Origin of the sequence: Dysgonomonas massiliensis (assembly GCF_900240225.1) — a bacterium.
GTDB classification, from domain to species: Bacteria; Bacteroidota; Bacteroidia; order Bacteroidales; family Dysgonomonadaceae; genus Dysgonomonas; species Dysgonomonas massiliensis.
Map to the genome: position 1 here is coordinate 1 of NZ_OEPV01000014.1, position 52,075 is coordinate 52,075.

The 52,075-nt window shown below is 35.4% G+C and carries 84 protein-coding genes and 3 tRNA genes (1 of these 87 cut by a window edge); 68 read left to right on the forward strand and 19 right to left on the reverse strand.

What is annotated here, in order from left to right; genetic code table 11:
• Positions 1 to 271 precede the first annotated feature (271 nt).
• Entirely contained in the window at positions 272 to 568 is a 297-nt protein-coding gene (locus tag C1A06_RS13185) for a transposase (protein WP_159461421.1), read from the forward strand.
• Positions 565 to 1,449, forward strand: a complete 885-nt coding sequence (locus C1A06_RS13190; protein WP_145996410.1) for an IS3 family transposase — start codon at positions 565 to 567, stop codon at positions 1,447 to 1,449. Before C1A06_RS13185 ends, C1A06_RS13190 begins: the two co-directional genes overlap by 4 nt.
• A 262-nt stretch (positions 1,450 to 1,711) precedes the next feature.
• On the opposite strand, the gene C1A06_RS13200 is transcribed toward C1A06_RS13190, so the two are convergent.
• Positions 1,712 to 2,110: a hypothetical protein gene (locus tag C1A06_RS13200; RefSeq protein WP_145996411.1), complete on the reverse strand. Its 399-nt coding sequence runs from the start codon at positions 2,108 to 2,110 to the stop codon at positions 1,712 to 1,714.
• 410 nt (positions 2,111 to 2,520) lie between these two features.
• On the opposite strand from C1A06_RS13200, the gene C1A06_RS15105 reads away from it, so the two are divergent.
• Together C1A06_RS15105 and C1A06_RS15380 are read left to right on the forward strand one after the other, a co-directional pair.
• The gene (locus C1A06_RS15105; RefSeq protein ID WP_159461422.1) at positions 2,521 to 2,676 is read left to right on the forward strand and encodes a hypothetical protein; all 156 of its coding nucleotides are present in this window, start codon (positions 2,521 to 2,523) and stop codon (positions 2,674 to 2,676) included.
• 1 nt (position 2,677) lies between these two features.
• A complete protein-coding gene (locus C1A06_RS15380) occupies positions 2,678 to 2,872 on the forward strand; it encodes a helix-turn-helix domain-containing protein (protein WP_101690689.1) in 195 nt (64 codons plus the stop codon).
• A gap of 15 nt (positions 2,873 to 2,887) precedes the next feature.
• Here the strand turns inward: C1A06_RS15380 and C1A06_RS13210 are convergent, their stop codons facing one another.
• The gene (locus C1A06_RS13210) at positions 2,888 to 4,156 is read right to left on the reverse strand and encodes a site-specific integrase (protein ID WP_101690690.1); all 1,269 of its coding nucleotides are present in this window, start codon (positions 4,154 to 4,156) and stop codon (positions 2,888 to 2,890) included.
• Positions 4,157 to 4,394: 238 nt separating this feature from the next.
• On the opposite strand from C1A06_RS13210, the gene C1A06_RS13215 reads away from it, so the two are divergent.
• A tRNA-Leu gene (locus C1A06_RS13215) sits at positions 4,395 to 4,478 on the forward strand.
• Positions 4,479 to 4,675: 197 nt separating this feature from the next.
• Positions 4,676 to 5,929 carry a phage integrase SAM-like domain-containing protein gene (locus tag C1A06_RS13220; protein ID WP_101690691.1) on the forward strand — a complete coding sequence of 418 codons (1,254 nt, stop codon included), beginning with the start codon at positions 4,676 to 4,678 and terminating at the stop codon, positions 5,927 to 5,929.
• Here the strand turns inward: C1A06_RS13220 and C1A06_RS13225 are convergent.
• Entirely contained in the window at positions 5,926 to 6,474 is a 549-nt protein-coding gene (locus C1A06_RS13225; protein ID WP_101690692.1) for a hypothetical protein, read from the reverse strand. The genes C1A06_RS13220 and C1A06_RS13225 overlap by 4 nt on opposite strands.
• Before the next feature lie 10 nt (positions 6,475 to 6,484).
• Positions 6,485 to 7,231, reverse strand: a complete 747-nt coding sequence (locus tag C1A06_RS13230; RefSeq protein WP_145996412.1) for a hypothetical protein — start codon at positions 7,229 to 7,231, stop codon at positions 6,485 to 6,487.
• A 251-nt stretch (positions 7,232 to 7,482) separates the two neighbouring features.
• On the opposite strand from C1A06_RS13230, the gene C1A06_RS13235 reads away from it, so the two are divergent.
• The 33 genes from C1A06_RS13235 (at position 7,483) to C1A06_RS13380 (ending at position 26,620) form a co-directional block, all read left to right on the forward strand.
• Positions 7,483 to 7,923 (forward strand): helix-turn-helix domain-containing protein, encoded by a 441-nt coding sequence (locus C1A06_RS13235; protein ID WP_101690694.1) that lies wholly within the window; start codon positions 7,483 to 7,485, stop codon positions 7,921 to 7,923.
• On the forward strand, positions 7,920 to 8,129 hold the full coding sequence (locus tag C1A06_RS13240; RefSeq protein WP_101690695.1) for a hypothetical protein: 210 nt from the start codon (positions 7,920 to 7,922) through the stop codon (positions 8,127 to 8,129). The genes C1A06_RS13235 and C1A06_RS13240 overlap by 4 nt, the downstream gene beginning before the upstream one ends.
• Positions 8,130 to 8,140: 11 nt before the next feature.
• Positions 8,141 to 8,494 (forward strand): hypothetical protein, encoded by a 354-nt coding sequence (locus C1A06_RS13245; RefSeq protein WP_101690696.1) that lies wholly within the window; start codon positions 8,141 to 8,143, stop codon positions 8,492 to 8,494.
• Between the two features lie 63 nt (positions 8,495 to 8,557).
• Complete coding sequence (locus C1A06_RS13250) at positions 8,558 to 8,932, forward strand: DUF3127 domain-containing protein (protein ID WP_101690697.1); 375 nt, start codon at positions 8,558 to 8,560, stop codon at positions 8,930 to 8,932.
• Between the two features lie 63 nt (positions 8,933 to 8,995).
• Positions 8,996 to 9,886, forward strand: a complete 891-nt coding sequence (locus tag C1A06_RS13255) for a hypothetical protein (RefSeq protein ID WP_101690698.1) — start codon at positions 8,996 to 8,998, stop codon at positions 9,884 to 9,886.
• 79 nt (positions 9,887 to 9,965) lie between these two features.
• Positions 9,966 to 10,226, forward strand: coding sequence for a hypothetical protein (locus C1A06_RS13260; protein ID WP_145996413.1), 261 nt, complete (start codon positions 9,966 to 9,968; stop codon positions 10,224 to 10,226).
• 2 nt (positions 10,227 to 10,228) lie between these two features.
• Entirely contained in the window at positions 10,229 to 10,894 is a 666-nt protein-coding gene (locus tag C1A06_RS13265) for a lambda exonuclease family protein (RefSeq protein ID WP_101690700.1), read from the forward strand.
• A 25-nt stretch (positions 10,895 to 10,919) separates the two neighbouring features.
• Positions 10,920 to 11,090, forward strand: coding sequence for a hypothetical protein (locus C1A06_RS15110; RefSeq protein ID WP_159461423.1), 171 nt, complete (start codon positions 10,920 to 10,922; stop codon positions 11,088 to 11,090).
• A 3-nt stretch (positions 11,091 to 11,093) separates the two neighbouring features.
• Positions 11,094 to 11,906: a hypothetical protein gene (locus tag C1A06_RS13270; RefSeq protein ID WP_101690701.1), complete on the forward strand. Its 813-nt coding sequence runs from the start codon at positions 11,094 to 11,096 to the stop codon at positions 11,904 to 11,906.
• The gene (locus C1A06_RS13275) at positions 11,899 to 12,123 is read left to right on the forward strand and encodes a hypothetical protein (RefSeq protein WP_101690702.1); all 225 of its coding nucleotides are present in this window, start codon (positions 11,899 to 11,901) and stop codon (positions 12,121 to 12,123) included. The genes C1A06_RS13270 and C1A06_RS13275 overlap by 8 nt, the downstream gene beginning before the upstream one ends.
• Positions 12,120 to 12,398 (forward strand): hypothetical protein, encoded by a 279-nt coding sequence (locus C1A06_RS13280; RefSeq protein ID WP_101690703.1) that lies wholly within the window; start codon positions 12,120 to 12,122, stop codon positions 12,396 to 12,398. The genes C1A06_RS13275 and C1A06_RS13280 overlap by 4 nt, the downstream gene beginning before the upstream one ends.
• 11 nt (positions 12,399 to 12,409) lie before the next feature.
• A complete protein-coding gene (locus tag C1A06_RS13285) occupies positions 12,410 to 12,832 on the forward strand; it encodes a DUF4494 family protein (protein WP_101690704.1) in 423 nt (140 codons plus the stop codon).
• Positions 12,833 to 13,038: 206 nt separating this feature from the next.
• Complete coding sequence (locus C1A06_RS13290; RefSeq protein ID WP_101690705.1) at positions 13,039 to 13,374, forward strand: hypothetical protein; 336 nt, start codon at positions 13,039 to 13,041, stop codon at positions 13,372 to 13,374.
• 98 nt (positions 13,375 to 13,472) lie between these two features.
• A complete protein-coding gene (locus tag C1A06_RS13295; protein WP_101690706.1) occupies positions 13,473 to 14,321 on the forward strand; it encodes a DUF7833 domain-containing protein in 849 nt (282 codons plus the stop codon).
• Between the two features lie 16 nt (positions 14,322 to 14,337).
• Complete coding sequence (locus tag C1A06_RS13300; RefSeq protein ID WP_101690707.1) at positions 14,338 to 16,179, forward strand: toprim domain-containing protein; 1,842 nt, start codon at positions 14,338 to 14,340, stop codon at positions 16,177 to 16,179.
• Positions 16,180 to 16,206: 27 nt separating this feature from the next.
• Positions 16,207 to 16,425: a hypothetical protein gene (locus tag C1A06_RS13305; protein ID WP_101690708.1), complete on the forward strand. Its 219-nt coding sequence runs from the start codon at positions 16,207 to 16,209 to the stop codon at positions 16,423 to 16,425.
• Positions 16,425 to 16,832: a VRR-NUC domain-containing protein gene (locus C1A06_RS13310; protein ID WP_101690709.1), complete on the forward strand. Its 408-nt coding sequence runs from the start codon at positions 16,425 to 16,427 to the stop codon at positions 16,830 to 16,832. The genes C1A06_RS13305 and C1A06_RS13310 overlap by 1 nt, the downstream gene beginning before the upstream one ends.
• Before the next feature lie 195 nt (positions 16,833 to 17,027).
• The gene (locus C1A06_RS13315) at positions 17,028 to 17,381 is read left to right on the forward strand and encodes a hypothetical protein (RefSeq protein WP_101690710.1); all 354 of its coding nucleotides are present in this window, start codon (positions 17,028 to 17,030) and stop codon (positions 17,379 to 17,381) included.
• Positions 17,382 to 17,385: 4 nt separating this feature from the next.
• Positions 17,386 to 17,796 carry a YopX family protein gene (locus tag C1A06_RS13320; RefSeq protein WP_101690711.1) on the forward strand — a complete coding sequence of 137 codons (411 nt, stop codon included), beginning with the start codon at positions 17,386 to 17,388 and terminating at the stop codon, positions 17,794 to 17,796.
• The gene (locus tag C1A06_RS15115) at positions 17,793 to 17,948 is read left to right on the forward strand and encodes a hypothetical protein (RefSeq protein WP_159461424.1); all 156 of its coding nucleotides are present in this window, start codon (positions 17,793 to 17,795) and stop codon (positions 17,946 to 17,948) included. Before C1A06_RS13320 ends, C1A06_RS15115 begins: the two co-directional genes overlap by 4 nt.
• 4 nt (positions 17,949 to 17,952) lie before the next feature.
• Positions 17,953 to 18,045, forward strand: a tRNA-OTHER gene (locus C1A06_RS15120).
• 321 nt (positions 18,046 to 18,366) lie between these two features.
• Positions 18,367 to 18,768 (forward strand): hypothetical protein, encoded by a 402-nt coding sequence (locus C1A06_RS13325; protein ID WP_101690712.1) that lies wholly within the window; start codon positions 18,367 to 18,369, stop codon positions 18,766 to 18,768.
• A 3-nt stretch (positions 18,769 to 18,771) separates the two neighbouring features.
• Positions 18,772 to 19,062: a helix-turn-helix domain-containing protein gene (locus C1A06_RS13330; protein ID WP_101690713.1), complete on the forward strand. Its 291-nt coding sequence runs from the start codon at positions 18,772 to 18,774 to the stop codon at positions 19,060 to 19,062.
• Between the two features lie 7 nt (positions 19,063 to 19,069).
• The gene (locus tag C1A06_RS13335; protein WP_101690714.1) at positions 19,070 to 19,420 is read left to right on the forward strand and encodes a hypothetical protein; all 351 of its coding nucleotides are present in this window, start codon (positions 19,070 to 19,072) and stop codon (positions 19,418 to 19,420) included.
• The gene (locus C1A06_RS13340) at positions 19,417 to 19,803 is read left to right on the forward strand and encodes a hypothetical protein (protein WP_101690715.1); all 387 of its coding nucleotides are present in this window, start codon (positions 19,417 to 19,419) and stop codon (positions 19,801 to 19,803) included. Before C1A06_RS13335 ends, C1A06_RS13340 begins: the two co-directional genes overlap by 4 nt.
• Before the next feature lie 6 nt (positions 19,804 to 19,809).
• Positions 19,810 to 20,412 (forward strand): helix-turn-helix domain-containing protein, encoded by a 603-nt coding sequence (locus tag C1A06_RS13345; protein WP_101690716.1) that lies wholly within the window; start codon positions 19,810 to 19,812, stop codon positions 20,410 to 20,412.
• A gap of 28 nt (positions 20,413 to 20,440) precedes the next feature.
• Positions 20,441 to 20,890: a terminase small subunit gene (locus C1A06_RS13350; protein ID WP_101690717.1), complete on the forward strand. Its 450-nt coding sequence runs from the start codon at positions 20,441 to 20,443 to the stop codon at positions 20,888 to 20,890.
• A gap of 64 nt (positions 20,891 to 20,954) precedes the next feature.
• On the forward strand, positions 20,955 to 22,385 hold the full coding sequence (gene terL / locus C1A06_RS13355; protein WP_245872080.1) for a phage terminase large subunit: 1,431 nt from the start codon (positions 20,955 to 20,957) through the stop codon (positions 22,383 to 22,385).
• Positions 22,386 to 22,387: 2 nt separating this feature from the next.
• A complete protein-coding gene (locus tag C1A06_RS13360; protein ID WP_101690719.1) occupies positions 22,388 to 23,776 on the forward strand; it encodes a phage portal protein in 1,389 nt (462 codons plus the stop codon).
• A gap of 10 nt (positions 23,777 to 23,786) precedes the next feature.
• Entirely contained in the window at positions 23,787 to 24,230 is a 444-nt protein-coding gene (locus tag C1A06_RS15200; protein WP_221405687.1) for a DUF3310 domain-containing protein, read from the forward strand.
• Positions 24,231 to 24,232: 2 nt separating this feature from the next.
• Entirely contained in the window at positions 24,233 to 24,499 is a 267-nt protein-coding gene (locus tag C1A06_RS13370) for a hypothetical protein (RefSeq protein WP_101690720.1), read from the forward strand.
• Positions 24,500 to 24,501: 2 nt separating this feature from the next.
• Positions 24,502 to 25,656 carry a hypothetical protein gene (locus C1A06_RS13375; RefSeq protein WP_101690721.1) on the forward strand — a complete coding sequence of 385 codons (1,155 nt, stop codon included), beginning with the start codon at positions 24,502 to 24,504 and terminating at the stop codon, positions 25,654 to 25,656.
• 1 nt (position 25,657) lies between these two features.
• Positions 25,658 to 26,620: a ribonuclease H-like domain-containing protein gene (locus C1A06_RS13380; protein WP_101690722.1), complete on the forward strand. Its 963-nt coding sequence runs from the start codon at positions 25,658 to 25,660 to the stop codon at positions 26,618 to 26,620.
• A 134-nt stretch (positions 26,621 to 26,754) separates the two neighbouring features.
• On the opposite strand, the gene C1A06_RS13385 is transcribed toward C1A06_RS13380, so the two are convergent.
• From C1A06_RS13385 to C1A06_RS13415, 8 genes are read right to left on the reverse strand one after another with little or no spacing between them, the layout of a single operon-like run.
• Complete coding sequence (locus tag C1A06_RS13385; protein ID WP_101690723.1) at positions 26,755 to 27,003, reverse strand: hypothetical protein; 249 nt, start codon at positions 27,001 to 27,003, stop codon at positions 26,755 to 26,757.
• Between the two features lie 3 nt (positions 27,004 to 27,006).
• Positions 27,007 to 27,261, reverse strand: a complete 255-nt coding sequence (locus tag C1A06_RS13390) for a hypothetical protein (protein WP_101690724.1) — start codon at positions 27,259 to 27,261, stop codon at positions 27,007 to 27,009.
• A 24-nt stretch (positions 27,262 to 27,285) separates the two neighbouring features.
• Positions 27,286 to 27,633: a hypothetical protein gene (locus tag C1A06_RS13395; protein WP_101690725.1), complete on the reverse strand. Its 348-nt coding sequence runs from the start codon at positions 27,631 to 27,633 to the stop codon at positions 27,286 to 27,288.
• The gene (locus tag C1A06_RS13400; RefSeq protein WP_101690726.1) at positions 27,630 to 28,010 is read right to left on the reverse strand and encodes a hypothetical protein; all 381 of its coding nucleotides are present in this window, start codon (positions 28,008 to 28,010) and stop codon (positions 27,630 to 27,632) included. The genes C1A06_RS13395 and C1A06_RS13400 overlap by 4 nt, the downstream gene beginning before the upstream one ends.
• Positions 28,007 to 28,240, reverse strand: a complete 234-nt coding sequence (locus tag C1A06_RS13405) for a hypothetical protein (protein WP_101690727.1) — start codon at positions 28,238 to 28,240, stop codon at positions 28,007 to 28,009. The genes C1A06_RS13400 and C1A06_RS13405 overlap by 4 nt, the downstream gene beginning before the upstream one ends.
• A 30-nt stretch (positions 28,241 to 28,270) precedes the next feature.
• On the reverse strand, positions 28,271 to 28,453 hold the full coding sequence (locus C1A06_RS13410) for a hypothetical protein (protein WP_101690728.1): 183 nt from the start codon (positions 28,451 to 28,453) through the stop codon (positions 28,271 to 28,273).
• A 27-nt stretch (positions 28,454 to 28,480) separates the two neighbouring features.
• Positions 28,481 to 28,651, reverse strand: a complete 171-nt coding sequence (locus C1A06_RS15125; protein WP_159461425.1) for a hypothetical protein — start codon at positions 28,649 to 28,651, stop codon at positions 28,481 to 28,483.
• Between the two features lie 21 nt (positions 28,652 to 28,672).
• Positions 28,673 to 29,164 carry a hypothetical protein gene (locus tag C1A06_RS13415; protein ID WP_101690729.1) on the reverse strand — a complete coding sequence of 164 codons (492 nt, stop codon included), beginning with the start codon at positions 29,162 to 29,164 and terminating at the stop codon, positions 28,673 to 28,675.
• Between the two features lie 325 nt (positions 29,165 to 29,489).
• On the opposite strand from C1A06_RS13415, the gene C1A06_RS13420 reads away from it, so the two are divergent.
• The 29 genes from C1A06_RS13420 (at position 29,490) to C1A06_RS13550 (ending at position 49,898) form a co-directional block, all read left to right on the forward strand.
• Positions 29,490 to 29,702 (forward strand): hypothetical protein, encoded by a 213-nt coding sequence (locus C1A06_RS13420; protein WP_101690730.1) that lies wholly within the window; start codon positions 29,490 to 29,492, stop codon positions 29,700 to 29,702.
• Positions 29,703 to 29,723: 21 nt separating this feature from the next.
• Positions 29,724 to 30,173 carry a hypothetical protein gene (locus tag C1A06_RS13425; protein ID WP_101690731.1) on the forward strand — a complete coding sequence of 150 codons (450 nt, stop codon included), beginning with the start codon at positions 29,724 to 29,726 and terminating at the stop codon, positions 30,171 to 30,173.
• 4 nt (positions 30,174 to 30,177) lie between these two features.
• Positions 30,178 to 30,687, forward strand: a complete 510-nt coding sequence (locus C1A06_RS13430; RefSeq protein ID WP_101690732.1) for a hypothetical protein — start codon at positions 30,178 to 30,180, stop codon at positions 30,685 to 30,687.
• Complete coding sequence (locus C1A06_RS13435; protein ID WP_101690733.1) at positions 30,684 to 30,995, forward strand: hypothetical protein; 312 nt, start codon at positions 30,684 to 30,686, stop codon at positions 30,993 to 30,995. The genes C1A06_RS13430 and C1A06_RS13435 overlap by 4 nt, the downstream gene beginning before the upstream one ends.
• Before the next feature lie 9 nt (positions 30,996 to 31,004).
• Positions 31,005 to 31,340, forward strand: a complete 336-nt coding sequence (locus C1A06_RS13440; RefSeq protein WP_145996414.1) for a hypothetical protein — start codon at positions 31,005 to 31,007, stop codon at positions 31,338 to 31,340.
• A 5-nt stretch (positions 31,341 to 31,345) separates the two neighbouring features.
• Complete coding sequence (locus tag C1A06_RS13445) at positions 31,346 to 31,711, forward strand: hypothetical protein (RefSeq protein ID WP_101690735.1); 366 nt, start codon at positions 31,346 to 31,348, stop codon at positions 31,709 to 31,711.
• Positions 31,712 to 31,716: 5 nt separating this feature from the next.
• A complete protein-coding gene (locus C1A06_RS13450) occupies positions 31,717 to 32,022 on the forward strand; it encodes a hypothetical protein (RefSeq protein WP_101690736.1) in 306 nt (101 codons plus the stop codon).
• 31 nt (positions 32,023 to 32,053) lie between these two features.
• A complete protein-coding gene (locus tag C1A06_RS13455) occupies positions 32,054 to 32,656 on the forward strand; it encodes a nucleoside triphosphate pyrophosphohydrolase family protein (protein WP_101690737.1) in 603 nt (200 codons plus the stop codon).
• Positions 32,657 to 32,667: 11 nt separating this feature from the next.
• The gene (locus C1A06_RS13460; protein WP_101690738.1) at positions 32,668 to 32,943 is read left to right on the forward strand and encodes a hypothetical protein; all 276 of its coding nucleotides are present in this window, start codon (positions 32,668 to 32,670) and stop codon (positions 32,941 to 32,943) included.
• 11 nt (positions 32,944 to 32,954) lie between these two features.
• Complete coding sequence (locus C1A06_RS13465; RefSeq protein ID WP_101690739.1) at positions 32,955 to 33,137, forward strand: hypothetical protein; 183 nt, start codon at positions 32,955 to 32,957, stop codon at positions 33,135 to 33,137.
• On the forward strand, positions 33,130 to 33,813 hold the full coding sequence (locus C1A06_RS13470) for a hypothetical protein (protein ID WP_101690740.1): 684 nt from the start codon (positions 33,130 to 33,132) through the stop codon (positions 33,811 to 33,813). Before C1A06_RS13465 ends, C1A06_RS13470 begins: the two co-directional genes overlap by 8 nt.
• Position 33,814: 1 nt before the next feature.
• Positions 33,815 to 34,060, forward strand: a complete 246-nt coding sequence (locus C1A06_RS13475; RefSeq protein ID WP_101690741.1) for a hypothetical protein — start codon at positions 33,815 to 33,817, stop codon at positions 34,058 to 34,060.
• Between the two features lie 10 nt (positions 34,061 to 34,070).
• On the forward strand, positions 34,071 to 34,403 hold the full coding sequence (locus C1A06_RS13480; protein WP_101690742.1) for a hypothetical protein: 333 nt from the start codon (positions 34,071 to 34,073) through the stop codon (positions 34,401 to 34,403).
• 329 nt (positions 34,404 to 34,732) lie between these two features.
• Positions 34,733 to 35,356: a hypothetical protein gene (locus C1A06_RS13485; RefSeq protein ID WP_159461426.1), complete on the forward strand. Its 624-nt coding sequence runs from the start codon at positions 34,733 to 34,735 to the stop codon at positions 35,354 to 35,356.
• Positions 35,353 to 35,742: a hypothetical protein gene (locus C1A06_RS13490; protein ID WP_101690744.1), complete on the forward strand. Its 390-nt coding sequence runs from the start codon at positions 35,353 to 35,355 to the stop codon at positions 35,740 to 35,742. Before C1A06_RS13485 ends, C1A06_RS13490 begins: the two co-directional genes overlap by 4 nt.
• Positions 35,742 to 36,824 carry a major capsid protein gene (locus C1A06_RS13495; protein ID WP_101690745.1) on the forward strand — a complete coding sequence of 361 codons (1,083 nt, stop codon included), beginning with the start codon at positions 35,742 to 35,744 and terminating at the stop codon, positions 36,822 to 36,824. Before C1A06_RS13490 ends, C1A06_RS13495 begins: the two co-directional genes overlap by 1 nt.
• 2 nt (positions 36,825 to 36,826) lie before the next feature.
• The gene (locus tag C1A06_RS13500; RefSeq protein WP_101690746.1) at positions 36,827 to 37,051 is read left to right on the forward strand and encodes a hypothetical protein; all 225 of its coding nucleotides are present in this window, start codon (positions 36,827 to 36,829) and stop codon (positions 37,049 to 37,051) included.
• A 26-nt stretch (positions 37,052 to 37,077) separates the two neighbouring features.
• The gene (locus C1A06_RS13505) at positions 37,078 to 37,413 is read left to right on the forward strand and encodes a DUF6706 family protein (protein WP_145996416.1); all 336 of its coding nucleotides are present in this window, start codon (positions 37,078 to 37,080) and stop codon (positions 37,411 to 37,413) included.
• A complete protein-coding gene (locus C1A06_RS13510) occupies positions 37,410 to 37,748 on the forward strand; it encodes a hypothetical protein (RefSeq protein ID WP_101690748.1) in 339 nt (112 codons plus the stop codon). Before C1A06_RS13505 ends, C1A06_RS13510 begins: the two co-directional genes overlap by 4 nt.
• Complete coding sequence (locus C1A06_RS13515) at positions 37,739 to 38,218, forward strand: hypothetical protein (protein WP_101690749.1); 480 nt, start codon at positions 37,739 to 37,741, stop codon at positions 38,216 to 38,218. The genes C1A06_RS13510 and C1A06_RS13515 overlap by 10 nt, the downstream gene beginning before the upstream one ends.
• Positions 38,215 to 38,625: a hypothetical protein gene (locus C1A06_RS13520; protein ID WP_101690750.1), complete on the forward strand. Its 411-nt coding sequence runs from the start codon at positions 38,215 to 38,217 to the stop codon at positions 38,623 to 38,625. Before C1A06_RS13515 ends, C1A06_RS13520 begins: the two co-directional genes overlap by 4 nt.
• A gap of 9 nt (positions 38,626 to 38,634) precedes the next feature.
• Entirely contained in the window at positions 38,635 to 39,204 is a 570-nt protein-coding gene (locus C1A06_RS13525; protein ID WP_101690751.1) for a hypothetical protein, read from the forward strand.
• 36 nt (positions 39,205 to 39,240) lie between these two features.
• Positions 39,241 to 39,315: transfer RNA gene (locus C1A06_RS15130), tRNA-Met, on the forward strand.
• A 23-nt stretch (positions 39,316 to 39,338) separates the two neighbouring features.
• A complete protein-coding gene (locus tag C1A06_RS13530; protein ID WP_101690752.1) occupies positions 39,339 to 39,803 on the forward strand; it encodes a hypothetical protein in 465 nt (154 codons plus the stop codon).
• Positions 39,804 to 39,883: 80 nt separating this feature from the next.
• Positions 39,884 to 40,018, forward strand: coding sequence for a hypothetical protein (locus tag C1A06_RS15300; RefSeq protein WP_281253969.1), 135 nt, complete (start codon positions 39,884 to 39,886; stop codon positions 40,016 to 40,018).
• Positions 40,018 to 44,469 carry a tape measure protein gene (locus C1A06_RS13535; protein WP_101690753.1) on the forward strand — a complete coding sequence of 1,484 codons (4,452 nt, stop codon included), beginning with the start codon at positions 40,018 to 40,020 and terminating at the stop codon, positions 44,467 to 44,469. The genes C1A06_RS15300 and C1A06_RS13535 overlap by 1 nt, the downstream gene beginning before the upstream one ends.
• Positions 44,466 to 44,972, forward strand: coding sequence for a hypothetical protein (locus C1A06_RS13540; protein ID WP_101690754.1), 507 nt, complete (start codon positions 44,466 to 44,468; stop codon positions 44,970 to 44,972). Before C1A06_RS13535 ends, C1A06_RS13540 begins: the two co-directional genes overlap by 4 nt.
• Before the next feature lie 4 nt (positions 44,973 to 44,976).
• Entirely contained in the window at positions 44,977 to 47,628 is a 2,652-nt protein-coding gene (locus C1A06_RS13545; protein ID WP_101690755.1) for a DUF4886 domain-containing protein, read from the forward strand.
• Positions 47,625 to 49,898 (forward strand): hypothetical protein, encoded by a 2,274-nt coding sequence (locus C1A06_RS13550; protein ID WP_101690756.1) that lies wholly within the window; start codon positions 47,625 to 47,627, stop codon positions 49,896 to 49,898. The genes C1A06_RS13545 and C1A06_RS13550 overlap by 4 nt, the downstream gene beginning before the upstream one ends.
• A gap of 28 nt (positions 49,899 to 49,926) precedes the next feature.
• On the opposite strand, the gene C1A06_RS13555 is transcribed toward C1A06_RS13550, so the two are convergent.
• The 7 genes from C1A06_RS13555 to C1A06_RS13580 all read right to left on the reverse strand — a co-directional run.
• Entirely contained in the window at positions 49,927 to 50,316 is a 390-nt protein-coding gene (locus C1A06_RS13555) for a hypothetical protein (protein WP_101690757.1), read from the reverse strand.
• Between the two features lie 9 nt (positions 50,317 to 50,325).
• Positions 50,326 to 50,832, reverse strand: a complete 507-nt coding sequence (locus C1A06_RS13560) for a hypothetical protein (protein ID WP_101690758.1) — start codon at positions 50,830 to 50,832, stop codon at positions 50,326 to 50,328.
• A complete protein-coding gene (locus C1A06_RS13565; protein WP_145996418.1) occupies positions 50,813 to 51,046 on the reverse strand; it encodes a hypothetical protein in 234 nt (77 codons plus the stop codon). Before C1A06_RS13565 ends, C1A06_RS13560 begins: the two co-directional genes overlap by 20 nt.
• A 139-nt stretch (positions 51,047 to 51,185) precedes the next feature.
• Entirely contained in the window at positions 51,186 to 51,377 is a 192-nt protein-coding gene (locus C1A06_RS13570) for a hypothetical protein (protein ID WP_101690760.1), read from the reverse strand.
• Positions 51,374 to 51,568, reverse strand: a complete 195-nt coding sequence (locus C1A06_RS13575) for a hypothetical protein (RefSeq protein ID WP_101690761.1) — start codon at positions 51,566 to 51,568, stop codon at positions 51,374 to 51,376. Before C1A06_RS13575 ends, C1A06_RS13570 begins: the two co-directional genes overlap by 4 nt.
• Before the next feature lie 76 nt (positions 51,569 to 51,644).
• Complete coding sequence (locus tag C1A06_RS15305; protein WP_281253970.1) at positions 51,645 to 51,779, reverse strand: hypothetical protein; 135 nt, start codon at positions 51,777 to 51,779, stop codon at positions 51,645 to 51,647.
• A 49-nt stretch (positions 51,780 to 51,828) separates the two neighbouring features.
• Positions 51,829 to 52,075, reverse strand: partial view of a hypothetical protein gene (locus C1A06_RS13580; RefSeq protein WP_145996419.1) — the 3' portion only. 23 nt of this gene lie beyond the right edge of the window; the window shows 247 of its 270 coding nt (coding positions 24–270); its start codon lies off the right edge, out of view — the gene reads right to left on this strand; the stop codon is at positions 51,829 to 51,831.

A 52,075-nucleotide genomic window follows, 5' to 3' on the forward strand; every position in this document is an offset into this window, starting at 1 on the left:
TGTTTCGACTTGAAGGTGGGTACTTACAACTACTTTAAGGATATTGAGAAAGAGAATCTGAACCCCGAGGCATTGTTGAAATAAAACATCCGATCATAAAGTATATAATAAATGAAAAGAGCGGCCTTGAAATGAGAGCCGCTCTTTTTGAGAGAGCTTAATACATCAAAGTCTGTAGTTCTAATTGAAGGAGATCTTTGCATGTAAAAGACTGGAGTTACTAACTTTGTTCGGACAGATAGTTAAGGGATAAACTTAATACATTTATCCTATGAAACAAAGAAAAGTATATGACCGAGAATTCAAAGAGAATGCTGTCAAGCTAAGCTATGCACGCAGTAATCTAAGTTTGTTTGCCCGAGAGTTAGGTGTCACAACTAAGCAACTCTATAGTTGGCGTAGCCAGTATAAGCAGAAGGGCTCAGAAAGTTTTCCCGGTAAGGGTAATACAGCTGTTGGTGATGAAGCTAAAGCTTTTGCTAATTTGAAGAAAGAGTATGCACGTCTACAGCAGGAGCATGAGATCCTAAAAAAGGCTATCAGCATCATCTCCAAGAACGACCTTTGATCCATCAGTTTATACATGAGCATCGCTATAAATGGAAGGTCGAGATGATGTGTCGAGTTTTTAAAGTTTCACGTAGCAGTTATTATTACTGGTTAAAATATCCCATTGGCAAACGCAGTCAACAGATCAAAGAGATGGAAAATCGAATTCAGGCAGTTTATTTTAAGGCTAAAGGACGTTATGGCAGTCCTCGTATCAGGGAAGAACTCAGTAAGAGTGGCACTGATGTATCATTGCCTACAGTTGCCAAATATATGAAGCGTATGGGCTTGAAGAGTAAATATTCACGTAAATATAAACCTACGACAGATCCTTCTCATAAAGAACCTGTTGCTGACAATATATTGAATCGTGATTTTACTTCTTTTTCACCGTCCAGCAAGTGTGTTTCGGATATCACTTATCTGCCTACCAAGGATGGATTTCTATACCTGACTATTGTCATGGATTTATTCAACCGAGATATTACAGGATGGACATTAAGCTCTAATATGACAGCTCAAGATACTGTTATAGCTGCCATCAACAAGGCTGTAACAAATAGTCCTTTTCAAGAAGAGATGATCTTTCATTCAGACAGAGGAGTACAATATGCAGCCAAGGCTACGGCTAATACACTGAAGTCCTATAAGGTAATCCAATCTATGAGCAGAAAAGGAAACTGTTGGGATAATGCAGTAGCTGAATCCTTCTTCAAATCATTAAAAACGGAGTTATTATATGGATATAAACTGATGGATAAAAAACAGATGAGATTAGCGATCTTTGAATACATAGAGGTCTGGTACAGAAAGCAAAGAAGACATTCGTATCTGGACTATCAAACCATTGAAGAGTTTAATGAACAGTACAGAAAACAAAATATAAAATATGTCGCTTAACTTTTTGTCCGAAAATAGTTAGGATATCCAGTAAGCTGAGACGTATTCGTTTTCTTCTTCTTTTACTTCTTCGCAATGGCTCCCTTCACTCTTACTATTTCTCAGTTCTGGGAACAAGTTGTCAAAGTTTATTGAAGCGCTAGCTTCCACTTGAGTGTTTTGGTTCTTTTCAAAAAGAACATGAATATGATTTTTTAGAAGACGATTTTCGACCTCGATTTCAGAGTAACTTTGATTAATTTCTTTTATTTTATTATTTATATTATTTACTGTGCCCAAAATTTGTGCAACTTTTTGTCCTGATTTTGCCCAAAATTTGGGTCAAATACCCTAATTTGGTCAATCGAACCACCACCCAATGATAAGACCACCTCCCCAGTGTCAAAATTTGTGCATTTTCTTCAAAATCCACAGCTCCGACAGGAGGAAGATTGAAATTTGGGACTTTTTTTAACCCCATCTTGACCAGACCATCAACATCTCCAGCTATAAATAAATCGGCTATCTGCGAAACTTTATCGTCGTCAGCAGAGTTTATCATAGACACCACGCCCATAACGTAAGCGGCGTCAAATATCATTGCTGACGAATTAGATCGTTTCTTTAATACATGTGTGTCACACATGTGGGTAATGCAGCTGCTTATGGTATTGCGGCTCATACCCAGATAGTTTTGAAGGAACGTTCTTGGTATTTTGATTAAGCATGGGTTAGGATACTTAATTGGCATTTTCGACTGGTAGTTGTACTGAGAGAACAACCAAACCCAAAATTTAAAGTGGCTGGCGTTTGGAAACGGCCACGTAGACTTTGGGTACCAGACAGAATAGCTATGAAGTAATCCTTTGCACATGTTGTTAATATTTATTATGATATTCTCTTGTTATAAACAAACAATTCAAGATGAAGACTACCTTGTATGATACGGAGCGCATAAATACGCAATTGAGCACTCTTTAGGATTTGAAAACGGTAAGGCTATCTGCAACAATGAAAAAAAACGTCATCTGGTTCGTTTAAAAGAATGACGGCGGAACTATCGTTTCTGGATTGCAGTCAGAACAGGTTGTTTTGGCTCTGCTAGACAGAGCTAAAAAGCTCAATGGTAGATTTCCTTCCGAATACAATAAAAAGATGATAGAAGGGCTGGAAATGTTCTTGGAAGCGTGTAAAGATAGAGTTCAAGACCGTATCGACAGAGGTGTAATGGGTAAACTGGAAAAGTAATATGGGTGAGTGGTTATCTGAGAGAAAAGCTGTCGAATACACATCGTTGTCAAGGGAGACGCTGCGCCAAGCAAGAAATGGAGGTAGATTAACCTTTTACCAGTTTGGAAAAAAGGTTTTATACCAAAAGGAGGACTTGGACAACTACATCAGATCATCCTCCCAAAAAATATTTATCATCAGAAGATTTTTTTAATCAGAAAGGGGCTCGTTAAGAAGCCCCTTTTTTGTTTTTGTCTTGTTTTTCTGGATGTAAAACCAGATCGATTACTTTTCTGTTCGCGTCTTTAATACGGTTCATATCGTAGTCGATGTACACGTCAGTGACCGTCTGAGCCCCATGGCCAAGAGCTACTTTAATGTCATCTTTTGGTATTCCTAGCTGGCTAGCGTACGTTGCCCAGCTGTGACGCAATGCGTATGTGGTTATTGGTTTTATTTTTATTTTTTCACACATAGTCTTTAGGGCTCCATTAACTGTTTTGTTCAACCATACAGTATCGGTAATCCCTCTAAACGACAAGCCTCCAGTCGAACTCTTATATTTGTCCAGAAGCTCTCTCAATTCCGGATGTATGTATATGTTGTATAATCGCCCAGTCTTAGCTCTCTTGTAAGACAGCGATTCGTCTTCAAAATCCTTTAGATTATGTAGGTCTTTTAAACTTATTCCTATGGCAAAAAATATCATTTTAGATATATCCAGAGCCAGAGTTTCATTTTCTGAAGACGGTGTGTATGCAAATAGTTTTTGCAAGTCATCTGTTTTCATTGCCCTTTTGACAGTGTGCTCTGTTTCTATTTTAAAGAACTTGAACGGATAATTGTCTTGGGTGATCATTTTGCGTTCGATAGCGTAATTCAAACAAGCTCTCAAGTTCTTGAAGTGTGACGCTCTGGCGTTCACGGACATTCCGTCCAGCTCTTCTTTCCCTTTGGTGGCTCTTGCGGTAGACAAATGCCGATTAAACTGGTTCAACCAATCTTCGGTAATGTCTTCGGCAATAACACCTTCCCCAAAAGCATCATGTATTTTGCTTAAAGTGGTCTTATATGAACCTAAAGTCCTACCAGACTTTGTTTCCATACATTTTGCAAAACATTCTTCGATCGTTACTGGAGAGGAACGCGCCGCCAATAGTTCGCCACGACTCCTCGGTTTTCGGTCTTGGCTCGACTGCGGTTGCAATAGCTCTTTTATTACATATACATCTAACACCTCTCCGGTCATTCTCGACTGGTGCAAAATATCGTTGCATTTCTGTAAATAAAATTGTATGAGGTTATTGTTTGCAATGTTTATTTTTTTATCTTTGCCGTCTGTATAGAAAGCCCCCGTTCTATTACAAAAGTCTTTCTCTTTAGCATATATACCAAGGCTAAACCAAACGGTTTTTCGCTGGTGGGTAATTCTTAGTTTTACGGGGTACGTGCCGTTGTTCGTAATTCGCTTTTTATCCAACAAACATTTTATAACCATAACGATCTTTGATTTTGTTTATTAATATAGGTCAATTTATATTCGCTTTTAGTATGTCAAAAAAGCTTAAATGTTTTCAATATTTGACAACAATTTGACAACTTCTGTTTGCAAATATAGGGAAACATAGGCTTATCGTGCGCTATATTTAACCATATTTAACTAAAATACAAACAAAAAAAAGCGGCTATTTTTAATAATAACCGCTTGATTTAAAATGACTTATGATATATTTAATGCACACGTGGTGGAATTGGTAGACACGCTACTTTGAGGTGGTAGTTTCAGAAATGATGTGTGGGTTCGAGTCCCGTCGTGTGCACAAAGCCTCAAATGCGGTTTTAGAGGGTAATCTGACAAAGGTTACCCTTTTTGTTTGTTCATAGTTTTACACATCTATTTTGTATAATTTCGACCAAATGTTTTACAAATGTTTTACAAATGTTTTACAATATGGCGAAAAATGTTTTACAATGGATTTTATTATTTATATCTTTCGGGCACTAAAACTAATTCGACATGGTTGTTATTAAAGCAGTTGTACTGAAACATCAGGAAAAAGAGGATGGAACTTTCAATGTAAAGTATAGAATTACGCATAATAGAAAGTCTGCTTATATTGCTTCGCCTTATTTTATTCACAGATCAGAACTGACAGACAAATATAAATTCAAGCCCTCAAAGCTTACAAATAAAATAGATCGTGAAGTGTTAGACCTTAGAGATAAGGTTTCTGAATTAAGTTCTAATATCAATCACTATTCAGCTAAAGAGGTTGCCGAAGCTTTGACAAAAGCAAAGAGCGAAGAAAGCGAAGTAATTGACTTCTTAAAACATCTGAAAAGCGAATATGAACAGCTCGAATCGGATAATAAATTGAATGCAGCAAGTTATAAGGCTGTATATAATAGGCTGTATGAATACACAAAAGGTCGTTTATTTTGTCACGAAATAACACCTATGTTTCTTACTAAGTTTGAAAGATCGTTAGTAAAAGACGGATTAACAAGTTCGGGTATCATTAAATACATGGGCTGTATTCGTGCAGCTTTTAATAGGGCTAAAGATTTATACAATGATGAAGATAGGGGATTGATCGTTATTCCAAACAATCCATTTTCAAAATATAAAGTACCGAAAGAATCAGAAGCAGATAAAAGGGATGCAGGGATAGATATTGTACTAGATCTTTATTTCTATGAGCCTCAATCAGGGTTGCAGGAACTCGCAAAAGATTTATTTTTTCTTTCGTTCTATTTAATAGGTATAAACGCAAGGGATTTACATAGTAGCGATATTGAATTAAAAGATGGTAGGTTGATATATCAACGGAGTAAGACTAAAGACAAGCGATCAGACAGAGCTGAGATTTCAATTAAAATAGAACCTGAAGCAGAATATCTGATAAATAAGTACAAAGGATTTAAAGATAATGTATTCAATCTAAGCGAACGTTTTAATAGTTCTGCGAATCTGAATTTATCATTAAGCAGAGGATTTAAACAAATTCGAGAAAATATAAAAGTAAAGAATAAACAGAAATACAAGAATCTTACTTATTACTCAGCCCGTCACTCATGGGCAACAATAGCATCACATAATTGTGATATAATAGATAGCCATATTGCAAAGTGTTTGAATCACGTTAGCTTGGATTTTAAAACTACAAATAGGTATATTAAAAAAGATTGGTCTACTATTGATAAATGCAATAGGCAGGTATTAGACTTCGTTAAGCAGGTTATAAAAGAAAAAGAAACGGATAGCGATTAACTACCCGTTTGATTTCCTATACCCAAGATAAGCCAATTAGCATTAAGATCGTAATTCTCAACTGCGTGCTTGATTGCTGCGCCTTGTACAAATCTATAATCCTCTGTTTGTTGTATTTTACTGTGCATATCTTTATCTAATCCTGCTGCTAAATAGAATGATCTAAAAGAGCTTATTTTACCTTTCATACGCAATGTTTCGGTAAATGGGATAAATCTGGCTTTTATGTCGTTATTGACTTGTTCTAAGGTTATTATATCATTTCCTACATATACAGTTTCATCATTTCGGTACATATCGCCTTCAGCTGCAAATATCCAATTAGCATTAACTTTATATTTACGTACTAAATGAGCAATAATATTCATAGGCATATAGCTATTTTCGTCCTTTTCCAATCTGTAAAGATTCTGAACTGCATAACCTACTTCTAAACAAAATGCTCTTTTTGATTTTACTAACTTCTTTTCAAGTATATCGCTGATTGCAAATAAAGCTCTTAACTTTATTTCTGTGTGTATCTTATTTTTGTCGTTTTGTAGCATAGGTATTCTCTTATTTTCTCAGGTCTCTGTGGATTAGCTCAACAATGTAATATAGTTCTTTTATGTCTTGTAGTCTGATCGTAGTTATATCCTCATAAAGTGGATTGATGGATTGGCATGTTATATTTCGGTGTTGGATGTCATGACTTAAAACACTTTTTATCAATAGCCCTTCTGTTTTATGAAGTATTACAAAGAAATAACTATCAATTGAAAGAGGATACGACCAATGGCTTGTTGCTATATTCTTGGCTAGTATACGATCGCCATTCATTAATGATTTATTTGTATTATCGTTCATACTATCCCCGTCAACTTCAAAAATCATATACTTGCCTTTATATTGCATATCAGTAGTAACGGGAATAACGGGTAATTGGGTTATATATGTTTCATCGTCAAAAGATTCAGCATAGTGCTGTTTTTCATCTTTAGATACAAATGGTATAGGTTTGTAATTCTTTGTGAGTATACTATTGTTGATATCTGAATATATTGCTTGTCTCACAAGGCTAGGTATAGATTCATTTACTTTTTTTGCATCTCTTTTTAGTTTGTAATCTAAAAGGTAATCATAAACAGTTTTAAGACTTTTTACAGAAGGATTGACATCGCCTTTCATCCAATAACCAATTGTTGACGGGGATAAATCCGTATTAATAGCTATTTGTCTTAATGATAATACATCTTGTAGTTCTTTTATCAAAGCAAAAGTATCTTGCTTTAGGCTTTCTCTTTTTTGGTCTTTTTCTTTCATTTTAGTTTTCAGTTTGTTGGATACTATATTCAATTTAACTTTGTTTAACGTACAATATTGAATAAATACAAAACAAAGTATTAAATTTGTATCAAATAGGTGTTCGAATTAGTTCTTTACAAAGGTAATTGAAAATAATTGAACACTTCAATACATATTAATGTGTAAAAGTACATAGTTTTAATGAAAATTGAATTTAATAAAAGTTAAATAGTACACATTGAGGATATGGTAAGACAAAATCACACAATATGGAAGCAAATATTATTGACATAGCAAGGGTACAAGAAGTATTGAAAGAAAAGAATATTTCTTTTCAGCAAGCTTTATCTCTATTACTAACTGCAACTGGTAATTCAGCAGATGAAGCAGCAGACGAAATGTGTATATCGCCTGAGACGCTAAAGAAACATATAAGCAGTTCAAAGCCTAAGCTTGGATATAGTAAAGCTACCGAAATATCAGGATATATAATATGTACAGCTTTAGGTTTAGACTATGAACAAGTAGTAGAATACCTAAGAGATCAGGCAAGGAAAGCAATTGAACAAAGAAGAAAGATAGGTCAATCAGCAATTATCGGGCTTATTATTATTGGCTCTTTTGCTCCAAGTATAAGACGAATGAATATACAACAATATAGAAGATCAGCTAGAGTAGAAATAACCACTTCAAGACGCAGAGATATATGACACAAAGACAAGTAAATGAGCTAGAAAGAATCAGAGATCAGTTTTTCGATCTTATCGAACCTGAAAATGCAAAAGAGTTTGTAGAAGATATGTTCGAATGTTATTTGAAAGAGTATGGTGCAAACGAAACACAACTAGAAACGAAGTATAGAGCTATAAGATTAATAAATAAGGTCATTGAGTTACTTAATAATAAGACATTTTAAAATCTAATAGCATGGGACAAGTTTCAGCACTACATGAGGAGCAACTATTAAATATAGTTTCTCAAGCAGTACAAATTGGTATTGTTAGCCAGTTAGTTTATCAGGGAGATATGGATTGTACGATAACACAAAATAAAGCGTATAAAACATACGGCAGGGGAACGATCGAGCGATGGCTCGCAGCTAAACTGATAACGAGATACGCAGACTATGGAAAGGCATCAAGTAAAACAGCGTATAGATATAGCGTGATCGAATTAATGAAAGTAGCAATGAGCGATAATATGATACGTGATATGTCGCCAAAGGCGAAAGACGAATACAAAGAAGTAGTAACATTAGATATGCAAAGGAAAGTCGGTTAAGTCCGACTTTCTGAGAGCAGCAAAACAAATAAATAGATTTTTAAACATTAATAATTAAACAAAATGAACATTGAAGGTAAAGTAAAACAAGTACTAGAAATCCAATCAGGACAAGGAAAAAACGGAGAGTGGAGAAAGCAAAGTTTCATCATTGAGACAGCAGGGCAATATCCTAAAAATGTGTGTATAACAGCATGGGGTGACGCTGTGGCTAATTCAGTTTCTATGTTAGTTGTAGGCAATCAAATAAACGTTTCCTTTGACTTAGAGAGTAGAGAGTTTAACGGGCGATGGTACACCGATGTAAAAGCGTGGAAAATTGAACAAGTAGGTGCAGTATCACAACCACAGCAAGCACCAAACACGGGAGGTCAACAACCTGCACCACAAGTAAATTTCAACAGCAACAACAATAAAGAAGACGATTTACCCTTTTAAGGATTTGTTGGCTCTATTAGCCATCCGTTTTGATACAATAATTATAAATAAAAGTAAAATGATATGAATAACGATTACGAAGTTTTAGAAGTTGTAGCACCATCTGTTCAACAGTTAGATGCTATTGAAAGAGCAAATGTAGATACTCAGGTATCAACAGCGAAACAATATCCTAGAAATATTAAAAGATCATTAAATAATGCTATCGCCATTGTTACAATGGATGAAGGAACGGCACAGTCTTGTACTTACGCCTTGCCTAGAGGTGGCAAACCGATTACAGGACCATCGGTGCATCTTGCAAAGATTATTTCCCAATGCTATGGTAATATCAGAGCAGAAGCAAAAGTTGTAGAGATTACGGATAAACATGTGGTGTCTCGTGGCACAGCGTGGGATTTGGAAAATAATTACGCAGTAGCGTTTGAAGTACGCAGAAGTATTGTCGGTAATAGAGGTCGTTTTAATGACGATATGATAACTGTAACGGGTAACGCTGCAAATGCTATCGCTTATCGTAATGCTGTTTTGTCAGTAGTTCCGAAGTCGATAACAGATAGGGTTTATCATGCAGCGCAAGAGTTGATAACGGGCGATTTATCAGACGATACAAAATTGATTGCAAGACGCAAAAAGGCTATTGATATGTTCAAAGATGAATTTAATATTTCGGAAGATGAACTTGTTAAGCTTTGCGGAAAACAGACAGTAAATCAGATTAAGAAAGATGAAATAGCATTGTTGCTCGGTTTTTATCAGTCTTTGAAAGATGGCGATACGACAGTAGATACGTTGTTAAAAGAAGTAAGGGGGATTTCTACCACAGTCGAACAGTCAAAAGCGACACCGAAAGAAATGCAAAAATACTTCGAGGAAGCCAAAGCAAAACCAGAGTTAGCAGCATCCTACTTAGCACAAGGTAAAATCACAAAAGAAATGTACGATGAAATTTAATTTATAGGAGGTAAATAATATGTGTTTTTGGAAAAAGAAAACTAAAGAAAAGCCGACAATAAAACCTAAAAATGGGTATATGTTTGTCACAATTGAAACTGATAATGGATTTGAACAAAGGGAAGTAAGAATACCTAATGAAGATTCAGTTATAGAAAAGTTGAAGCGCAAAGATTCTATTGATGGCATTACAAAACGTGAGCTATTCGCAGGAATGGCAATGCAGGGATTGTTATCACAAGAAACAGAATCATATCATTTCGGAGGCATAGGAAATTTAGCCGAGCAAGCAGTGAAAAGAGCAGATGCCTTGATTAACGAACTAAATAAACAACAATAACCATGCAACCCCAATTCATTGAACAACGAACAGACGAATGGCACTTACAACGTAAAGGGCGATTTACAGCATCCGAGATATTAGATATATGCGAATCAGACCAAAAGCGAGAAACAGCAGTATTTAATAAAGTTTACGAAGCCATGATGCCAGACGATGTTTTTATTGAAATGAAAAGAAACGAGCGTTCTTCGCCATCTATGGATTGGGGAACGCTATACGAATCAGAAGCTAAAGCGCATTACGAAAGGATAACGGGAAAGATTGTAGCTAATGTTGGCTTTGTTTCTTATGGTAATGACTCGGGCGGTAGTCCTGATGGATTGATATTAGCTGATAACGGGCAAACAGAGTTTAAGTGCCCTTTCAATGGTGCAGTACATTTAAGGTTCTTTGGTATGAAGCATCAAAACGAATTACTAGAGTATTGCAAATATGGTGCATCAGGAAAGAAATACTACTATCAGGTACAAGCTAATATTCTATTCAATAAGTCGGATTATTGCGATTTTATGAGCTATGACCCTCGATTGATAGACTTATTCAAAGGTAAACCTTTAAGGGTAGAGCCTGACGAAAAAGTTATGAAAGAGATCGAAGATAACACAAAGTTAGCATCTGAAATGAAGCAAGAAATGTTATTAAAAATAATCAAAAGCGCAGGTTAATTAACAAGTAAACAAAATTAAAAATATGGAGAATGTAGAAATATTTACAAAAGAAGAAGTAGCAAACATTATAAAGAATATATATAGTGAATTTGCTGAAATGCCAATAGGAATGCACACAACATCGCAACTAAAAAGAATTATCCAATTAGAGGTAGAGAACCATCCTTATAAACCAATTAAAATATTCAAATAAGATATGCAAAAAATAGAAATAAAATTACCTCAGATTGAGGGTGCAGAATTGAAGAATGTAACTACAAATATTGAAAACGGCTATGTAGTTGCTGAGTATGGGGAAAAGGTGCAAGAGCCAAAGTTTAAGAAAGGGGATATAGTATATTGTGAATATTATAGATGTGGTGGATCTTCTTGGGTTGCTATATTAAATGAATGGGATTCATCTTATATGGGAATTAATATAGTTGATATTATGATAAAATCCAACGCAGGTAGTAGCATTGATAAATTAAGATTTGATGACCATCAGAATGTGAAACTAGATATTTGTCGCCTCGCTACCTCCGATGAACAACAAATCTTATTTGACGCACTCGCAAAAGAAGGCAAATATTGGGATGCAGAAGCGTTAGAGGTTAAAGACTTTATCAAAGTGCCTGAGAGTATAGGGATATACAAAGATTACACAATATTCAATAAACGACACGGAGACGGCTTATTTATTGGTTTCAATGAGGATAAGCAGGCTTTAGGAGTTGATGTTGTAAATGGTGTTTATGTGGTTAAGAGTGTTGGCAGATTAGAACAAACGGATAAAGTCCAATGCTACCTACAACCTTGCAAGAGGGATGATTTGAAATCGGGTGACACAGCATATTTTTTCGAAAAAGGAGACGATAGTAAATTTATGTTAGCTATTTGTCTTATTGTTGGCTATTGCAAAATACTAGACTATCAAACCTATGTATATATTCTTAACGGAATAGACATAGAAACTAATGTTGATAATGATTCTTACAATTGGTACAAACTAATCCCCATAAATGGCTAAAAAGATAGCAAAGCCCGAAATTGAGCCTAAATGTGATTATTGCGTGCATAACAAAGGGGAAACCAAACAATTCAAATATATGTACCTATGTGAGTGTTTAGGCTATTGCGTACCCTTCGGAATGAAATTTTGTGAAGCGTACAAGAAAATGAAAGGCGATTTTAAAATGGATAATAACAAGTATAAAGAGTATTTAAACAGACAAAAAGAATTATGAAAGGAAAATATTTTAAATTATTTGTGTTAGTTGTTGTAGTATTGGCATTTTGTAGTTGTGCCGATGTTGAAAATGTACAAGAGTGTTTGACTAATAATACTTATGGCTTTTGGGGTGGTTTATGGCATGGTGTAATTGCGCCTTTTAGCTTTATTGGTAGTTTATTTTCTGACGATATAGCAATATATGCTGTCAATAATAATGGTGGATTTTATGATTTTGGCTTTGTATTAGGCTCAGGCATTTTGTTCGGGGGTATATTTTCAAACAATTAAATAATCAAACAATGGCATTCTTTAAAGTAAAAGCATCGTTCAACTCAGAGAACGAAAAAGGGAAAATAGAAAAGGTAACACGTGAATATCTTGTTGATGGTATATTATACGGAGAGGTAGAAACAAGAATAGTGCAAGAACTTACACCTTTTGTTCGTGGTGGCGATGGTATCTTTCAAGTTATAACACGTTATCCGCTAAAAGAAACAGTATTCAATGGTGGCGATAAGTATTTTAGAATACAGCTAATCTATACAACCATTGACGAAAAGACAGAGAAAGAAAAGGAAACAAAAGAATTTGCACTTGTACAAGCTGACGATATTGCGTCTGCACAGTTGGCTTTACTCGAACACATGAAAGGCTCTATTTGCGATTATAAGATCGGTAAAGTTGAAGCTACAAAGATTGTTGATGTGTTCTTTTATTTATAAAATGAACACGATTTGCATTTTAACAATTACATTTTGCAAAATTGAATAAATTGGATTACATTTGAAGGAAAATTAATAATATGATTTGGAAGTTTAGGCATAAAGAAGCATCAAAACAGATCAAAGTATCTCAAATTTCATTGACTAAAAGCAGTCAAGTGCTTTTTTTGCCTATGCGACTTCCGTTTTGATACAATTTTAATGATATGGAATATACAAAAGAAAAAACAATAGAGCTTTTAAAAGATCGTGTAAAGAATCATACTGTTTACTCAGTAGCCAAAGGTTCAGGATTAACAAATACGACAATTGATAATATTTTAAAAGGCAAATGCAATGCTAGAGAAAGCACTTTAAAGGCTATTTACGAGTATTTAGTGGCTGTTGGTAAAGATGATTGCAATAATGATAATATTGCGCCTAAACGCAAGCAAATGACCTTTGAGCAGAGATATAAGGTGCTTTATCATTTCACGAAGTCTCAGGGCTTGAATCCGAGAGAAGCATTTACGGAAAAACAGCTAATGAAAATGGAGATATGAAAAAGATTTTCAGATCATTATATTACTATGTGATACTTAGACTTAAAGGGTATTCGCATAGTGTTTCTATTTGGGCAATAAAAATATAAAACTAAGATATGAGCGGGTGGATTAAGTTGCATAGAAGTATTACAGAGAATCCTATGTATTTCTCCGAGCCTTTTACCAGAATACAGGCTTGGACTGACCTAATTTTAATAGCCAATCACAAGAAGGGCTATATATACTATCGTGGCAATAAAGTTGAGCTAAATAGGGGCGATGTTGGGCATAGTCAAGTGAAATTGGCAGAAAGATGGAAGTGGTCAAGAGGGAAGGTTATTAGATTTTTAAATGAATTAGAAAAAGAACAGCAGATAGTACAGCAAAAAAACAACTTAACATCCATTATATCAATAGTTAATTATAATCATTATCAAGGTGGCGATACAGCAGACGATACAACAAACAGCACAGCAGACGGACAGCAGACGGACAGCAGACAGTACACTAACAATAATGATAAGAAGAATAAGAATGAGAAGAATAATAAAATAAAAATAGGCAACGAAGATTTTTTTGTGAAAAGTCAGTTTATCGAATTCCTAAATGAAATGCAAGAAGATCAGATTTGGTTAGAGCCTATCTGCATGAATAAAAGAATATCTGTTGATGAAATGATTGTATGGTTAAAGAAATTCTTCATCGAGCTAACAAATGATAATGACGAAACCGAAAGAGATTTGAGCGAGTATAAGAAATATTTCAATCGTTGGTTAACAAGTAAGCTAGATAGACAAGAAAAAGAGAATAGCCAAAACAAGCAAGAACCTAAAGAAGATGAAAAGTTATGCAAATGGGAAATACCTCAGTTAGGAGATCAACGAAAAGGAACATACAAGCAATACATGATTGATAAAAACAGAAACAGCAATTTAGAAATAAACTTTTTGGGATTCTTGAATTAGACTAATAAACTAAACTATGGATATTAACGGCTTTAAAATAAAAACATTCAACAAATATAACCTACCAGAAGGTCAAAAGCGGTCTGTCTGTCCTCTTTGCTCACACAATAGAAAACCACAAAATCAGAAAGCTAAGGTTTTAATGATTGATTGGGAAAGAGGATTAGCGACATGCCAACATTGCGGAGAGGTAATACAGATACATGAGTACGAAAGTAAAAAGGATTCTAAGCCTAAAGTTTACGCAAAACCTCAATGGTCAAATAGAACCGAATTATCGGATAGACTTGTAAAGTGGTTTGAGGGTAGGGGTATAAGTCAATTATCGCTTAAACTTCTTAAAATTACCGAGAGCAAAGAGTTTATGCCACAAGTCAAGAAAGAAGTAAACACGGTTCAGTTTAATTACTTCAGGGATGGCGAACTAGTAAACATTAAATATCGGGATGGCGCTAAGAATTTCAAGCTATTCAAAGATGCAGAGCGCATAATGTACAACCTTGATTGCTGTAAGACTAGCAAAGATGTTGTAATTGTCGAGGGCGAAATGGATGTCCTTTCTTTCGTTGAAGCAGGAATAATGAATGTTATGTCAGTTCCAAATGGTTCAACGTTAGGTAACTCAAATCTTGAATATATTGACAACTGCATTGAGTATTTCGAGAATAAAGAAAAGATATACCTAGCGCTCGATAATGACGAAGCAGGGCAAAATACAACAAAAGAACTTGTAAGAAGATTTGGAATAGAAAAATGCTTACTCGTTGATTTTGGCGATTGCAAAGATGCGAATGAATATCTTGTTAAGTACGGGAAAGAAAAACTAGCATTTGTTCTGCGTGAAGCTAAAGAAGTCCCAATTGAGGGTGTTAGCTCTGTATTAGATTGGCAAGATCAGTTTGAAGATTATCTTGTTAACGGAATGCAACAAGGTTATAAAACGGGCATAGAATCATTTGATAGGATATTTTCAACTTATACGGGGCAATCAATAGCCGTTACGGGTATTCCAAGTTCGGGAAAGTCTGATTTTGTTGATATGATGTGTTTGGGATATAATCGCAATTATGGTTGGAAAATAGCTATTGCTTCGCCTGAGAATAAGCCTAACACTATCCATGCAGGTAAGATCATTTCAAAGCTTGCAGGTAAATGGGTAAATAAAAAAGAATATCTATCAGAGGGATGGTTTAAAAGGGCTGTTGACAAGATTAACGATATGTACAAGTACATTGATCTTAGTGATGGTTACGATCTTGATGAAGTATTAGAAAAAACACGAAGTCTGATATTCAAATTTGGTATCAAGGTTTTAGTAATAGACCCGTTTAATAAAGTTCGCCTAAAAGCATCATTAAGCAAAAATGTAAATGAATATACAAATGATTATCTGTATAAGCTTGACGAGTTCGCACGTAAACACGACATTCTGATTATCATAGTTGCACATCCTACAAAACCAAGTCAGGAAAACATGAAAAACTATGAGCCTACTTTTTACAGCATTAAAGGCGGTGGCGAATGGTACGATATGATGCCTCACGGATTGTGTGTACATCGTGATTATGACAATGAACTAGTAAAGATCAAAGTAATGAAAGTTAAGTTTTCACACTTAGGAGAAAATAACAAATTTACTTGGCTTAAATGGAATAAAAATAACGGGCGATATATTGATTACTCTTTTCAGAGTGAGAATCCAGAAAGCGTTTCGAATCCTATAATTGACGATAGTAATTGGCTAGTCGAAGCAGAAAACAATGTAGAGCAATCAAACTTCGATTTCAACAAAATATCAACTGAAGCAAAAGAAGATAATTTTTTTACAACATTAGACAAAGACAAGTTACCATTCTAAACAAATAATAAAAATCAATATAAAACAATGGCAAGAAAACAAGGAATTATAACAGACGAAGATTTGCAAATCGCAAGAGAAAAAGCAATTCAAGCAAGTAAGAGCAGACAAGTAGAAGAACGAATAATACCGATCAGACGAGGTTTAAGTATTTGCGTTCCCGTAAATGCAACAACCGAAGAAATAGAGAGACGCAAAGAGCGATTTATGCAAAAGAATGGTTTAATTAAAGCGGTGGCGGGATAATGGCACTCTCAATCGAACAATATAACGCACTGAAAGAAAATTCCAATAAAACATCAGGTAAGAAGCCAAAGCAAAACGAAAGTAAATTACAAAAGATGTGCGTACAATGGTTTAAACTTTGTTATCCTGATTTATTACTCTTTGCCGTTCCAAATGGGGGAAGCCGTAACGCTTTAGAAGCAGCAAGATTAAAACAAGAAGGAGTTTTAGCAGGAGTATCAGATCTTATCCTATTGCATCCTAACAAAGAGTATCACGGATTATGTATCGAAATGAAGTATCAGAAAGGTAAACAATCAGAACATCAAAAAGAATTTGAGAAAAAAGCCAAAGAAGCAGGCTATAAATACATTGTTGTGAACTCTTTCGATATGTTTAGAGAGGTTATAACTGATTATTTTAGTTAAAAATGAAAATTGTTTGCACTTTAACTTTTGTTAACTTGCAAAAATGGACATAATGAATTATCTTTGAATTATAGAAATAAAAACAAAGTCAAATTATGGATTGTAAAGGTAGCATAAACAACAAATTTACCGTTCAGAAATGAATGCAATTTTTTTATGCCCCTATGACATCCGAATTGATACAACTTTTTGATTATGGAAGCTAAAAAACTATATCAGGTGCAAGTTAATTGCGTAATTCCTCAAAGCTATATCGAGGGTGCAGTTAAGTACGTTTCAAGCTGTTTACCCAGTCAGCTTTGCGATCTGAATGATATTGACGAACCAATGTTTGACGACAAATTACGTGTTTGCGTAGACTTTGAAATAGCATCATTTGATAGCATCGAGATTAAAGTAGCAGAGCTTCTTAATGAAGATTACGATGTTATGCAACTTGAATCAGCAATATTCAGAAGCTTGCTTGAATCTGTTGTAGCTGAATATAACGCAAGACATAAAGAAGCTGTAAGACAAGGTTACGAGATACTAGAAACTGAAAAATACTAAGGATATGAGAGAGATTAAGTTTAGAGGGAAATCCAAAAATGGAGTGTGGGTATATGGTTCACTTATTAAAATGATAAGAATAAATATTGAGACACATATACTTCCTTTTACGGGAGTATATGATGATTCTAAAATATTAGACCTATCGATTAAAGTCGTTCCCCAAACAACAGGACAATTCACGGAATTAAAAGATATAAACGGAATAGAAATTTACGAAGGGGATATATGCAAGATATACTTCAATTATTGTTCTGATAAAATCGGAGTAGTCTATTTTGAAAATGGATGCTTTTATGTAGACGACAAACACCCATCAGGTAATTTGCCATTAAAGAGCTTTAGAGAGGGAGAGGATAACACACTAGAAGTTATAGGCAATATTCACGATAACCCAGAATTATTACAGTCATGAAAGCAAAAGTAAAATTTAGTCATTTGATATATGCTATACTTCTATTCGTTGCAGTCGGTTTAGCAGTTGACAGCTACGGAGAAATGAAAGCAGAGAAAGAAAGATACGAAAATTCAACTGTTGCGTGGTTGGATGATGTAATAAAGATATAAAAATTAGTCGGTGGCGGAATTGGTTAGACGCCTATTAGTCGCAACTAATAGAAAAAGTAGTGTACAATACATGCAGGTTCGAATCCTGCCCGACTAACAAACAGAAACGAGTAATAAAGCAAGCTATATTTTAAAATTTGACAATAACAACATAGTGATTAGTGATCTTATAAATGCGGTTTTCAAGCTTTCCCGCACTCGTTTTTGAAATAATGCAATCAGATGAAAACATTCATAATCATAATTGCAGTAATATACATAATCGCTTACTCATGGTGCTACTACGAAATGAAGAATGCACCGAGCGAAGAACAAGAAGAAAATTAGTTGATTTCATAGTTTAGTTGTTGAATCGGGCTAGAGTGTAAAAGCCTAGCCCTTTTCTTTAAAAAGTAAAAGAAAGACAAGAATAATTAATATGCGAAATATAAGAATACCAAACCAAAGAAAAATAAGCTACGGTATTATAGGGAGTAAACCAAAGCTACAATTAAAACCAAGAGTGAAAGAAATAATAAAGAAAACACCTTTGCTAGATCTTCCAGAGATTGACAAAAATCTAATGGCTAGACGAATTAATTTGTGTTTTATACTAGCTGATATTCAAGACGATTTAATGACCGACATATTATGCGAATTAAAGAAAGTAGACGAAACATTATCTCTACCAATGAAACGTTCGGTTGACAGAATAAAAGCACACGCAGAAAGTCTAGTATCATTTGTAGATAAAGAAACTGGCGAAAACTTTTCTACTGAGTTTGGGGAGTATTCAGATAAGATCAAAGAAATCATTTATAAAGAGTTCGGATTGCAATAAGCTATGATTACAGCAGAATTATACATACAAGACTTTTGCAATAAGAATAGGCTAAAAGTTGACGAAATAAAAGGCAAGTCAAGAAAGAAACCTCTAGTTGATTACAGACACGTATTATTCTACAATCTGAGAGAAATGTTCAATATGACGCTTCAAGATATTGCTAAGATGTTCGGATTGAATCATGCTTCAGTAGTTCACGCAGTAAATAAAATAGAAGTTCAGAAAGACATATACAACGATATAAAGTCAATTTGTGAGCTTAATCCGATTGTCAAACTAGAAAACAAATAATAAAGCTATGATACAGTTACTAGACAAGTTTACTTCAAAATACGGAATAGAAGCCGATAAGATTATTAATGGCAAAGCAAAGGGAGAGAATGAAAGAAAGTGTATAAGAATAATAGCTTATGTGCTTTCTAGTGTGTACGAAAAAGGTAACGAGTTTACTGCATCTGCTCTTAATCGCAGTCAAGCAGAGATTGAAAAATATATCGTTGATGTTTGTCTTGATTTTGATTATAAACGTGGCGAATACGATAAAATGTTTAACGAGATACTAGCTATATTCGAGCAAGCCGAAAAAGATAATCAAATTAAGCTTGTAGATGGGGAGTATGAATTTGAAGGAATGGAGGTAGGGGTATGAACAACAAAATATTAAGACTAACCCTAAAAAAGCAATGGTTCGATATGATTGCTTCAGGAGTAAAGAAAGAAGAATATCGAGAGATAAAAGATTATTGGACTAATCGCCTTGTTTGGTTATTAAACCCTGAAAAGTTTGATAGCATCACAGACTTAACAGAGAGATTGAAAGATAATGCAATGATAGTTGAAAGGAAAAGCTACTTGGAATATGCTTTTTACACTCATGTTGAATTTACTAACGGATATGGCAAACATCGTCCACAAATAACATTCGAATTTAAAGGTATCACTATTGGCAAAGGCAATCCCGAATGGGGCGCACCTCTCGAAGATGTATTTATTATAAAACTAGGAAAAGAGTTAAGTAGACAAAATATTTAACTGCCCATGAAGCCAAAGGTTCAGCTATCCATAACAATAGACAACGACGACCAACCGATAAAGATTCACGAAAATTGGTCTGATAAATTAAGATTTCCCCCGTACTCTAGTAAACTGAAAATAGAGTATAGGGGTAGCTTCTTTGTTATCATACTAAAGACATTCTTTGATAAATGGGGAATAGAATTAGTACATACAGATAGCGAATTTAAGTATTTGGATAAAGCAGGTAAAACACTACTAGACGAAGAAGAATACAAGCTTAAAACAGACATAAACGAGATCAAAGACGCTGCTATCCTTGCTGCATATCTTCATTTAAAAGTAAACTATCTATTATCGCTTACAAACTACAAAATCGAAGATGTAAGAGAGAATAACAGGACAAAGCAAATCACATTACTAAGACATCTTTTATTCTGGAATCTAAGAAGCCTCAAAGATGAAAACGGAGAGCATTATTATTCTTTCAGCGAGATAGGAAAGTTCTTCAATCGAGTTAATCATGTAACTGTTATTAGCGGAATAGAAAAGATAAACAGAAACTTTATAAAGCGTGATTCAAACACATTTAACCTTGTTAACAAACTAGGGTTTAGACTTCCCTGATTGATACAACTTCTTTATATATTTGGGTATGAGTGAAATTAAGTTGACAGATAAGCAAGAAGCATTTTGTTATGAGTATTGCATTGATTTTAATGCTACTCAGGCTGCTATTCGTGCAGGATATTCCGAAGATACTGCTGCTGTTATCGGTTGTGAAAACTTAAGAAAACCTAACATAAAAGCACGTATAAGTCAGATGCAATCTAACCTTGCGGAAACGGCGCAAGTATCAGCTTTAGCAATAGCATTAGAGCATAAAAAAATAGCATTTGCCGAACTAAAAGAGGGTGCTTTTGTGAATGATGACGGGAAAATTGAAGTACCATTAATCAAAGCTTTAGATAAACAAAGAAGCCTTGATTCACTTGCTAAAATGATAGGTGTAGAAGGTACAACAAAGATAGATATTGATGCTACTCTAGGAGTTAAGCCAATCAGTAAAGAAACAGCAAAGAAAATAATCGAAGAACTTGGATGATGGAAACAAAATATTGCAAGCGTATTGTTTAAGTGGAACTTTAAACTTTACCAAGTATTTCTTTTTGCGTAAAACCAAGAAGAAATTCATTGTAAATAACCATCACGAAGTAATATGTGATACACTCGATAAGGTTATAGATGGCGAGATAACAAGACTAATCATAAATATTGCACCTCGTTACTCTAAAACCGAACTAGCTGTAAAGAATTTCATTGCTAACGGATTGGCATTGTCGCCTAAAGCAAAGTTTATTCATCTTTCTTATTCTGACGATCTAGCAAATGACAACTCAGAGGAAGTAAGAAACATCGTAAAAAGTGAAGCCTATCAACAGCTATTCCCATACGTTCAAGTATCAAAAACAACCGATTCAAAAAAGAAATGGAATACAACCGAAGGAGGGGGAGTATATGCAGTTTCAACGGGCGGTCAAGTAACGGGATTCGGTGCAGGAGAGGTAGATTATACCGAAGATAAAAGTAAGGTAAATGAATTGCTTGCTGAATTGGAAGGTATGGTTACGGAATTAGATAGTTCCGATTCTACAAACTTTGCAGGTGCAATAATCATTGATGACCCGATAAAGCCCGAAGATGCGCTTTCTGATACAGTAAGGGAGCGAGTTAACCAACGATTCGAAACTACTATACGAAATCGTGTAAACAGCCGTAAAACGCCTATCATAATCATTATGCAAAGGTTGCACGAGCGTGATTTATGCGGTTATCTCTTAGAACAAGAGCCTGACGAATGGCACGTACTTTCTTTACCTTGTATCTATGAAGATGAAAACGGGCAAGAAAAAGCTTTATGGGAGCATAAACACACGTTAAAGGAGCTTTACAAGATAAGAGATAATAACTCTTTCGTTTTTGATACTCAGTATATGCAGAATCCTAAACCTATCGAGGGCTTGATGTACCGAGAGTTTAAAACGTATGACACAATCCCGTTTTGTAGAACTAGCGTAAGAAAGAACTACACCGATACGGCTGATATGGGTTCGGATTATTTGTGTTCTATCTGTTATGAAGAACATCCCGATGCGGTATATGTCACCGATGTGCTTTATACTAAAAAGCCGATGGAATATACAGAACCGAAAAACGCTGAAATGCTTGACGCTAACGATACGAGGGAAGTTTGGATTGAAAGTAACAACGGAGGTCGTGGATATGCTCGTAATGTAGAAAGATATTTGAGAGAAAGAGGTAATACACACACTTCGATAGAATGGTTTCATCAAAGCGAAAATAAGCAAGTCAGGATATTTACAAAATCAGCAGATGTAACAAATATAATTCGTATGCCTTCTGATTGGCAATATAGATGGTCGCAATTCTATAAAGATGTTATCGGGTACAGAAAAGAGGGTAAAAATGCGAATGATGATGCGCCTGACGCATTAACGGGTATAATTGAAAAGTTTGGAATTAGAATACATAGTGGTTTACCATCAGGAAGTTTAGCAGCATTTAGAAATAAGGGGTAAGAATGGCAAAGAAAGATAAAGAAACGAATGTAGAGTCGATTGATAAGATAATAGAATTTATCAAATCGAATCAGCAGGTAAGCGATGAAAAGATTGCTGAATACAAGAAAGCATACGATGTAAAAGAGCACGAAGTATTTAATCGTCCAGATAGAACGATTACAGAGGTGTTTATAAACGATAAGGGAATAAAAGAGTATCGTGTCGGTGCTACCTATGAAGCTAACAAGATCGGCGACCCTTTAGCTAATGAGATAGTTGAAAAGGCTGTTTCATTTACGGCAGGGAATAAGCCACATATAACATACAATACAACGAACAAGCAGAAAGAAGAAAAGCTTAAAGCGATACTTGAAGATAACAAAGAATTGTCTTTAAATGTCGAAGCTTATGAATCTTTATACGCTTTCTCGGAAGTAGCTGAGATATGGTACTACGATGAAGAAAAGAGTAATATTCGTGTTCATCTTGTAAGTCCTATGTTTGGGTATAAGCTTTATCCTATCATTGACAGAAAGCGCAAAATGACGGGCTTTGCTTATTCTATTGCATACAAAGAAAACGACAAAGAGGTTGAAGAACTCGTTTACTACACCGATCAGGCAACACGCATATTTGAGAATAGGGGCGAAGGATGGGTAGAGTTAAAGCCTAACTCTATTGATGGTAGCAAAGAAAGCCTATTGAACGTTTACGGCAAAATAACAGTCGTTTATACTAATCAGGGCAAGTCTGATTATGAGGATGTAATACAATCAATCTATCGCAGAGAAACGACAGTATCAAACGCAGGGGAGAGTACAGACCGTTCCGCTTTTCCTCATTTATTGATTGAAGGAGAACTTAACGGAATATCCACAGTGCCAGGGCAAAATAGCACTTACGAACTCGGAGTAGGTGGTAAGATTAGTTATGTCGAATCAGATCAAACAACATCATTACTTGAATTTGATGTAGAGCAAAACGAAGAAATAATAAGAAAGCGTACACAGACACCTGATATTAGTTTAGAGAGTTTAAAGGGCTTAGGTAATATCAGCGGGGAGATGCTTGAACGTTTGCTTGTAGAGCCTACATTGAAAGCACGCAGAAAGATTACTAAATATCTTATCAAGCACCATCAAAGACGCATGAATGTTCTTAATGCGATGGTCAGCTATCATAACAATTGGAAAGTAGATGATATCACTTTCAGCGTTGAGATTGAACCATACGTTCCTAAAGATATTGATGCAAAGCTAGACAGAATAATAAAGATCGCAGTCATTATGCCGAAACGGTACGTTCTTGAGCAGTACAAGAAAGAAATTGACCCGTCTATTGATATTGATGCTATTATGGGATTTTTTAGTGACGAGGCAGTCGGAGATTTAGCCGAACCATATATTTAAAGATTGAGGTATGAAGAAGTTAATATGTAAATATCCAGTGGAATCAGTATGTGTTATGGGGTTTGTTTCGGCATTAATGGCACTGATATTTGAAAAGCTAGAGTATAGTGTTTTATCAGGCATTTTTATAACGATTTTCATATTGATTACCATACTTATATGTGTATGTAGCATTTCAGATGGATTTTACAGATTAGAAAAATTCTTTAACAATGAAGATATTTATATGAGCGACAACGTTACAAAGCCAAGCCATTATACTAGCCATCCTAGTGGTATCGAGTGCATACAAATAACAGAACACTATAATTTCTGCATAGGTAACGCTATCAAATACCTTTGGAGAGCAGGATTAAAACAAGATGCCGATAAGACAGCAAAAGACAAAGAAATCGAGGATTTACGCAAAGCTATTTGGTATATAGAAAGACAGATAAATAATTTAAAACAATAGATATGGAAAATTCTGACGCATTAAAAGATGATTATAGTTTTCTGTATGAAGAAGATTATTTGAGTGTGCTAGTTGATGAGAAAAACAATCTAATACGCATAATCGGCTTTTGTAAATCATGTAAAGACATTGTAGAGGGGTGCATAAGCATAGATGAAATTAATTTGCCTACAATAATGCAATCAAAAGAATGCTCATGTCTTTATTGTGGCACAATGAGTAAATCAAAAGTCAAAAAGGCTGATTTAAGTTCATTTATTAAGGAATAACCATGTCAAAACCCACCAACAAACAGCTACAAAAAGCATTAAGAGAGTATGTCAAGAAACAACAACGACATTCTCTAAAGCTGTTTGGTACTAAAGCTATTGACGAAAAAATAGAAAATATATTTAAAGACCATCAAAAAGAGGTAGAAAAGATTTATCGGGATTGGATAAATGGCAAGGTAGATACAAATAAACCTTTCAAGCTATCAGACTACCCAAATATAAAGACCTATTTTGAGCCGATTAGAGAGAGTTTGCAGGTTGCTTTATATAATCACACCATCAATTCAATAAAAACAGCTTGGACGCAAGCAAATAACGATATTGAGCCAATTATTAAAACTGTATTTCCGAATACACCAACAAACAGACTAGAAAAATATCTTAGTCATAACGAAGCAGCCAAAGAAGCTTTCATTAAGCGTAATATATCAAAAGGTAGAACGCTAAAAGGTCGTACTTGGCTAATGTCAAATAAATATCTTCGTGAGGTCGAAGAAACAATAGCGATAGGTATAAATAAAGGCGATAGCGCAGTAAATATAGGTAAACGGATAGCTGAGTATCTTGAAAAGCCCGAGATTAAAGCCGACCATATAAACAAGCTTACAGATGTAGAGTTAAAGAAGCATTTACAGAAACGACAAATAGAAGAAGCTGCAAAGGGTAGCAAAGCACCTAAAAGCGTCAAGAAACAAGCGCAAAGGCTTGTAGCGAATGAAACAAACCTAGCGTACAGAAACGCAGAAACAGAAAAGATAGATAGACTTGATTTTGTTGTAGGGTATGAGATTAAAACATCTAACTCACATCAAATTTGGCTACAAAAATATTGGATTCCTAGATATGGCAGTTTGCAAGAGGTTTGCGATGCTATGGCGGGTAAATATCCAAAGACCTTTAAGTGGAATTCATGGCATCCTAACTGTAAATGCTATCGTGTTCCCATCATAAAAACTATATCCGAAATAACCGAAGATAACCTATTGATTTTAGAAGGAAAAGAACCAACAACAAAAAGCGTTAATGCGGTAACTGATTTATCAAAGCACAGCAAAGAGTGGCTTAAAATGAATCACGAACGCTTTAGCAAGTATAAAAACAAGCCGTATTTCTATGAGGATAATATCGAGCTTATAAAACAAATAGTTGGGTAATATGGGAAAAGGATTACATTCGTATAAAGACGAGGTTTTGAAGTTATGGGAGAGTGGGGAATACCAAAATAAAACCGATCTAGCAAGATTCGTCATTGCTAAGTATTCAAACTTCGGTAGACCTGACGATTCAGTTAGGCGATCTATCAGTAAAATGATCTCAAAGCACAACAAAAGAAAGAACAAAGCTAAGAAGTCAGAACAGTACACACCTAAAGTCTTGTTATTTGACATTGAAACTGCACCTATGCGAGCTTATGTGTGGGGGCATTGGAAAAACAATATTGCTCTTAATCAGGTTATCAGTAATACTTATGTTCTTTGTTGGTCTGCAAAGTGGTTAGGACACGATAACGTTATTTCGGGAGTGCTAACACCTGACGAAGCAATAAAAGAAGATGATAAGCGAATAGTTAGTGACCTTTGGCACTTGCTTAATGAAGCTGAAATAGTTATCGGACATAATATTGAACGTTTCGATATTCCACGAATGAATAGCCGTTTTATTATACATGGATTGCAAAGACCATCAACTTATAAGACAGTCGACACATTACGAGTTGTACGCAAACAGTTTGGTTTTAACTCTAATAGATTAGATGCTTTAGCAGGCTATTTTGGTTTAGATCATAAATTACATACATCTTTTGAGCTGTGGTCTGAATCAATGGGAGGTAGTGAAGACAGCCTTAAATATATGTCAGAATATTGCGATAGGGATGTTACATTGCTTGAAGAAGTTTATTTGATACTTCGCCCTTGGATTTCAGGTCATGCGAATATTGGGCTTTATTTTGATGCTAATAAGCATATTTGTCCTAACTGTGGGTCTACTGATCTAACCGAAGAAAAACCATATTATACAACAGTTGGCAGATACCAAACATTCAGATGTAAATGTGGTGCAATATCGAGAGTAAAGAAGTCTGATTATGATAATTCAAAGCTATTAAGGAGTGTTTAGTGTAGTGATATAGTCCATTTTTCAATCGAAAGAAGGGAATCGGATAACGGCAATTAGTTTTGTTCGTGGTCTGCAAATAAAAACCGCAGGGAGTGTACAGCCTTGCGGTTTGCTTTTTATAAAACATAAATCAACTACTTAAAAAATAAATCTTGGACTATTGGCTGCTTAACACTATTGACACTCCAAACGCTATCTTTTAAGGCTGTTGCGGTAACGTGTATTGACGAATTTTCATCGCTTATAGTCATATTGCTTTCGTCTGTTGCACTATCTAAAAAGAAGTCTATTTGCTCTTTGAGTACCTTTGCTGTATCAGTAGAATAGTGTTTAATTTCCTTACCATCTACTAGAATTGTAAATATTGATTGTATTGTGTTCATATATTATGATTTTAGTTTATCAATTATCCCCAGCTCTTCCATTTTGCGGATGGCGGCTTGTTTATTAAAGTCAGCATATCTTGCAACTCCATCTTTTACTATATTAATATCAGACTTTTTTGTATCTATCATTAATATTATTTCTTTCCAATTCTTCAATAGAAAAGTGTCGTCTTTTCTATCTACTAACATACGATCATACTCATGTCTCAATAGATAAGCATAATCAGGTTTAAAGCAAGCTTCTGCTACTTGCAAAAATTAGTCGAGTGTGATGTTCATTTATTTGTTGTTTTGCTGTTTATCCTCTCTACTATGTGCATCAGTAGATTCAGGTAAGTTCTTATCAGCACCAAATACATGTAACTTGGTAAGTATTTCCTCTGTTTCTTTTGCGTTCTTTCTCATCAAATGAAGGTCTATCAGCATATCATTACAAGCATCCTCAGATAGAGGTTTGATTTGAGAAGGTTGGATATTAAAGCTATCATCGTTTAGAATATCATTAACCACTTCCGAAGTAATGAAATTATCTATTTCTTTCTCTAGCTCTTTAATAGAATGTTTCAAATATGCTTCTTGTGACTCTTTTGAGAGCTTGTCAAATGCTTCTTTGCTTATCTCTTTCATAACTCTATTTCTAGTTCTTTATTCTTTCTTATAAAATAAATGTTCTGTAATTGGTGTAGATATTTACAGATTCCTAATAATGGTGTGCAGTTTTCACAATCTAACATTGCAATGCCTAACTTTAAGTCGATAATGATACCATCTAGCTTGTACGTATTATCAGGAGTATATTTTTCTGCACCTAACTTAATCATTCTATCTTCGGTTAGGGGGATGGGGTATAAATCATTTGTATTAACTCCTTGTTCTGTGTTTAATCTGACTAAAACATATCTATCGGCATTAATTGGATTATAAACATATATAGATGTCGTTTGATATGCCTTTCCATTGTGCATAACCCAATTCCCTATTCTTATCTCATTCGGCTGTATCATGGCTTTGCATCCTTTAAATCATTGTCATTAATATAAATGTTTGTCTCAAAGGGTATAGAGCCACCCATATTAAGGTATTTTCCAAAGAAATTAAAGGCTTCGTGCATCTGCATTTCAATAAATCCATCATTATCATATTTTAACCACGAATAACCTTCTTTATCAACTATTTGCTTACCTTTTTCAGTAAGTTTTAACTTTATCTTCTCATTAATATTAAATGTTTTCATATCCGTTTATTGATTACTAGTGAGTTATACTTATTCTGATTGTGTTTCAGTATGAGATTTTGAAATAGGTTTCAAATGAACCTCAATTATCTCATATTCACGTCCATTATTTGGAATGTAATTTTCAGCTTCATCTTCGCTGTTAAATAAATGAACCTCTTTTATATCAAGTAGGTTGCAATCTTTAGCTTTAATCGTAAATGCTATTCTCATATCCGTTTATTTTCTGTAAATATACTATTAAACTTTACTAATTACCCTATTCAGTTCAGCTATAAACGTTCTATAACAAGCGGCTTTGGCTTCCATTCGAGCGTTGTATTCTTTATCAAAGTCATTTGTAATAGACCTATTGACTTGAATTAGTCGGTTTTCGTAAGCCTCTTTCAGTAATAATAATTCTTGTAGCATACCATTCTATTTAAAAGTTATTTATAGTCTATTATTCAACACCTCATTTAATGGATTGTAAACGCTCGCAAATATGCGTCTTTGTTCTTTATCGGTAATAGCTGAAACATATCTATGACATATCAATCCTTTCTTTGCATCCCATACCATACGAGCCTTTTCGACACCATTAACAAAGAATGTATTAGGATGTTTGCGCCATTGTGTTATCGTTCCATTCTCGATAAGATTGATTAATTCTTTTGGCATTGTTTCTTTTGCTGTTTCAGTACCTCGTATCTTTGCTTCCTCTAATTCAATAGCATCTTTTGTTTTCTCAATGCTTTGTTTCAGATTCCTAAGGCTATCATTTTGCCTTTCCCATCTATTAAGTGTAACGTGTCCGTTCCTTTTATCATTCAAAGGCTGTCCGTTCGCTCTTTTCACATCTGCAATATGAGTGTTCAATTTTCTATCAAATTCAGCTTGTTTCTTTTCAAGCGATTTTTTAAGTATTTCTAGTCTTTTGCTCATATATAGTTATATTATAAACTTTTACTTCCTTATTTCTCTACAACAAAGATACAAACAAAAATGCAAACAATGTGCACTTTAACAAAGGTTAACTATAAAGATTGTGCATTTTGTGCAATCTTGATTACATTTGTAATGTGAAATAGTAATAACAAGCAAATTGATTGATATGAAAACAAAAGAGATTTATAAGAAAGAAGGTAGTATGATTTATATATCGAGCAAAAAAGAATATAAGCCTTCGCCTATATTCATTCCAAAGAAAGCTAATCGAAAGAGAAGCAAGTAATTTTTATATCCGTATAACATCCGATTTGATACAATTATGATAATAAGAACCATAAAAGACTTAAAAGAAGTCATAGAAAATATGCCTGACGATTTTGCAATAGGCATTCGAGTTAGAAGAAAGCTAACAGACGAAGAACTTGAAGGATTGAATTATCCTTACCATTTTGAAACTGAGGATTCAGCACTAGAATATGACGACACGGGATGGAGTGATAAGACCGCTTATTTCGGAGTAGAAAGAATTTAAGAATAGTAAAAGAGTGAAGCTATGAAATTTATGTACAGTGCATTTACAGAGAACACACCCGAAATGAGGGAGTGGTTGGAGAAGTTGGGGTATGAGGAAGGCTATCATTATGACTTATTCAACAAGTATATATACACATATAAGGCTATAAATGATAAATGGTATTTCTGCTCTTGCCGAATAAACGACTTTAGTGTTTATAACATTAACTGTCTCGGAAACTCTCAATTATTCCAAGCTGTAACAGCCATGCGTGACGATAGCGATTATATGCAGTGGTTTGTAGCAGATGAAGATACTTTTACGCGTGATGGTGATGCTTGTATATGGAGAAAAGGTCATTTCCTATTTTCTGTTGACAACGATTATATAGGTAAAAATCAAGAGGAAGAATATCAAATAAAAGCTCACAAAGCCGCCTTACCCGAATTACAAGAACATTTTAAAACCAACCCTAACCCAACTAGATAAAACAATGAAACTAGAATTAAAACATATAGCCCCGTACTTGCCGTATGGGTTGAAAGTACAAGCCACAGGAATGTCTGACACTCATATATGTACTGTAGTCGAAGTTGGAATAGAGTTTGGTCTTTATATAAGAGCTAAACAAAAGGACAATAAACATTGGTGTTGTTCAAATTATTGGGAAATGAAGCCCATCCTTCGCCCCATGTCCGACCTATACAAAGAGATCAACGGAGAAGTGGCGATAGTCGAGTTGGCGAAGATAGCTTGCAAGAGCGTTGGAATAACTTGTGATATAAGCCACATAAATAAATATGATGGGACAGTATTCCTAAACTCCTTGACTGAATTTTCTTATAACAAAGGCGGGAACTTCTTTTTATACGATGGAGAATCCGAAACTCACTACTTGATTAATCAGTTTGAGTTATTCGACTACCTCTTTGCAAACCACTACGATATTTACGGATTAATCGACCAAAATCTAGCAATAAACTTAAACGAGATAGAATTATGAAAAACGACATTAGACGGGTTAAATATAGATTCTCAATAAATGAAACTGGAGAGATAGAATGCCCAGTTCATCTTAAAGAGGAGCAAATAGAACAGAAGGTAAAAGATATGTTGAATAAAAAATATGATGCAAATGTATCTATGGAGATAATATCCATAGAAAAAGACAGACCCAGATGCCCTAAGTGCAAATCCACATTACTAACAAAAGAGTGTAGCTATATGGACTTCGGTTTTGTATCGTCTTCTTGGGTAAAGTGTGATAGCTGTGGTTATACATTTGATTACGAGAAATTTGAATATGACTAATGAGAAAGAATGATGGAAAATATTAGCGAAAAAGATAGGATAAATACAGATGTACTAATTGAAATTCTTGAAGAACACGGAATCAAAATTAGCACTGATAAATACAAATCTGTTTACGAGATATATAAAAGATTTGCCGATCATCTAGACGCAATAGAAGAATATGAAGCAACTCCATTCTTTGGATATAAAGAAGAAAAGGAATGCGAAAAGTGTAAATCGTTAGAAAAGCGAATAGAAGTATTAGAGGATAATATTTATGTCTTTAAAGATAGCGTAAAACGTAGAACTGGAGCTTCTAATGTGTGGATTGATGGTAAAAACGTAATGTATGATTATAGATAAACGCTATGACTAACGACATCAAGAAAGCGATAGAGGAAGAAGCAGAACGCTTTAATAATTGTGTTTCAGGCTTCTTTAATGTGAAAGAGGCTTTTTATGAAGGCTTAAAGAAAGGTATTGAAATAATACAAGAATCTACCCGATGGCGAAAGGTAGAGGAAGAGTTGCCAGAGAATGATATTCTTTGCATTAAACCTAAGACAGCTTGTAATGGAGAGAGTACAAAGTCTGTGATAATACTTGATAACAAAGGATGTTTACATTTAGGTAATCGAATGAGAATCAGAAATGGAGATTGGTTCTGGAGAATCCCATTAGAATCTCTTTCAGAAGATGCTGAAATTATAGAGTGGCAACCCATTAACAAATAGATAAGATGATTACAACATACGAACAAGCGAAAAGACTGAAAGAGTTAGGCAGAATAAGAAAAACTCTAAGCAAAGCAGAAGTACTAGCTAATAAATCTCATGACACAGCACAAGATGTGTTATTCATCCTGGATAGTATATGTGAAACAAATGACTTCTCTGAAAAATGTTCTGTTGATATATGCTCAGGGAATGATTCTATGATTACTCACAATGAATCGGAAAGATCGCTATCGCTTGATGATGATACAATAAAAGAAATAATAAAGCTCTATCAGAGTGGCGAATCATTAGAAGATATATTTAGTTAGACGAATTACTAACCTACCTAGAACAAAAGAGATGAAAGAAAGACCAGACTTAAATAAATTAGCAAAAGAAGTATTTGAAGCCAATAAAGCTAAGGGCTTCCATGATGAAGAAAGAAGCAATGAAACTCTTTTAATGCTTGTGATAACCGAACTATCCGAAGCTGTAGAGGCTGACAGAAAGAATAAACGAGCCAAACTAGAAAGATACAACAGGAAACAAGAGAGCCGTAACCCTTTGAGTGACTTGCCTAGAACTAGAGCATTTCAAGCTGATTTTGAACAGACAATTAAAGACACAGTAGAAGATGAACTAGCCGATGCAGTCATTCGTCTGCTTGACTTGGCGGGATTGAGAGAGATGCCTATTCAGTATGAATTAAATATTGGAGAGGACAAAAAGTTAAGTTATAAAGAAAAGAGATTTGAATTTGCAGAGATAATATTTAATATAACGTCATGTATATTCGAATCTAGATGGAAAATGAATAAGCTCCTTTTGTTTGATATTATTTCAAGTGTGATAAGAGCTATAGATGCCTATTGTGTACTTAATTCTATCGACCTATGGCAACACGTAGAATTGAAATTGAAATATAACGCTACAAGACCACACAAGCATGGTAAGAAATATTAACCCCACCGAGTATGAAAGTAAAGCATATAAAGAAATTAAGATCACTAGTCAGATACTATGATGTTTGGATTACGTCATGTATTGATTTATTCGGAGTTTCAACAAATGGCAAACCAGCCACAACAGTACTAGCTAGAACCCCAAAAGAAGCAGCCAAAAGAGCATACAGAAAAGGAATTAGGCATAAAAGCGCATTCTCAGGTTTAGAATCAAGCCCTCAATTTGGTAGATATGCTGTTAGACCTAGTGATAAAACTTCAGAACGATTTACAACTTATTGGAAATAATTATTTTGAGTATGAAAGAGGAAAAGAAGATACTAAAAGAGATAGAAAGGCTTTATGTTTATTTAGTTATTACGTTGGTTTTCTTCTTCGTTGTGACATCCTTAGGAATATCAAAACAACTAGATAGAATCGAGCAAAAGCAAGACAAGATAATCGAACAAATCGAATCAACAAAACAGAAAAGAAATGAGTGAAGAAAAACTGAACTTTGCTAGAACATTAAACGAAAGCGGTCAACACGGATTTATAACATCCGATGAATGTTTTCATTATGGGTCAATGTCGGGATGCGACGAATATTGTCCTGTTCTATTACGAGGAGAATGTAAAAGTGCCGACGATACTTTATATATGCTATCTAAACATGATGATGTAGACTTTGATCTATGGGAGAAGTTAAAGGATTTATACAACTTTACTGAAAAAGCCATGAATAACAATAAAACACCCGAAGAAAAACCATATTTACAAGACTTGTTCGATCACATGCGGAACGAACACGATCTTATTCTCACTCAATCAGAAATGCAAGAGATAATTTCAGTAGTTAAGCAATCCTTAACAACTGAATCAGATGTCAAAGATAACTCGACACCCGAAGAAAAAGCGAGAGAGTATGCGGATATGGAATGTCCTAATTATGCAGTTGACAATGTCGAATCAGAAGTTCACACAGCAGTTTATAAATCTTTTCTATCAGGCTACCATTCCCGTGACGAAGAAGTTCAAGAGCTGAGAGAAGCGTTGAAGGAGATAGTAGAACAAGTACCTAGATGCAACTTCAATTTATCTACATCAACATCTTACTCAGAAGCTAACAGACTAGATGAATTGATAGCCAAAGCCGAACAACTACTAAACAAACAGTAAGATGAAAAAAGATAAAATATATTTATTTATAAGCATCGCTTTGATTATTGCGGGTATCATATCAATAATATCAGGAGTGTGTAAAGATATGATTATAAAAGAGCTGAAAATAAAGATCAAAGCGCAAAGCGAACTAATAGACAGTCAAAGGTCAATAATTAATCAACTCGATTCAATTAACGACTTTCTGAACACTCATAAGGTAACTAGATACACCATAATTGAGAAAGATACAATAACCAACTAAAACAATAACCATGTGTAGCTTATTAGACCAATTAAAGGATTATTTCAAAAGTACACCAAGATCGCAAATAGAATCGGATTGGAATAAAACGAGTGAATATGACGAGATAGGGCTATCGGTAGATGAATTAGTGAATATCAAAACAATAACCATGATTGAGCAATTTGAATATGTAACATGCTCTGTTTTTATGAGCCGCACATACAGTGGAAGATTTTACTGGGATATAAAAGAGTTACAAAAACTTGGTCAAGATGGTTGGGAAATTATATCCGAACTATCTCACATAAATAGAAGCAAAACATTTTTACTTAAAAAGAAGATAGTACATAAAGATAAATAACCATGCAATATTCACAACACCGAGAGAAGTAGCCACGTTCATGTAAAATGCAGAAGGCGAAGTAAGGATAAAGAAAAACAAGATATATTTTAACGGGGAACTGATAGGAGAGTTCAAGTTTAAGTAACAATTCAAATGATAGTATTTAAGTGAGCGTGTAGCCAATAGGTTACGCGCTTTTTTTTGTTGTTAACAAATCAGAGTAAAGCCGTCCGAATTGATACAATAATTGACCTATATTCGTACTGAACGATTATTAAATTAATTAGTGTATACACATGAAAGAAAAGATTTTAGCAGCGTTAAAAACAAAGTATAAGACTTTGGGTTTGCAAGATTCAGCCTTCAATGGGGTGGCTGATACGCTCGAAAAAACCATTACAGACGAAAGCCAAATCGAAAATGCAGTCGCAGGAGTAGAAGGCTACATGAAACTTATTCAGGGCGAAAGTGATAGAGTGAGAGGCGAAAAAGCCACACTTCAAAAGGAACTAGACGAACTGAAAAAGAAATCGGAACAAACACAGCAGACACAGACAACGCAGACAACGCAAACGCAACCTACTCAGGGGGGCGATGGAATGCCTAATTGGTTTAAGGCTTATGTAGAGCAAAACAAACAAGAAATTGAAACGCTCAAAAGCTCATTCACTCAAAACCAATTAGCAACCAAAAAGAAAGAGCGTGACGAAGTATTCAACAAGATCTTAAACGGAGTTAGCGACACTTTCGCAAAACCGATTAAATCGGCTTACAGTCTTTTAGGCGATAACGTGGATGAAGAAAAGTTCCAAGAGTTTTTACGTGAAACAGAAGCGAGTGTGACTGAACAGAGAGCAAGGGAAAATTCATATATCCCCGCATCAGGTTACACCAAACCACAAGAAGGTTTAAACATGAACCGAGTGGCAAAAAAAGAAGAAGAGTTCAGAAAAAAATTTGAGAAGAAATGACAGAAATGATTCACAGACGGGATTTTATTGTCCCTGACAAATTAGACGGAAAGGCTATTCCAACTTATGTAGCAGGTCTGCAAAGTGGGGTAAATCTTGATATGACGAACTATCCGCTTGATTATATCCGTGCGGGTTCTTTGGTTATCAAGGATGCATCAGGTTTCAAGCCTGCACCAATCGAAAAATCAGGCGAAGAGTATGTTTATTCTGCACTACCTGAAGGTGCTGAATATGTAGGTGTAGTTGTGAATACGAAACCAAAAGAAGAGCCTCTAGTAGGTGTGATGACACAAGGTGTTGTGATAACAGACGCTTGTTTACCAACATACAGCAATGAATTGAAAGCGACATTGAAAACAGCATTAAAAATAGAATTTAGATAATGATACTACAAGGGAAAAAATGGAATGATGTTTTGCAAGTGTCTTATGAAAATGCACTAGCATACTATCGAGCAAAGCAAGATCAGTACGGCATCTTTAAATTCATGCGTAAAGAGGAATATGACACAAATATATTCGAGGTGCTTGAAAGCGTGAATGTGAGTGTGATGGCTGACCGAAGAACAGAGGATTCAGAGCGTACAGAAAAGACGCTTGACGATATGAAGTACCTAATCGGTAAGATTAATATTGTCGGCACTCAAAAGACGCTGAACGAAACACAGACAAGAAAGATTTTAAACGATTGGAGCAAAAACGCACCCGTTGATGTTATTGCTCGTACTCTTGATGTTCGTAACCAAGCGAATATTGATGCTATTTTTCATCGTCTAAACTATGACTTCTATCGTACTCTTTCGCTAGGTGTTGTTTCGATTACTAGCATTGACAATGGAGGTAATAATGTTAATCTCGATGGTGTTACTTGGGATTATCAGATTCCGACAGCTAATAAGTTCGGTGTAAAAACACTAGGAAAGTTGACGCTTGAGGATATCGATAAAGTGATGAAAGCTTCTAAGAGCACTGTTCGTTCAATCTTTATGGATGCAACGACTTTCGATACGCTTGCACAAGACGAAGGACTTGTTAAGGCTTACGCTGCATCTAAAAACTCATTAATGGAGTTAGGAAGTCTATTGCCTGACCAAGTTAACGAGTATATGGATAGACGCTACAAAGCTACTATCTATATTATGGATGAAACCTTTACAAAGGAGCTTCAAAGCGGACACAAGCAAGATGTTGAAGGATGGAAGGCGGGTACTGTAACGTTTACACCTAGTTCAGAGGTTGGTGCTATTGCACATACACAAACTGTTGAAGCGATTGCACGTAACCTAAATCCTAATGATAAGAGCTTCTTGGGTATTCAAGATTTGAGCATTCTACTTCGTAACTATTCAGTTTCAGAAGAAAACAAAACGTTCAAAATCTGGACTATGGCAGAAACTCACGCATTGCCGGTACTTGAAAATTCTAATGGTATTTATCAGATAGATACTACAAAAATAGAAGCGTAATCATGGAAGTAAGAGCAACAGTCTTAATCGACTTTTACGATGCGGAGAGTAGAGGTTTAAAGCTAGAGAAAGGCACGACTATTACCAGACCGAAAGAAAGAATAGACTATCTATCTAAGCGTGGTTTGGTTGAAATAGTAGAAGAAAAGAAAGCCGACAAAGTAGAAGCGCAGACAGTAAAAGAGAAATCAAAGAAAGTTGTAAAATCAAAACAAGGGGAGAAATAAACAGCTCCCCTATAAATCAAAGCACTATGAAAGTTATCGAAGTTTTTAGAATGGAATACTCAGGTTATGGTCTTAGCGAAGATCAGCTTAATTATGAGATCCAAAAAATGGGATTAGATGCAAACAAAGAAGTAGAGGATATTGAAAAGTTTGTTTCTACTCAGTCTTTCGAGATCAACAAAGCTAAATGGATAATCAACAATATTATTACCAAGCAGCCTAGTAGTTGGTCGCAAGGCGATATGAGCGAATCCCTTGACTTCGGTGCTTTGACAACTTATGTAAATGGTATTTATCGCAAATGGGGCTTATCAAGTCCTTTAGTCGAAGCAAATCAAGTACCCCAAATAAGAAGACTATGAGAAGATTGAACAGATACCCACACAAGTTATACGGGATTATTACAAGCAGTACAACAGTACAAGACGAGTTCGGTCAAGATGTGATTATAGAAGGCAGCGAGGAAGCTGTATTTATCTGTGATTGCTACGAAGAAGTATTAGGTGCTGCAAAAGAAATAAGACTTGATAATGGCGAAATAAAAGTGTGTTCGTCTGTAATCTTTACACCGTTTAGAACGGATATACAAGCAGGGGAAAGAATAGAGATAAGAGACACAGATGGAACGCTGAGACTAAGGGGCGAGATAAAGCGAAATAGTGGTGTAGATTTCAAGCATTCGAGGCTATGGGTATAAAGATGACGGGCAATGGTAGAAAGGTCATTAAAGACGCTGCAAAACAAGCAGAGCGAGATGTAGAAAGAGTGATACTTCGCACGCTTAATGCAGTAGGTATGCACTGTATCGGTTTCGCCCGTGATAATGGATATTATACTGACAGAACGGGGAATCTACGAAGCTCAGTAGGCTATATAATCGCAAAGGATGGTAAAGAGTTTTCGAAATATGGCTTTGACCCGAACGAGAATAATGCTAAACCACCCAAAAAGGATGGCGAAAAAGGTGCAAACGATGGTTACAAGTTCGCTGTAAGCTTACTTAATCAATACTCCAAAGGTTATGTATTAATATTCGTTGCGGGTATGTTCTACGCTGAATATGTAGAGAAAGCAGGATATGACGTGCTAATCGGTACACAAATAGAGGCCGAAGATGTAGCTAAAAAGATGTTTGACGATTTAACAAGCAAATTCAAAAGCAAATGAAAGCGACAACAAGTTTAGATGTGATTTCAGCGATTCAGGGAGAGATAGTCGCTAAACTGACTGATAATACGGCGGTTTACCCTCATTCGCATCCGTCTAAAAACCTGCCTATTAAATTTTATCTAGTAAAATCTTTGAGACAACGAGGTGATGGCGGTCTTAAAGAAGGTGGATTTATTGAAGTGTGCGCTTATGCTGCGAATCTGAATAAAGTAGACGATCAGACACAGCCAAACATATTGCTACTTAACTCGATGTCAAACAAACTTCATTCTATCCTAGATGATGCGATAATAGGCAATATAGCGATCCTAAACATTCAAGAAACAATAGTCAATGAACCCGATTTGCGATACCATTATGTGAGTTTAGTGTGTGAAATATTAAGTGTAAAACAAAGTAAATAAATAAAGAATATGGCAGATACAGCAGTAGATGTAGTATATGGTATTGACTATATATTATTCGGAGCGAAACCCGCAAATGGCGCATTCCCCGCAATAGGAGCATCGGGGGCGGGTGTTCATCGTGTTACGCATATCAAAATGACTTCTTATGCGTACAGTAAAGAAGATGATCAAACCACAGATATTAATTGTGAGGATTTGAACGAAGTGTTTATGACGCTTGACGGCGAGAAAGGTAAAACGACTATCGCATTCGAATCGTACAACTTCAGCGAAGATACAAAAGCGTTTTTCTTGGGCTATGAGAAAGTGGAAGGCGAAGATGCTTGGATAAAGATACCAGGCTATCAGATTCCAGAGCTTTATATGGAAGTGGGGACACGTAAGGTACAAGATTATCCCGCTAAAGTATATCAATATCTACCCGTTAAGGTAAAAGCAACAGATGCAACAACTCTTACAAAAGAGGATTTGGCTGCAATCAGTTTCGAAGTTACTCTTTTGGCTAATGTTGATAGTCAAGGTAACGAACTAGGTAACGTTAAGATCACTAAGGTAACAGAACCAGTAGCAGGTTAAAATGAAAGCGGTTGAAATATACCGCTTTTACAATATTGCGGAGTGGGGAAGTGGACTATCCCGTCAGGCTCATTACCTGAAGATCGTACGTTCGAATCGTACCTACCGCAACAAATAACATAAAAGAATTTATTATGACAAGTGAAGAACTAGTATATAATTCATTAGAGGAAAGAGCATACAGTATTAAGCTAGGTGGTAAGGATGTGCGAATGTTTCCTGCGTCATTGTCAGATGCACAGTATATAAGTGTGTTGATTTCGAGGTTATCCAAAGAACTTAACAAGGATGCAAAAGTGGTAACTGTAGAGGATATGTTAAGCCTTTCTAATTCCAAAGACTTGGCAAGTCTAGTTAGTGTTACAGCTAAAAGTAAAGCTTGGTTCTATCCATTCAGAATTATATCGACATGGATAAGAAGGAAATACGCATTTCATTTAGCATACAATAGAGCTACAAAACTAGAGATTAGACTAGCAATAATACACATAATAAACGAAATGCAGCTTTTTTTTTATCGGGATTGTATCATTTCCCTACAAGGTCAGAACATTCTGAAACAGACGAAAGAGACAGATCAGACAGCCCTTGGAGTTTAGAAACTGCAATATTAAAAACATTCACACAGTTTTCGCGTAATGATATAAGGCATAATATAAGCTTTGCGAACTTAATGTTTATGTTAAATTCAATACCTCCATACAGAGGATTAGAGGATAAAGACGAAACTAAATCCAAGACTAATAAACCTAAAAAGAAAGAGAAAAAAGAACCGAAGATTATTCATTGGGAACAAATAGGATTTGGAAGATAATGGCAGGATTAAGTTTTGAAATGTCGGCAGACGACAAAAAATTAAGGGATGGTATCGCAAATGTCGAAAAAAGTCTCTTGGGTTTAGAGCAATCAGCTATGAAGGCGGGTAAAGCACTAGATGAATCGTTTCGTATAAGACAAGAAACACAAAGCAATATACAGCAACAATTAAACAAGGTCGTTGATTCGCTTACTAGCATTGACGGAAAGGTCGGACAAACCAAAGCGGAAGTAAAAGACTTGGATAAGGTCAGTAAAGATGCGAGTACAAGCATAGGTACATCGTTTAAGTCTATTGCAGCAGTCGCAGGTGGTGCGTTCGGTGTTCATTCTATATTACGATTCAAAGATGCAATTATTCAAGCTCGTAAGGAAACACAGATGCTTGAAACATCATTTGAAGTATTGCTTGGTAGCAGAGAAAAAGCAGATATGTTGCTATCTAAAATGCGTGAACTAGCATTAAAAAGCCCGTTATCTGTTACTGATGTTTCAAAAGGTGCTCAAATGCTGCTTTCATTCAATGTTGAAGCATCTAAAACTATACCTATTCTTAATCAGATTGGCGATATCTCTATGGGGGATTCGCAAAAATTCCAATCCTTAACACTCGCATTCTCGCAAATGTCGTCAGCAGGTCGCCTTATGGGGCAAGATTTGTTACAGATGATCAATGCAGGCTTTAATCCATTACAGGAAATATCAGCTAAAACGGGAAAATCAATAGCCGACCTTAAAAAAGAAATGGAAGGCGGTGCTATTACTGTTCAGATGGTAGAAGATGCATTCAGATCGGCAACATCTGAGGGTGGTCGCTTCTATGGTATGATGGATAAGCAGAGTTCGGGTATTGCAGGGAAACAAGCACAACTTGAAGATGCTATATTGAACATGCATAACGAGCTAGGTCAAAGCATGGAAGGCTTGATATCTGGAAGTTATGATGTAATGACAGCATTTGTTAAGAATTACGAAAAGATAGGCGAAATTCTAATAGGTTTAATAGCAACCTATGGAGCTTATAAAACGGCTGTACTCGCATTATCTGTTGTAGAAAAAATACGCTATCAGGCTACACTTGCTCAAATGGCAGGAATGACTAAAATGCAAGCTGTGATGGATATATTAAGGTTCAAAACGGCAGCATTAAATAAGACTATGCTAGCGAATCCTTATGTAGCTGTAACGGCTGCTGTTGTGGCTCTTGGTTATGCTACATACAAACTAGTGACATATCAAACAGACCTAGATAAATCGCAAAAAAGGCTAAAAGATACTAGTAAGGAATATGAAAGAACTATCGTATCAGAGCAAACACAGTTAGATATCCTTTTCGGTCGCTTAAAAGCTGCTAAAGAAGGGACAGATGAATATCAGCAAGCCAAAGAAAATATTCTTAAAAAGTATGGTAGCTATTTATCGGGGCTAAGTGAAGAAATCCGTACTCTTAAAGATGTGGAAGGAGCGTATAAAGCTATATCAAGGGCAGCTATTCAGGCAGCAAAGGATAGAGCAATAGAGAGGGGCACGCAGGAAGCCTCAGACGCTTACACAGAAGAATATCAAAAGAATATACTGAAGGTTCGTAACGCTTTCTTTAAGAAATTTGGAGAGGCTGAAGGTACACTTTTGCTTGATAGTTTTAAAAAGTCGTTTAACGAAGGTAGCGAGTTTACAAAGGAGGTAAAAAAAGCTATAAGCTCATTTGATGAAGTCATTTACTCTGCTAATGGTGCAGCAGGGTCGGTTTCATCTTACTCGAATAATGCTGTTCAGAATGCAATAGTTAATATGAAACGTTCTAAAGAAATTCTTGATTCTGAGGTTAAGATGATAGAAGATATATACGGAACATTAAGCAATACTGAGGGTATTAATGAAGAAACAGTTAAATTCAAAACATATAGCGAACAAGTATCAGAAGCAAGGGAACAAGTTAAAAAGTTGATAAATGAACGCAATAAACTTCTTAATGGAGAACTGCCAAATGAATTAGCCGAAGGAACTCAGTTTGACTTTGCAAAAGGTATTGAGGATAAAACTAAACAACTAAAAGAAGCTCAAGAAAAGCTTAATATTTTACTTAATGGCAGCTCTGCAAGCGAAGCATCAAATACGAACAAATATTTAGAAAAAGCCAAAGAAGAAGCCAGAAAGAAAGCTGACGAACTAGAAAAGCTAAATAGAGAGGCTAGACAAGCCGAGATCAATCAAATGCAAGATGGTCTTGAAAAAGAGATAGCACAGATTGAGCATAATTACGCTGCAAAGATTGCCGAACTTAGAAAGCAAGAGAAGAAATGGCGAGACGCACAAAAAGGAGAACTGACGAAAGATCAAGAAACGACTATTGAAACCGCTTATCAAAATGCAGATAAGGAGGCACTAAAAGCAATAGATAAGGCAAGTAAGGCAAGCAAGGAAGCTGAAAAGAAAAAGTACGATGAAATGCTTAATGAATTTCAATCGTATCAGGATAAGTATGCAGCAGCTCAGAAAACGTTTAACGATAAAAAGGCAGCCTTAGAAAAAGCACGTACACCTGAAAATTCAGATCAGATAGATAGATCAATTCAAGAACTAGAGTACAAACGTGATGAAACATTAAACTCTATCAACGAAGAATTTGCATCAAGAGAAGAAACCTATCAAGTTTGGGTAAATGAGTTAGCGTCATGGTCGTTAGATCAATTAAAATCACTATTAGCTGAAGCTAAACGCAATCTTGAACAGCTTAAACAAGATGGTGTGTCTGATACAGATTTAGCTATTGCTAGTGCTAAAGTAAAGAAGCTTGAAAAAGAGATATCAGATGTAAATAAGAAGCTGACACCAAAGCAAAGAACTATTAAGGAATGGAGCGAATTACATAATGTTCTTTCTGATGTTACTAAGTCCTTTGAGGATATAGGCAATGAAGTAGGCGGAACAGCAGGCGAGATACTCAAAACAGCAGGGCAAATATCAAGTTCTACATTGAGCATGATTGATAGTATTGTGATGTTATCCAAAGAATCAACAACAACAATACAAGGATTATCTCAGGCGGCAAATAGAGCTATACAAGCCGTTGAAAAAGCGTCTGTAATTCTAGCAGTTATTACATCAGCAATACAAATATTGCAGAAGCTAAATAGTATAACAAAAGATTCTCACGACAAATATTTGGATTATGATGCGAAGATAGAGCGTATTAACGATCTGAAAGATGCTGTCAATGATTATGAACTTGCGGTATTACGAGCTACTCAAGCGGAAAAAGCATGGTTTGGCGAGGATGGTTTGCGAAATCTAAAAGACTATAAAGAGCAGCAAGAAAAAATCTATCAGATGCATGAGGATAAACTCAATGAAATGCAGGCTAAATATCAGAACAAAAAAGGGGGCGGTTGGCTTACTGGGATTCTTGATTATGGTTTACTTGGTGGCATTGATTGGGCTTTGGGTACTAATATCTTGGGGAATAAATATGATGAAAGATTAGCTAAAGCGGTTGATAATCTTAGAATTGAGACAAGAAAGCGTAAAAAGGGGATATTCGGGTCGGGTATTGGCTCAAAGTCACAGAAAACAGAGGATTTAAGAACATGGGTTAAAAGAGAACTTGGGTTTGATTTATTTGATGCAGATGGTTGGATAAATCAAGAAGCCTACGAGGTTATAATGGAAAAGTACAGCAATAAGCTTGTAGGTCAAACCAAAGAAACACTCGAAGAACTTAGTTCTTTAAAGGAGCAATACGATGAATATTTGAAGCAACTAAGAGAATATGTAAGCTCGTTATATGAACCGCTAGTTGATAATATGGTCAATTCTCTGTGGGATTGGCTAGATGGTGGGAAAGATGCTTTAGACAGCTTTAAGAATTATGCCTCTGATACATTTAGAGATATCGTAACCGACATGATGAGAACAATTGTACTTGAAAAAGTAGTAGGATCATTTCAAGACGATATTGCAGATATTTACGAAAAATATTCATCAGGGAAATTGACCGAAAAGCAATTAGCAAATCTAGTAGCGGATAGAACAGAGCAATTGACATCTGATTACGAAAAGAATATTCCTGCTTTGCAAACAACACTCGCAGAAATAAACAAAATATTCGAAAATATAGGTTTAAGTCTTGAAAATGCAGAATCAGTACAACAATCAGGCTCTAGTGGATATGAAATCACAGCAAGTCAGGAATCTGTAAATGCATTAAATGCTCGTATGGGTGGTTTATTATCAGGTGTTATAAGCATTGATTCTAGTGTTAAAAACCTAGAGCAATGGTCGTTGCTAAACTCTGCAAATATCGGTAACATTACAAATAATGTGCAGATTCTAGTGAATACGCAATTACAGTCAATGTACTATTTGAGCGATATAGCGAATTACACAAAGCCAATTGCAAACATGGCTAATGACATTGCAGACATAAAGCGAAATACAGAAGGAGTATGACAAATAGGTTATTTATTAACAATAAAGATGCTTGGTTAACTTGGGGTGTAACATTGCGCAAGGGGTCTTATGATGCCTTGCGTTTGGGCGCACCTCAAAAAGAGTATATAAGCAATGATTCACTTGCTCAACATGGCAAGCAATATTTTACGGGACAATCGAGAGTAGATGAAAGGCAAGTTATTCTGATGTTCTATTTAGATGCAAGTTCAGAGCTTGAGTATTACCAAAGATCAAAAGCATTTGAAGCAGAACTAAGAAAAGGTTTGCTATTGTTCCGAATACCTAGTTTGTTCACAGAGTACAAATTGATACTTAACAATTTCAGCGATCTTACCACATGGCATAAAGGTAGTAAAGCCGTGTTTTCGGCACGTTTTACAGAACCAAATCCGACAGATAGAGAAAGTACATTGATTACAGCTAGAATACTTACAGACGATCAGCAAATAGGCTTTACAGATAATGACAATGAAATATTAACAGAAGATATAAGAGGTTAAGAAAATGGCAGGGATCGAGAACATAGATTTTCAGGAATTATCAGGGCTACCGATAACAGAGAATAAAGCGGATATGTTTGTTGTTGGCTATAAAAATACGTCAGGTAATCCGACAATGGTTACACCTATCGGCAATTTAGCCACAAAAGCAGAAGTAGAAAGTGCAGTAGCAAGCAGAGCGACAACAGATCAACTAAATACAGCTACGCAGCAAATTAATTTGTCATTGGTTGGATTGTCTAATCAGGTCGGTACAAAAGCAGAACAAAGCGAAGTAAATGAGCTTAAAGATCGTATTGGAAACGGAGGTACACCAATAGAAAGATACAAAGATGCTGTTGACACTATTGCTATTCTTGAAGCGTTACCCGTTGAACAAAACGAAAAAGGCGATGGGCGTGTGGTTACTGCTGATATAGACGCTAACGGACAATCTTACACTTGGGTGTGGGATGGGTCAAATTGGGGTAGAACACCATATACCACTTTGCCCGCTGATGTGGCAATAAAAGGCGGTTCGTATTTAAATATGAAGCAGATGGATGACAAGAAATCTGATAGAATTGCTACTTATGGGGGAAATTATATTAATAAGTATGGGGTCATTTCTCATCTTAATTTAAGTTCAAGTAGAGGATATAGCAAGCCTATACTGCTTGTTGATGGTCTAGTCATAAACAACTATTCGGTATTGACAGCAAACAAGATTAGCGATACTGAGTATGCTTCGGTGTTTTTATATGATTCGAGATTCAGATGTATTGGCTTCTTGACTGATTCGCAGTCGATAGAAAACGCGAGTAGAACTATTAATATTTCAGAAATTCAGTCTATTTTTCCGTCAGCTTTATATTTTAGAGTTAACGCATCCTTAACTAGTGATTTCTCGATTACCACACTTGATAATAATATTCCACTAACAGCAGATGATAGTTTTATAAATCAGGAGTTAAATAAAAACAACCTATATAATCTTGTCGTGGCAGGTGGGTCTTATATTAACAAGAGTGGAGTCGTGACACAATCTCTAGCTAATTATAGACGGGGTTTTACTCGATTTATATACATAACAGATGGATTAAAATTGGAGCATTTCGCTGTTGTATCTGCAAATCTTATTACATCTGGCACTTATGCGTCTGTTATGCTTTTTGATTCTAAATTTGAATTTGTCGGAAATCTGACACATACAACAACATCTGAAGATATTTCAATAACGCTTAACAAGGCAAGTATTACGGATTTGTTCCCTACGGCGGTGTATTGTGCAGTTAATTTAAATGTAGATAATGGGTTTCAGGCTATCGCGACAGATAATACATATCCATTCTCGCCAACAGATGAGTATGTAGAGGTTGTAAGACGTAAAAAGGCATTATTGCAGGCTGTTGTTTTAGGCGGTGGTTACGTGGGTATGACTGGACAAATAGTATTGTCGACATTTAATATGAATAGAGGGTATACAAAGTATATTACTATCGTTGATGGTCTTCAGTTGAAGCATTTTGCAGTTCTATCTTCAAATAGCCCTTCGGCTAATTTATATGCTTCTGTTTTTCTTTATGATAAATATTTCAACTATGTAGGCTATTTATCACAGTCGTCAAGAGGAGAGGATTTTTCAATTACCTTAAATAAGGCTGAAATAACAGCAGTTTATCCGACAGCCGTATATTTTAGGACTAACATAAATTCAGAAAACGGATTTGATGTGGTGATGCCTAGTGGGTCTATCCCTCCAGTAGTAGATGAAGGCTACGTCTCGGAAATGAAGTCAATATACTCTATGTCATCAAGGCAAATAATCAATCCGTCACTTCCTAAATTAAACATAGACGATGAAATCAAGATTTTAGCAATAGGAAGTTCTTGGCTTAATGATACTGTAATAAGGCTTCGAGATGTTGCCATCGCATCTGGATTGAGGGTAGAAGTAGGCAACGCATTGTCTAGTGGGCTATCTTATCAGACGATTGTTGATAAATTTAATAATAGCGAATTAGTTGACTATACTTTGTGGGATTCATTAGGAAATCCAGCCGTTACATCTCAGAATACAATAAGCAATATTATATTGTCTAAATCATGGGATATAGTTGTTATTCAACAAGGCGCAAAAGATGGCTTTTTTCTCGATTCGTTTCAGCCTTATATGTCTAAATGGATTCATATATTAAAGACTAATCTGATAAATCCGAATGCTGTAATAACTATGAATCATACATGGACACCTGACAGAAATGGGCAGTACATTTCATCATATGGCTTTACATCTCAGCAAGCTATGTGGGATGCTACTCTACATAATATAACAATAGCTTCCTATCAGAGTGGCATTGATTTAGTCGTTCCTTGTGGAATGGCGATTTATTCGCTTCGTACAACGTCATTGCAAAATGATAATGATTTGACAAGGGATAAACTACACTTAGATAGCGGTATAGGCACATATACGGCAGCATGCACCTTCTTTGAAGCTATATTAAAACCTATCTATGGTGTTTCGATATTAGGTAATACATACCGAAGTCCAGACCAAACACCGACAGATAAATACACACCAGTAACAGATGCAAACGCAATCATAGCTCAAAAATGTGCTATTTCTGCAAATGCAAATAGATTCGGATATGTAGATTTTAGCGGATTATTATGATTACAATAGGCAATATAAAAGGAGTAAGACAAGAGCATCAAATAACAGTATTTAGGGCAAGCGACAATTTGCCCTATTTACAATTTGTTCTTTCAAATGATGCAAGAGTGAAAAACGAGATAATGAACGAACATTATCTTGAGAGTACATTTAATTACACGGGTTTAATCGAAATGAAAATAGGCGACTATTGCACCTATAATGGTATAAAATATGCGCTTATGAAAGACTTTACACCTGAGCAGGTACGAGACGGAGAATATAGATATACAATTCGTTTTGATGCACCTGAAATGTTCTTTAAGAACGTTCCGAACTTCTACACATTGCAAGGCTTTAATGAGCTAGAATGGAGTTTAAGAGAGCGACCAGAGCGTTTTATGCAGTTGTTTGTAGAGAACATTAACGACTTCTACAATAACGATTGGAAAGTGGGTATTGTTGAACCTACTGAGCTACTAGATTTGTCGTTTAGTAATTCGTATGTCTTTGACGCATTAACACAGCTTGCAGAAGCTACAAAATGCGAATGGTATCCTGATTATCAGTTAAAGACATTAAGCCTCGTAAGCAGGCTTAAAATAGGCAATACACCGATTGTATTAGAATCAGGCGACTTACTTAATCAGGTAAGGAGAGACAGTCAAAACAAAGACTATTGTACACGTTTATATGCATTCGGTGGTACTCAAAATATACCTCTTAATTATCGTAAACCAATAGCAGGCGAAGCGATTGACGCAATCGTACAAAAGCGTCTTAGAATGCCTTTAAGTACGGGCGATTACATTGATATAAGACCGAACTTAAAACCTCACGAGATAGTACCTAAATTCGTTAATTTCGACATCTTTCCGCAAAGGGTGGGTACTATAACAGAAATTAGAGAGGTAGAGCGTAAAGACGAGCAAGGCAACAAGTTTAGCGTGTTCTATTTCAAAGATTCAGGAATTAACTTTGATACTAAATATATTCTCCCAAACGAAACATTAAAATGTGTGTTTCAAGATGGATGGATGGCGGGATTTGATCGTGAAATCAGCTACAACAATAAGACAAAGGAATACGAGATAATTAACGAGCAGTTAGGCGAACAGCTTATACCTAATGCGATTATAAGACCAAAAGTAGGGGATAAATATGTCCTTTACAACTTCAATATCTCAATGGTTGGCGATCAATATGTGCCCGAAGCAGAAAGAGAGCTAGAGCGTCAAGCAAAGGAGTATCTGGCTGAAATGTTTGATAACAGCAATACGGATTCAGACATTGATACTTATACTTGCGTTCTTAATCCCGTTGAAGTAGCAGAACAAGAAGTAAGTTTAGTTTTAGGGCAATCGGTATCAGTTATCAGTGATGCAGTAAAAGGCGGTCAAAAGGATTCAAGGGTATATGGTTATACTAAATTTCCCGTTACCCGTAAAGATGAATATTTGATCGGAGACAGCCCGAAATATTCCCGTTTTGCGTCTGTTGAGAAAACAGCAGAAAATAATAAGCGAGAATTAAATGTACAGATAGCGGATGCAATGCGTCAGGCTAATAATGCGTATCGTGACATTAAGGCTTTGAATTATATCCGTACAGCGTTGCAGAATGAGACTACTATTGACGGCGGTTTGATTCTCACTACATTAATTCAAATGGGGTTAATGCAGGGCGATACGTGGCTAAATACGGCAGGTGTGAACGGAGTACGTGAGAATGACAATGATATTGCTTTTTGGGGCGGTGGTACACTAGAGCAGGCAATTAATGCGGTTAAGAATCCTGAAGCAATCGAAGATGTTGCAAACTTTGTTGTAACACATGGTGGTAAAACCATTCAGAATAATGCATTAATTAGAGGTAAGTTTGAGAGCAGCTTATGGGGTAGTAAAATAATTATTGACCCTTATTTAAGAAAGATTGAGTTCTTTTCTTCTATAAGTGAGAAGTCTGGAGGGAGTTGGACTTTGATTGATGTTATGGGAGCCAATAAAGCTACATCAAGTATAGAAATCCCATCTAGTGACGGAAATTTTATAACTAAAATATCAAGTGGTTTATCAGCGTTATCGACAACTGGCGATGGTTCACAAAGTCACTTCAATAACAAGACTATAAGTCTTTATGGTGCATTTGGGACTAATACAGAGTTTTCAGCTTCAACTGAAGGGGATATTTTGGAGTTAATAATAAAGAACCTCCCAAAGAGTGATATTTATCTTAAGGAGGGTCAAGCTTGGCTTGATAATGGATTAATAAGAGTAAAGGAAAGCGAATAAAATAGCCCCTTAATTGGGGCTATAACTATTACTGAGGGTATTGAGTTGCGTCAGATTTATCTGTAATATTTGTAAATGGCATATCGACCATTGTTAGAATATTGGTTTTGTATGTTTGTATTTCAAATGCCTTATTTAGCCTTTTTGTCCCAGAATAATCAAAGAAAATATATACTTCATCAAATTTAGAATTGCTATTTACATGAAATTCATTAGTTTTACTTTTAGGGGAAAGTTCATCCCATGATGTTACTTTTATATATATGTCATCTTTTAAATATGCAATAGTTACATTTGATAATTTAATATCTGTTTTATTCTCAACAACTATACTTGTATAATCTTGTGTATTATCTTCATCATCTGAGCCACACGCAAAGAATAAAGGTATAATCAAGAGGAATAGTAGTTTTTTCATAATCTATATTTATTTATTATATTTTTCAACCCATTCATTAAACTCAACAATTTCGCCTTCTGAAAAGTAACCTACAAGAACACCATTAGAGTAGCATTTATATAGACCATCTTTTGATACATCTTCAACTTTCATTTGTTTACCCGTTTTGAGATCAACAACAATAGTATTCATTTTAATTCGTGAATCATCCGAAAATGTTGTTTCTTTCTCAATAATAATGTTGTTATTCTTTTCTGATTGTTTGTCAATTAATGCTTTTTCTGCAATAGTGGCAATAGATAGCCCAAGCCCATTAATGAAAAATCCCGTTAAGACTAATATTATTGAGTACGATATATGCGACCACGATATTACTTCCGAGAACATTCCAGTCTTAATAAAAAAATAAGGTATCTGCATTAATGCTGAAATAATGCACCCGATCATTAATATTGTACTAGATGTTCTAAGTGTCTTTATTCCTGAGTTTTCGTAATTTGGTTCTTTCATAGGTTTAATCTTTATTATTTTCATCTAAATACAGCTTATCTGATAGTAGCTTTTCACGTCTTTTAGTTTCAGTTTCACCCATTGCAGCTAAACAAACAAGCACTAAAAGCGGAGTTACTAAGAAAGAAAGTATTACCCATAAAGCGGTGCTTCTACCTTTTTGTGAAGAAGCTTCAAGAACTGCATATAGTAGAACTATAAATATAAATACTACAAGCGCAACTATCAAAAATTCCATAATCTTAGATTTTATTTTAGTTTTCACAAACTTAAAAAAGATTAACGAATAAACCAATACGCATTTATAATTATTTAAAACTACAAAAGTGCGAACTTCACAGCCCGCACGATTTAAAAACTATGCAACAATTGGTATTTTATGACGCAAACCGCTGTCTGCTTTGTATTATAACTTCTTTGATTTTGGCTTCTGATAAAGCTTTCTGCTCTTTGTATATAACCTCATTTGTAAGTTTCTCAAGATACAAGCCTTCGAACATTCCCATATTTGCTGCAGAATCTATTATCTTTTCAAGTTCCTCAGGAGTAAGTATTATTAATTCGTTCATCGTTTCGAGGATTTAGCGTTATACATTTCTTTTACTATTTCAATAAGAGTGCGCTTAACAGCGTGGCATTCGTGTAGGTTTGTTTGTGCGCCTCCCCATTGCATAAGGTATGCTTCAAACGAATCGTTTAAAAAGTCCTCTAGCTCATTTGGCAGCATTAAATCGAATAATTGTTGTCTTAGTAATTCCATAGTTGTAATATATTTTAGTTGTTGCTTCTTTAATGAATAGATAAATACGTTTTAAAAAGTTGACTTTGTTAACAAATTATTTTTGTCTTTTCATCTTTGAGTAAACACGTTCAATTTCTGACTTGCTTATACCTAGTTTAGTAAGATCACTTTTCAAAGCTTCTAAATACATTCCGATTGTTGGGTATTGTGGTAATGTTATAGTTTTCATATATTCTTTAGTTTAGTTGTTAGTTGTTTCTTTAGAATAGGGGATTTTATCAATCCCCGTTGTATGTATTATTTGCGTAATAGTTGGAAAGTGTAGGAGCTAGTATATTAAGATCAAATGATGTGTTGTTGTTGTTCCAATCATTAGCCCAAACTTGTTCTTCCGCTTTTCTTATTTCGGTAGATCTGTTTTTCTTTGCAATTTCCCAAGCTCTTTCAAGTGACGCACTAAAAGACATAGAATATATTGAGTGTCCTGATTTATAGATTGCCCAAGCTTTTCTCATTATTTCTGAT

Coding starts and splice junctions, on each gene's coding strand:
- C1A06_RS13245 (WP_101690696.1), top strand. CDS start 8,141: ATGGGACAAGTTTCAGCACTACATGAGGAGCAACTATTAAATATAGTT.
- C1A06_RS13420 (WP_101690730.1), top strand. CDS start 29,490: ATGATAATAAGAACCATAAAAGACTTAAAAGAAGTCATAGAAAATATG.
- C1A06_RS13340 (WP_101690715.1), top strand. CDS start 19,417: ATGAACAACAAAATATTAAGACTAACCCTAAAAAAGCAATGGTTCGAT.
- C1A06_RS13235 (WP_101690694.1), top strand. CDS start 7,483: ATGGAAGCAAATATTATTGACATAGCAAGGGTACAAGAAGTATTGAAA.
- C1A06_RS13575 (WP_101690761.1), bottom strand. CDS start 51,568: ATGGAATTACTAAGACAACAATTATTCGATTTAATGCTGCCAAATGAG.
- C1A06_RS13500 (WP_101690746.1), top strand. CDS start 36,827: ATGGAAGTAAGAGCAACAGTCTTAATCGACTTTTACGATGCGGAGAGT.
- C1A06_RS13425 (WP_101690731.1), top strand. CDS start 29,724: ATGAAATTTATGTACAGTGCATTTACAGAGAACACACCCGAAATGAGG.
- C1A06_RS13360 (WP_101690719.1), top strand. CDS start 22,388: ATGGCAAAGAAAGATAAAGAAACGAATGTAGAGTCGATTGATAAGATA.
- C1A06_RS13510 (WP_101690748.1), top strand. CDS start 37,410: ATGAGAAGATTGAACAGATACCCACACAAGTTATACGGGATTATTACA.
- C1A06_RS13310 (WP_101690709.1), top strand. CDS start 16,425: ATGGCACTCTCAATCGAACAATATAACGCACTGAAAGAAAATTCCAAT.
- C1A06_RS13400 (WP_101690726.1), bottom strand. CDS start 28,010: ATGATACAGCCGAATGAGATAAGAATAGGGAATTGGGTTATGCACAAT.
- C1A06_RS13455 (WP_101690737.1), top strand. CDS start 32,054: ATGAAAGAAAGACCAGACTTAAATAAATTAGCAAAAGAAGTATTTGAA.
- C1A06_RS13220 (WP_101690691.1), top strand. CDS start 4,676: ATGGTTGTTATTAAAGCAGTTGTACTGAAACATCAGGAAAAAGAGGAT.
- C1A06_RS13230 (WP_145996412.1), bottom strand. CDS start 7,231: ATGAAAGAAAAAGACCAAAAAAGAGAAAGCCTAAAGCAAGATACTTTT.
- C1A06_RS13265 (WP_101690700.1), top strand. CDS start 10,229: ATGCAACCCCAATTCATTGAACAACGAACAGACGAATGGCACTTACAA.
- C1A06_RS13335 (WP_101690714.1), top strand. CDS start 19,070: ATGATACAGTTACTAGACAAGTTTACTTCAAAATACGGAATAGAAGCC.
- C1A06_RS13560 (WP_101690758.1), bottom strand. CDS start 50,832: ATGAAAATAATAAAGATTAAACCTATGAAAGAACCAAATTACGAAAAC.
- C1A06_RS13330 (WP_101690713.1), top strand. CDS start 18,772: ATGATTACAGCAGAATTATACATACAAGACTTTTGCAATAAGAATAGG.
- C1A06_RS13325 (WP_101690712.1), top strand. CDS start 18,367: ATGCGAAATATAAGAATACCAAACCAAAGAAAAATAAGCTACGGTATT.
- C1A06_RS13285 (WP_101690704.1), top strand. CDS start 12,410: ATGGCATTCTTTAAAGTAAAAGCATCGTTCAACTCAGAGAACGAAAAA.
- C1A06_RS13445 (WP_101690735.1), top strand. CDS start 31,346: ATGACTAACGACATCAAGAAAGCGATAGAGGAAGAAGCAGAACGCTTT.
- C1A06_RS13375 (WP_101690721.1), top strand. CDS start 24,502: ATGTCAAAACCCACCAACAAACAGCTACAAAAAGCATTAAGAGAGTAT.
- C1A06_RS13300 (WP_101690707.1), top strand. CDS start 14,338: ATGGATATTAACGGCTTTAAAATAAAAACATTCAACAAATATAACCTA.
- C1A06_RS13260 (WP_145996413.1), top strand. CDS start 9,966: ATGTTTGTCACAATTGAAACTGATAATGGATTTGAACAAAGGGAAGTA.
- C1A06_RS13250 (WP_101690697.1), top strand. CDS start 8,558: ATGAACATTGAAGGTAAAGTAAAACAAGTACTAGAAATCCAATCAGGA.
- C1A06_RS13505 (WP_145996416.1), top strand. CDS start 37,078: ATGAAAGTTATCGAAGTTTTTAGAATGGAATACTCAGGTTATGGTCTT.
- C1A06_RS13525 (WP_101690751.1), top strand. CDS start 38,635: ATGGCAGATACAGCAGTAGATGTAGTATATGGTATTGACTATATATTA.
- C1A06_RS13290 (WP_101690705.1), top strand. CDS start 13,039: ATGGAATATACAAAAGAAAAAACAATAGAGCTTTTAAAAGATCGTGTA.
- C1A06_RS13415 (WP_101690729.1), bottom strand. CDS start 29,164: ATGAGCAAAAGACTAGAAATACTTAAAAAATCGCTTGAAAAGAAACAA.
- C1A06_RS13345 (WP_101690716.1), top strand. CDS start 19,810: ATGAAGCCAAAGGTTCAGCTATCCATAACAATAGACAACGACGACCAA.
- C1A06_RS13480 (WP_101690742.1), top strand. CDS start 34,071: ATGTGTAGCTTATTAGACCAATTAAAGGATTATTTCAAAAGTACACCA.
- C1A06_RS13275 (WP_101690702.1), top strand. CDS start 11,899: ATGGCTAAAAAGATAGCAAAGCCCGAAATTGAGCCTAAATGTGATTAT.
- C1A06_RS13385 (WP_101690723.1), bottom strand. CDS start 27,003: ATGAACACAATACAATCAATATTTACAATTCTAGTAGATGGTAAGGAA.
- C1A06_RS13295 (WP_101690706.1), top strand. CDS start 13,473: ATGAGCGGGTGGATTAAGTTGCATAGAAGTATTACAGAGAATCCTATG.
- C1A06_RS13405 (WP_101690727.1), bottom strand. CDS start 28,240: ATGAAAACATTTAATATTAATGAGAAGATAAAGTTAAAACTTACTGAA.
- C1A06_RS13185 (WP_159461421.1), top strand. CDS start 272: ATGAAACAAAGAAAAGTATATGACCGAGAATTCAAAGAGAATGCTGTC.
- C1A06_RS15115 (WP_159461424.1), top strand. CDS start 17,793: ATGAAAGCAAAAGTAAAATTTAGTCATTTGATATATGCTATACTTCTA.
- C1A06_RS13240 (WP_101690695.1), top strand. CDS start 7,920: ATGACACAAAGACAAGTAAATGAGCTAGAAAGAATCAGAGATCAGTTT.
- C1A06_RS13440 (WP_145996414.1), top strand. CDS start 31,005: ATGATGGAAAATATTAGCGAAAAAGATAGGATAAATACAGATGTACTA.
- C1A06_RS13545 (WP_101690755.1), top strand. CDS start 44,977: ATGGCAGGGATCGAGAACATAGATTTTCAGGAATTATCAGGGCTACCG.
- C1A06_RS13305 (WP_101690708.1), top strand. CDS start 16,207: ATGGCAAGAAAACAAGGAATTATAACAGACGAAGATTTGCAAATCGCA.
- C1A06_RS13495 (WP_101690745.1), top strand. CDS start 35,742: ATGATACTACAAGGGAAAAAATGGAATGATGTTTTGCAAGTGTCTTAT.
- C1A06_RS13540 (WP_101690754.1), top strand. CDS start 44,466: ATGACAAATAGGTTATTTATTAACAATAAAGATGCTTGGTTAACTTGG.
- C1A06_RS13570 (WP_101690760.1), bottom strand. CDS start 51,377: ATGAACGAATTAATAATACTTACTCCTGAGGAACTTGAAAAGATAATA.
- C1A06_RS13200 (WP_145996411.1), bottom strand. CDS start 2,110: ATGAGCCGCAATACCATAAGCAGCTGCATTACCCACATGTGTGACACA.
- C1A06_RS15300 (WP_281253969.1), top strand. CDS start 39,884: ATGTTAAATTCAATACCTCCATACAGAGGATTAGAGGATAAAGACGAA.
- C1A06_RS13460 (WP_101690738.1), top strand. CDS start 32,668: ATGAAAGTAAAGCATATAAAGAAATTAAGATCACTAGTCAGATACTAT.
- C1A06_RS13320 (WP_101690711.1), top strand. CDS start 17,386: ATGAGAGAGATTAAGTTTAGAGGGAAATCCAAAAATGGAGTGTGGGTA.
- C1A06_RS15125 (WP_159461425.1), bottom strand. CDS start 28,651: ATGCTACAAGAATTATTATTACTGAAAGAGGCTTACGAAAACCGACTA.
- C1A06_RS13315 (WP_101690710.1), top strand. CDS start 17,028: ATGGAAGCTAAAAAACTATATCAGGTGCAAGTTAATTGCGTAATTCCT.
- C1A06_RS13515 (WP_101690749.1), top strand. CDS start 37,739: ATGGGTATAAAGATGACGGGCAATGGTAGAAAGGTCATTAAAGACGCT.
- C1A06_RS13430 (WP_101690732.1), top strand. CDS start 30,178: ATGAAACTAGAATTAAAACATATAGCCCCGTACTTGCCGTATGGGTTG.
- C1A06_RS15380 (WP_101690689.1), top strand. CDS start 2,678: ATGGGTGAGTGGTTATCTGAGAGAAAAGCTGTCGAATACACATCGTTG.
- C1A06_RS13210 (WP_101690690.1), bottom strand. CDS start 4,156: ATGGTTATAAAATGTTTGTTGGATAAAAAGCGAATTACGAACAACGGC.
- C1A06_RS13565 (WP_145996418.1), bottom strand. CDS start 51,046: ATGGAATTTTTGATAGTTGCGCTTGTAGTATTTATATTTATAGTTCTA.
- C1A06_RS13520 (WP_101690750.1), top strand. CDS start 38,215: ATGAAAGCGACAACAAGTTTAGATGTGATTTCAGCGATTCAGGGAGAG.
- C1A06_RS13555 (WP_101690757.1), bottom strand. CDS start 50,316: ATGAAAAAACTACTATTCCTCTTGATTATACCTTTATTCTTTGCGTGT.
- C1A06_RS13395 (WP_101690725.1), bottom strand. CDS start 27,633: ATGAAAGAGATAAGCAAAGAAGCATTTGACAAGCTCTCAAAAGAGTCA.
- C1A06_RS13350 (WP_101690717.1), top strand. CDS start 20,441: ATGAGTGAAATTAAGTTGACAGATAAGCAAGAAGCATTTTGTTATGAG.
- C1A06_RS15305 (WP_281253970.1), bottom strand. CDS start 51,779: ATGAAAACTATAACATTACCACAATACCCAACAATCGGAATGTATTTA.
- C1A06_RS13535 (WP_101690753.1), top strand. CDS start 40,018: ATGGCAGGATTAAGTTTTGAAATGTCGGCAGACGACAAAAAATTAAGG.
- C1A06_RS13410 (WP_101690728.1), bottom strand. CDS start 28,453: ATGAGAATAGCATTTACGATTAAAGCTAAAGATTGCAACCTACTTGAT.
- C1A06_RS13255 (WP_101690698.1), top strand. CDS start 8,996: ATGAATAACGATTACGAAGTTTTAGAAGTTGTAGCACCATCTGTTCAA.
- C1A06_RS13435 (WP_101690733.1), top strand. CDS start 30,684: ATGAAAAACGACATTAGACGGGTTAAATATAGATTCTCAATAAATGAA.
- C1A06_RS13370 (WP_101690720.1), top strand. CDS start 24,233: ATGGAAAATTCTGACGCATTAAAAGATGATTATAGTTTTCTGTATGAA.
- C1A06_RS13280 (WP_101690703.1), top strand. CDS start 12,120: ATGAAAGGAAAATATTTTAAATTATTTGTGTTAGTTGTTGTAGTATTG.
- C1A06_RS15200 (WP_221405687.1), top strand. CDS start 23,787: ATGAAGAAGTTAATATGTAAATATCCAGTGGAATCAGTATGTGTTATG.
- C1A06_RS13465 (WP_101690739.1), top strand. CDS start 32,955: ATGAAAGAGGAAAAGAAGATACTAAAAGAGATAGAAAGGCTTTATGTT.
- C1A06_RS13475 (WP_101690741.1), top strand. CDS start 33,815: ATGAAAAAAGATAAAATATATTTATTTATAAGCATCGCTTTGATTATT.
- C1A06_RS13450 (WP_101690736.1), top strand. CDS start 31,717: ATGATTACAACATACGAACAAGCGAAAAGACTGAAAGAGTTAGGCAGA.
- C1A06_RS13270 (WP_101690701.1), top strand. CDS start 11,094: ATGCAAAAAATAGAAATAAAATTACCTCAGATTGAGGGTGCAGAATTG.
- C1A06_RS13380 (WP_101690722.1), top strand. CDS start 25,658: ATGGGAAAAGGATTACATTCGTATAAAGACGAGGTTTTGAAGTTATGG.
- C1A06_RS13550 (WP_101690756.1), top strand. CDS start 47,625: ATGATTACAATAGGCAATATAAAAGGAGTAAGACAAGAGCATCAAATA.
- C1A06_RS15110 (WP_159461423.1), top strand. CDS start 10,920: ATGGAGAATGTAGAAATATTTACAAAAGAAGAAGTAGCAAACATTATA.
- C1A06_RS13490 (WP_101690744.1), top strand. CDS start 35,353: ATGACAGAAATGATTCACAGACGGGATTTTATTGTCCCTGACAAATTA.
- C1A06_RS13530 (WP_101690752.1), top strand. CDS start 39,339: ATGACAAGTGAAGAACTAGTATATAATTCATTAGAGGAAAGAGCATAC.
- C1A06_RS13225 (WP_101690692.1), bottom strand. CDS start 6,474: ATGCTACAAAACGACAAAAATAAGATACACACAGAAATAAAGTTAAGA.
- C1A06_RS13470 (WP_101690740.1), top strand. CDS start 33,130: ATGAGTGAAGAAAAACTGAACTTTGCTAGAACATTAAACGAAAGCGGT.